The organism is Kaistia granuli DSM 23481 (assembly GCF_000380505.1).
Classification (GTDB): Bacteria; Pseudomonadota; Alphaproteobacteria; order Rhizobiales; family Kaistiaceae; genus Kaistia; species Kaistia granuli.
In genome coordinates this window covers 1-56,078 of sequence record NZ_AQYH01000003.1, presented here as the reverse complement: position 1 = coordinate 56,078, position 56,078 = coordinate 1, and the positions used below count along the sequence as shown (strand labels likewise).

General features: G+C 65.4%; 57 protein-coding genes and 4 tRNA genes (1 of these 61 running past the window's edge). 33 read left to right on the top strand and 28 right to left on the bottom strand.

Going from position 1 to position 56,078, the window contains the following annotated elements; all coding sequences use genetic code 11:
* The 6 genes from G342_RS23005 to G342_RS0102615 form a co-directional block, all read right to left on the bottom strand.
* Positions 1–339, bottom strand: partial view of a cupin domain-containing protein gene (locus G342_RS23005; RefSeq protein ID WP_083931030.1) — the 5' portion only. 324 nt of this gene lie to the left of the window's left edge; the window shows 339 of its 663 coding nt (coding positions 1–339); it begins with the start codon at positions 337–339; its stop codon lies beyond the left edge, outside the window.
* A gap of 228 nt (positions 340–567) precedes the next feature.
* The gene (gene recJ, locus G342_RS0102635; RefSeq protein WP_018181552.1) at positions 568–2,382 is read right to left on the bottom strand and encodes a single-stranded-DNA-specific exonuclease RecJ; all 1,815 of its coding nucleotides are present in this window, start codon (positions 2,380–2,382) and stop codon (positions 568–570) included.
* A 10-nt stretch (positions 2,383–2,392) separates the two neighbouring features.
* Positions 2,393–3,394 (bottom strand): class II fructose-bisphosphatase, encoded by a 1,002-nt coding sequence (glpX, locus tag G342_RS0102630; RefSeq protein ID WP_018181551.1) that lies wholly within the window; start codon positions 3,392–3,394, stop codon positions 2,393–2,395.
* 15 nt (positions 3,395–3,409) lie between these two features.
* Positions 3,410–4,735, bottom strand: a complete 1,326-nt coding sequence (locus tag G342_RS0102625; RefSeq protein ID WP_026304049.1) for a homoserine dehydrogenase — start codon at positions 4,733–4,735, stop codon at positions 3,410–3,412.
* A 24-nt stretch (positions 4,736–4,759) separates the two neighbouring features.
* Positions 4,760–5,980 carry an LL-diaminopimelate aminotransferase gene (locus G342_RS0102620; RefSeq protein ID WP_018181549.1) on the bottom strand — a complete coding sequence of 407 codons (1,221 nt, stop codon included), beginning with the start codon at positions 5,978–5,980 and terminating at the stop codon, positions 4,760–4,762.
* An 87-nt stretch (positions 5,981–6,067) separates the two neighbouring features.
* On the bottom strand, positions 6,068–6,427 hold the full coding sequence (locus G342_RS0102615) for a hypothetical protein (RefSeq protein ID WP_156830764.1): 360 nt from the start codon (positions 6,425–6,427) through the stop codon (positions 6,068–6,070).
* Between the two features lie 174 nt (positions 6,428–6,601).
* On the opposite strand from G342_RS0102615, the gene G342_RS0102610 reads away from it, so the two are divergent.
* Positions 6,602–8,434, top strand: coding sequence for a PHA/PHB synthase family protein (locus G342_RS0102610; protein ID WP_018181547.1), 1,833 nt, complete (start codon positions 6,602–6,604; stop codon positions 8,432–8,434).
* A 227-nt stretch (positions 8,435–8,661) separates the two neighbouring features.
* Here the strand turns inward: G342_RS0102610 and G342_RS0102605 are convergent, their stop codons facing one another.
* The 4 genes from G342_RS0102605 to G342_RS0102590 all read right to left on the bottom strand — a co-directional run bounded on the left by G342_RS0102605 (position 8,662) and on the right by G342_RS0102590 (position 11,797).
* Complete coding sequence (locus G342_RS0102605; RefSeq protein WP_018181546.1) at positions 8,662–9,948, bottom strand: O-acetylhomoserine aminocarboxypropyltransferase; 1,287 nt, start codon at positions 9,946–9,948, stop codon at positions 8,662–8,664.
* Between the two features lie 160 nt (positions 9,949–10,108).
* The gene (locus G342_RS0102600; protein ID WP_018181545.1) at positions 10,109–10,537 is read right to left on the bottom strand and encodes a CoA-binding protein; all 429 of its coding nucleotides are present in this window, start codon (positions 10,535–10,537) and stop codon (positions 10,109–10,111) included.
* 4 nt (positions 10,538–10,541) lie between these two features.
* Positions 10,542–11,351 (bottom strand): SH3 domain-containing protein, encoded by an 810-nt coding sequence (locus tag G342_RS0102595; RefSeq protein ID WP_018181544.1) that lies wholly within the window; start codon positions 11,349–11,351, stop codon positions 10,542–10,544.
* Positions 11,348–11,797, bottom strand: a complete 450-nt coding sequence (locus G342_RS0102590) for a VOC family protein (protein ID WP_018181543.1) — start codon at positions 11,795–11,797, stop codon at positions 11,348–11,350. Before G342_RS0102590 ends, G342_RS0102595 begins: the two co-directional genes overlap by 4 nt.
* Positions 11,798–12,454: 657 nt before the next feature.
* Between G342_RS0102590 and rplM the strand changes: the two genes are divergently transcribed.
* From rplM to gfa, 4 genes are all read left to right on the top strand, one after another.
* Positions 12,455–12,919, top strand: a complete 465-nt coding sequence (gene rplM / locus G342_RS0102580; protein ID WP_018181541.1) for a 50S ribosomal protein L13 — start codon at positions 12,455–12,457, stop codon at positions 12,917–12,919.
* 2 nt (positions 12,920–12,921) lie between these two features.
* A complete protein-coding gene (gene rpsI / locus G342_RS0102575) occupies positions 12,922–13,392 on the top strand; it encodes a 30S ribosomal protein S9 (RefSeq protein WP_018181540.1) in 471 nt (156 codons plus the stop codon).
* Between the two features lie 150 nt (positions 13,393–13,542).
* Entirely contained in the window at positions 13,543–14,493 is a 951-nt protein-coding gene (argC, locus tag G342_RS0102570) for an N-acetyl-gamma-glutamyl-phosphate reductase (protein WP_018181539.1), read from the top strand.
* A gap of 147 nt (positions 14,494–14,640) precedes the next feature.
* A complete protein-coding gene (gene gfa, locus G342_RS0102565) occupies positions 14,641–15,216 on the top strand; it encodes an S-(hydroxymethyl)glutathione synthase (protein ID WP_018181538.1) in 576 nt (191 codons plus the stop codon).
* Positions 15,217–15,235: 19 nt separating this feature from the next.
* Here the strand turns inward: gfa and G342_RS0102560 are convergent, their stop codons facing one another.
* Genes G342_RS0102560 through G342_RS0102550 form a run of 3 tightly spaced genes read right to left on the bottom strand, consistent with a single transcriptional unit; the run spans position 15,236 to position 18,104 of the window.
* Positions 15,236–16,432 (bottom strand): BaiN/RdsA family NAD(P)/FAD-dependent oxidoreductase, encoded by a 1,197-nt coding sequence (locus G342_RS0102560; protein WP_018181537.1) that lies wholly within the window; start codon positions 16,430–16,432, stop codon positions 15,236–15,238.
* Positions 16,429–17,190, bottom strand: a complete 762-nt coding sequence (locus G342_RS0102555; protein ID WP_018181536.1) for a pseudouridine synthase — start codon at positions 17,188–17,190, stop codon at positions 16,429–16,431. Before G342_RS0102555 ends, G342_RS0102560 begins: the two co-directional genes overlap by 4 nt.
* Positions 17,187–18,104: a class I SAM-dependent methyltransferase gene (locus G342_RS0102550; protein WP_018181535.1), complete on the bottom strand. Its 918-nt coding sequence runs from the start codon at positions 18,102–18,104 to the stop codon at positions 17,187–17,189. Before G342_RS0102550 ends, G342_RS0102555 begins: the two co-directional genes overlap by 4 nt.
* 101 nt (positions 18,105–18,205) lie before the next feature.
* On the opposite strand from G342_RS0102550, the gene recG reads away from it, so the two are divergent.
* Together recG and G342_RS0102540 are read left to right on the top strand one after the other, a co-directional pair.
* Positions 18,206–20,314, top strand: a complete 2,109-nt coding sequence (gene recG / locus G342_RS0102545; protein ID WP_018181534.1) for an ATP-dependent DNA helicase RecG — start codon at positions 18,206–18,208, stop codon at positions 20,312–20,314.
* Positions 20,315–20,389: 75 nt separating this feature from the next.
* Positions 20,390–22,147: a chloride channel protein gene (locus tag G342_RS0102540; RefSeq protein WP_018181533.1), complete on the top strand. Its 1,758-nt coding sequence runs from the start codon at positions 20,390–20,392 to the stop codon at positions 22,145–22,147.
* 131 nt (positions 22,148–22,278) lie between these two features.
* Here G342_RS0102540 and G342_RS0102535 read toward each other — a convergent pair whose 3' ends face one another.
* The 4 genes from G342_RS0102535 to G342_RS0102520 all read right to left on the bottom strand — a co-directional run bounded on the left by G342_RS0102535 (position 22,279) and on the right by G342_RS0102520 (position 27,303).
* Positions 22,279–23,016 (bottom strand): DUF502 domain-containing protein, encoded by a 738-nt coding sequence (locus G342_RS0102535; RefSeq protein WP_018181532.1) that lies wholly within the window; start codon positions 23,014–23,016, stop codon positions 22,279–22,281.
* Between the two features lie 143 nt (positions 23,017–23,159).
* Positions 23,160–24,980, bottom strand: a complete 1,821-nt coding sequence (gene glmS / locus G342_RS0102530) for a glutamine--fructose-6-phosphate transaminase (isomerizing) (protein WP_018181531.1) — start codon at positions 24,978–24,980, stop codon at positions 23,160–23,162.
* 124 nt (positions 24,981–25,104) lie between these two features.
* Positions 25,105–26,460 (bottom strand): bifunctional UDP-N-acetylglucosamine diphosphorylase/glucosamine-1-phosphate N-acetyltransferase GlmU, encoded by a 1,356-nt coding sequence (gene glmU, locus G342_RS0102525; protein WP_018181530.1) that lies wholly within the window; start codon positions 26,458–26,460, stop codon positions 25,105–25,107.
* A 105-nt stretch (positions 26,461–26,565) separates the two neighbouring features.
* Positions 26,566–27,303 (bottom strand): cytochrome c biogenesis CcdA family protein, encoded by a 738-nt coding sequence (locus G342_RS0102520; protein WP_018181529.1) that lies wholly within the window; start codon positions 27,301–27,303, stop codon positions 26,566–26,568.
* 222 nt (positions 27,304–27,525) lie between these two features.
* Between G342_RS0102520 and G342_RS0102515 the strand changes: the two genes are divergently transcribed.
* The 3 genes from G342_RS0102515 to G342_RS0102505 all read left to right on the top strand — a co-directional run bounded on the left by G342_RS0102515 (position 27,526) and on the right by G342_RS0102505 (position 30,165).
* Positions 27,526–28,452: a carbohydrate kinase family protein gene (locus G342_RS0102515; RefSeq protein WP_026304048.1), complete on the top strand. Its 927-nt coding sequence runs from the start codon at positions 27,526–27,528 to the stop codon at positions 28,450–28,452.
* A 48-nt stretch (positions 28,453–28,500) separates the two neighbouring features.
* On the top strand, positions 28,501–29,154 hold the full coding sequence (locus G342_RS0102510) for a chloramphenicol phosphotransferase CPT family protein (RefSeq protein ID WP_018181527.1): 654 nt from the start codon (positions 28,501–28,503) through the stop codon (positions 29,152–29,154).
* A gap of 66 nt (positions 29,155–29,220) precedes the next feature.
* Positions 29,221–30,165 (top strand): protein-methionine-sulfoxide reductase heme-binding subunit MsrQ, encoded by a 945-nt coding sequence (locus G342_RS0102505; protein ID WP_018181526.1) that lies wholly within the window; start codon positions 29,221–29,223, stop codon positions 30,163–30,165.
* A gap of 10 nt (positions 30,166–30,175) precedes the next feature.
* On the opposite strand, the gene G342_RS0102500 is transcribed toward G342_RS0102505, so the two are convergent.
* From G342_RS0102500 to epmA, 3 genes are all read right to left on the bottom strand, one after another.
* Positions 30,176–30,820: an FMN-binding negative transcriptional regulator gene (locus G342_RS0102500; protein WP_018181525.1), complete on the bottom strand. Its 645-nt coding sequence runs from the start codon at positions 30,818–30,820 to the stop codon at positions 30,176–30,178.
* Positions 30,821–30,886: 66 nt separating this feature from the next.
* Complete coding sequence (locus tag G342_RS0102495; protein ID WP_018181524.1) at positions 30,887–31,957, bottom strand: lysine-2,3-aminomutase-like protein; 1,071 nt, start codon at positions 31,955–31,957, stop codon at positions 30,887–30,889.
* 16 nt (positions 31,958–31,973) lie between these two features.
* Entirely contained in the window at positions 31,974–33,017 is a 1,044-nt protein-coding gene (gene epmA, locus G342_RS0102490; protein WP_026304047.1) for an EF-P lysine aminoacylase EpmA, read from the bottom strand.
* Positions 33,018–33,160: 143 nt separating this feature from the next.
* On the opposite strand from epmA, the gene efp reads away from it, so the two are divergent.
* The 9 genes from efp to G342_RS0102435 all read left to right on the top strand — a co-directional run bounded on the left by efp (position 33,161) and on the right by G342_RS0102435 (position 40,202).
* Positions 33,161–33,727, top strand: coding sequence for an elongation factor P (gene efp / locus G342_RS0102485; protein WP_018181522.1), 567 nt, complete (start codon positions 33,161–33,163; stop codon positions 33,725–33,727).
* Between the two features lie 507 nt (positions 33,728–34,234).
* Positions 34,235–35,674: a putative bifunctional diguanylate cyclase/phosphodiesterase gene (locus G342_RS23000; RefSeq protein ID WP_198010723.1), complete on the top strand. Its 1,440-nt coding sequence runs from the start codon at positions 34,235–34,237 to the stop codon at positions 35,672–35,674.
* An 80-nt stretch (positions 35,675–35,754) separates the two neighbouring features.
* Positions 35,755–36,363 (top strand): methyltransferase family protein, encoded by a 609-nt coding sequence (locus tag G342_RS0102470; RefSeq protein WP_156830763.1) that lies wholly within the window; start codon positions 35,755–35,757, stop codon positions 36,361–36,363.
* Positions 36,364–36,465: 102 nt separating this feature from the next.
* On the top strand, positions 36,466–36,882 hold the full coding sequence (locus G342_RS0102465; RefSeq protein WP_026304046.1) for a hypothetical protein: 417 nt from the start codon (positions 36,466–36,468) through the stop codon (positions 36,880–36,882).
* 141 nt (positions 36,883–37,023) lie between these two features.
* Positions 37,024–37,818, top strand: coding sequence for a class I SAM-dependent methyltransferase (locus G342_RS0102460; RefSeq protein ID WP_018181517.1), 795 nt, complete (start codon positions 37,024–37,026; stop codon positions 37,816–37,818).
* A gap of 37 nt (positions 37,819–37,855) precedes the next feature.
* Entirely contained in the window at positions 37,856–38,311 is a 456-nt protein-coding gene (gene aac(6'), locus G342_RS0102455; RefSeq protein ID WP_018181516.1) for an aminoglycoside 6'-N-acetyltransferase, read from the top strand.
* Between the two features lie 223 nt (positions 38,312–38,534).
* On the top strand, positions 38,535–38,942 hold the full coding sequence (locus G342_RS0102450; protein WP_026304045.1) for a cysteine rich repeat-containing protein: 408 nt from the start codon (positions 38,535–38,537) through the stop codon (positions 38,940–38,942).
* 23 nt (positions 38,943–38,965) lie between these two features.
* Positions 38,966–39,580 (top strand): OmpA family protein, encoded by a 615-nt coding sequence (locus G342_RS0102445; RefSeq protein WP_018181514.1) that lies wholly within the window; start codon positions 38,966–38,968, stop codon positions 39,578–39,580.
* A 415-nt stretch (positions 39,581–39,995) separates the two neighbouring features.
* Positions 39,996–40,202, top strand: coding sequence for a hypothetical protein (locus G342_RS0102435; protein ID WP_018181512.1), 207 nt, complete (start codon positions 39,996–39,998; stop codon positions 40,200–40,202).
* 331 nt (positions 40,203–40,533) lie between these two features.
* Here G342_RS0102435 and G342_RS0102430 read toward each other — a convergent pair.
* From G342_RS0102430 to G342_RS0102410, 5 genes are all read right to left on the bottom strand, one after another.
* Positions 40,534–40,610: transfer RNA gene (locus G342_RS0102430), tRNA-Arg, on the bottom strand.
* A gap of 44 nt (positions 40,611–40,654) precedes the next feature.
* A complete protein-coding gene (locus G342_RS0102425; protein WP_018181511.1) occupies positions 40,655–40,960 on the bottom strand; it encodes an ETC complex I subunit in 306 nt (101 codons plus the stop codon).
* Positions 40,961–40,998: 38 nt separating this feature from the next.
* Positions 40,999–41,075 (bottom strand) — tRNA-Pro (locus tag G342_RS0102420).
* Between the two features lie 103 nt (positions 41,076–41,178).
* Complete coding sequence (locus G342_RS0102415; protein WP_018181510.1) at positions 41,179–41,646, bottom strand: DUF192 domain-containing protein; 468 nt, start codon at positions 41,644–41,646, stop codon at positions 41,179–41,181.
* A gap of 5 nt (positions 41,647–41,651) precedes the next feature.
* Positions 41,652–42,230, bottom strand: coding sequence for a cold-shock protein (locus tag G342_RS0102410; RefSeq protein ID WP_018181509.1), 579 nt, complete (start codon positions 42,228–42,230; stop codon positions 41,652–41,654).
* 292 nt (positions 42,231–42,522) lie between these two features.
* Between G342_RS0102410 and G342_RS0102400 the strand changes: the two genes are divergently transcribed.
* From G342_RS0102400 to G342_RS0102370, 7 genes are all read left to right on the top strand, one after another.
* On the top strand, positions 42,523–42,939 hold the full coding sequence (locus G342_RS0102400) for a VOC family protein (protein ID WP_018181507.1): 417 nt from the start codon (positions 42,523–42,525) through the stop codon (positions 42,937–42,939).
* Between the two features lie 112 nt (positions 42,940–43,051).
* A tRNA-Glu gene (locus G342_RS0102395) sits at positions 43,052–43,126 on the top strand.
* 76 nt (positions 43,127–43,202) lie between these two features.
* Positions 43,203–43,277, top strand: a tRNA-Glu gene (locus G342_RS0102390).
* 188 nt (positions 43,278–43,465) lie between these two features.
* Entirely contained in the window at positions 43,466–44,998 is a 1,533-nt protein-coding gene (locus G342_RS0102385) for a helicase HerA domain-containing protein (protein WP_018181506.1), read from the top strand.
* A 141-nt stretch (positions 44,999–45,139) separates the two neighbouring features.
* Entirely contained in the window at positions 45,140–45,682 is a 543-nt protein-coding gene (locus G342_RS0102380; protein ID WP_156830762.1) for a hypothetical protein, read from the top strand.
* A 54-nt stretch (positions 45,683–45,736) separates the two neighbouring features.
* Entirely contained in the window at positions 45,737–46,378 is a 642-nt protein-coding gene (locus G342_RS0102375) for a L,D-transpeptidase (RefSeq protein WP_018181504.1), read from the top strand.
* A 62-nt stretch (positions 46,379–46,440) separates the two neighbouring features.
* Positions 46,441–47,475, top strand: coding sequence for an amino acid ABC transporter substrate-binding protein (locus G342_RS0102370; protein ID WP_018181503.1), 1,035 nt, complete (start codon positions 46,441–46,443; stop codon positions 47,473–47,475).
* Positions 47,476–47,641: 166 nt separating this feature from the next.
* On the opposite strand, the gene G342_RS0102365 is transcribed toward G342_RS0102370, so the two are convergent.
* The 3 genes from G342_RS0102365 to G342_RS0102355 form a co-directional block, all read right to left on the bottom strand.
* Positions 47,642–47,926, bottom strand: a complete 285-nt coding sequence (locus tag G342_RS0102365) for a GIY-YIG nuclease family protein (protein WP_018181502.1) — start codon at positions 47,924–47,926, stop codon at positions 47,642–47,644.
* Positions 47,927–48,039: 113 nt separating this feature from the next.
* A complete protein-coding gene (locus G342_RS0102360) occupies positions 48,040–48,594 on the bottom strand; it encodes a 2,4'-dihydroxyacetophenone dioxygenase family protein (protein ID WP_018181501.1) in 555 nt (184 codons plus the stop codon).
* Between the two features lie 15 nt (positions 48,595–48,609).
* On the bottom strand, positions 48,610–49,311 hold the full coding sequence (locus G342_RS0102355) for an SDR family NAD(P)-dependent oxidoreductase (RefSeq protein ID WP_018181500.1): 702 nt from the start codon (positions 49,309–49,311) through the stop codon (positions 48,610–48,612).
* A gap of 138 nt (positions 49,312–49,449) precedes the next feature.
* Between G342_RS0102355 and G342_RS22995 the strand changes: the two genes are divergently transcribed.
* The 7 genes from G342_RS22995 to G342_RS22985 all read left to right on the top strand — a co-directional run.
* A complete protein-coding gene (locus G342_RS22995; RefSeq protein WP_018181499.1) occupies positions 49,450–50,160 on the top strand; it encodes a GntR family transcriptional regulator in 711 nt (236 codons plus the stop codon).
* Between the two features lie 35 nt (positions 50,161–50,195).
* Complete coding sequence (locus tag G342_RS22990; RefSeq protein WP_018181498.1) at positions 50,196–51,104, top strand: NAD-dependent epimerase/dehydratase family protein; 909 nt, start codon at positions 50,196–50,198, stop codon at positions 51,102–51,104.
* A gap of 226 nt (positions 51,105–51,330) precedes the next feature.
* Positions 51,331–52,593, top strand: coding sequence for a Glu/Leu/Phe/Val family dehydrogenase (locus G342_RS0102340; protein WP_026304041.1), 1,263 nt, complete (start codon positions 51,331–51,333; stop codon positions 52,591–52,593).
* A 448-nt stretch (positions 52,594–53,041) separates the two neighbouring features.
* A complete protein-coding gene (locus tag G342_RS0102335) occupies positions 53,042–53,344 on the top strand; it encodes an urease subunit gamma (protein ID WP_018181496.1) in 303 nt (100 codons plus the stop codon).
* A 66-nt stretch (positions 53,345–53,410) separates the two neighbouring features.
* On the top strand, positions 53,411–53,890 hold the full coding sequence (locus tag G342_RS0102330) for an urease subunit beta (protein WP_026304040.1): 480 nt from the start codon (positions 53,411–53,413) through the stop codon (positions 53,888–53,890).
* A gap of 82 nt (positions 53,891–53,972) precedes the next feature.
* Positions 53,973–55,694, top strand: a complete 1,722-nt coding sequence (locus G342_RS0102325) for an urease subunit alpha (protein WP_026304039.1) — start codon at positions 53,973–53,975, stop codon at positions 55,692–55,694.
* 262 nt (positions 55,695–55,956) lie between these two features.
* A partial coding sequence (locus tag G342_RS22985) for a GTP-binding protein (protein ID WP_040878106.1) occupies positions 55,957–56,078 on the top strand: 122 nt, incomplete at its 3' end.

Genomic DNA, 56,078 nt, shown 5'->3' with positions numbered 1-56,078 from the left:
GACGTTCATCTTGACCGCGTTCAGCATCTGCCCCGGAAACGTCGTCGACAGGCGCTCGTAGGAAATCCACGCCGGATTGATGGCGTAGGAAGCCCTGCCCTCGCGCCGCGACACGGCGTTCGGAATTTCCGGCTGGTGCAGAAACACGCTGACCGGAAGGTCCAGCACCTTGGCGATCGTAACCAGCGAGGACAGCGACGGCGTGGTGATGTCGCGCTCGACCTGGCTCAGGAAGCCGATCGAAAGCCCGGTCGCCTCCGCAACGCGCTGCAGCGTCAAACGGCGCTGCTTGCGGGCTTCCCGGATCTTCACTCCGACCTTCAAGGGATCGCTGGTCATGCCGCCTCTCCCCGCCGCTGTTCACGACGCTGCAATATTTCACCATAGCTAAAATTACAAGGCAAGTTCCTTTGCCATCGCAGCACCGGCCCGCCGGATCTCTGGCACAACGAAATGCGCCGCGACTTGCCCTTGGTCAAATCCGCAAGGAAAGTCGGGTTCCATGGCCGGAGGCGCCGAAGCAGCTGACGCGGCGCTAACGGCAGGCTAACGCGTTAACCCCTGCGATCAGCGCAGCGGTTGCGGCTGCGCGATGTCGAGGATGCGGAAGCTCGCCTGCCGACGTCCCTGCCAGTGATCGATGCTCAGCGTGCCGGCGACATGCAAGGGCCGGCCGTGCGAGGCCAACAGGGTCCGACCGAGGTCGTTCTCGGCGGCCCGGAAAGCGATCGCCTTCAGGTTCTGGTCACCGCCCGACAGCGTGACCCGGACATGGCCGTTGCCGACCGTATCGGCGTAATTGACGATATGCGCCGGCAACGCGAAGACCGGCTCGGCATGCCCGGCGCCGAACGGTCCGGCCTGCTCGACCCGCTCGATGAAATCGGGCGTGGCGGCTCGGGCCGTCAGCGCGCCATCGATCAGGAGCTGATCCGCTTGGCGGGCGGAACGCGACGCCTCGGCGGCGCGCGTCTCCAGAAAAGCGCGGAATTCCGCGAATTTGGCCGGCTCAATCGTCAGGCCCGCCGCCATGGCGTGGCCGCCGCCCTTGACCAGCAGCCCCGCTTCGACCGCCCCACGCACGAGCGCGCCGAGGTCGACGCCGGAGACGGAGCGGCCCGAACCGGTGCCGGTGCCGTTCGGCATCAGCGCGATGGCGAAGGCCGGCCGGCGGAAGCGCTCCTTCAACCGCGCCGCGATCAGCCCGACGATGCCGGGATGCCAGCGATCGCTCGCGGTGACGATGACGGCCGGGCCTTCGCCCGAGCCGATCTCGGCGTCGGCTTCGGCGACGGCCTCCTCGAGCATCGACGTTTCAATGGCTTGGCGCTGCTTGTTCAGATCATCGAGCTCGATTGCGATGCGCTCGGCCTCGGCCGGATCGTCGAGCGACAGCAGCCGGGCGCCCAGCGCCGCGTCGCCGATGCGGCCGCCGGCATTGATGCGCGGGCCGAGCAGGAAGCCGAGATGATAGGGCGCGACCGGAACGTCGATGCGCGCCGATTGCGACAGCGCCGCCAGGCCGGGATTGGCCCGCCGCCGCACGGCGAGCAGGCCCTTGGTGACGAAGGCGCGGTTGAGGCCGATCAGCGGAACGACGTCGCAGACCGTGCCGAGCGCGACCAGGTCGAGCCATTGCAGCAGGTCCGGCTCCGGTCGGGTCGGCCCATACCAGCCGCGCTTTCTGAGCTCGCGATTGGTGGCGACGACGGCCAGGAAGGTGACGCCGACCGCTGCGAGATGGCCGAGGCCCGAGAGATCGTCCTGGCGGTTCGGATTGACCACGGCCAGTGCCGGCGGCAGTTCCGCGCCCATCTGGTGGTGATCGAGCACCACGGCGAGCCGGCCAAGATCGCGGGCAACGCCGAGCGCCTCATGGCTGGTCGAACCGCAATCGACGGTGACGATGAGATCAGCGCCCTCTTCCACCAGCGTGCGGATGGCGTCGGGATTAGGGCCGTAGCCTTCGAAGATGCGGTCCGGAATGTAGATCCGCGTCTCGACGCCCTGATGGCGCAGGAAACGCGCCAGCAAGGCCGACGAGGTCGCGCCGTCGACATCGTAGTCGCCGAAGATCGCGACATGCTCGCCGGCGACGACCGCGTCGGCGATCCGCGCCGCGGCCGCGTCCATGTCGGTGAGGACGGAGGGATCCGGCATCAGCCGGCGCAGGCTCGGATCGAGGAAATGCGCGGCATCGTCGATGGCGACGCCCCGGCCCGCCAGCACGCGGGCGACGAGCTCGGGGATTTCGTGGCGCTGGGCCATCGCCGTCGCGGCGAGGCTCGCGCCGGCATCGACCCGTTCGGTCCAGCGGCGCCCTGTCACGGACCCCTCGACGCCGAGAAAGGCGCGCCGTGCGTCGCTGGATGTCATGGTCATCGGGACTGGATCAGCCCTCGTTCTCGAACTTCTCGAGATCGCGGTGCGTCGCCTTGATCCAGCGGACGGTGCCGGAGGACGAGCGCATGACGACCGTATCCGTGGTGATCTCGCCATTGCGGGCGAAACGCACGCCGGAGAGCAGGTTGCCGTCGGTGACGCCGGTCGCGGCGAACAGAACGTCGCCCTTGGCCATCTCGTCATGGGTGAACTTCTTGTCGAAGTCCTGCACGCCCATCTTGGCGGCCCGCTCGCGCTGGGCGTCGGACTGCGTCACCAGGCGGCCCTGCATCTGGCCGCCGATGCAGCGAAGCGCCGCCGCCGCCAGAACGCCCTCGGGCGCGCCGCCAATGCCGAGATAGATGTCGATGCCGGTCTCGTCCGGGTTGGTCGTATGGATCACGCCGGCGACATCGCCGTCACCGATCAGGCGGAGCGCGGCGCCGGTGGCGCGAACGTCCTCGATCAGCTTGGCGTGACGCGGACGGTCGAGGATGCAGGCGGTAATCTCGTTGACCGGCACGCCCTTGGCGGCGGCCAGCGCCTGGATGTTTTCCATCGGCGAGGCGTCGAGATCGACGATGCCCTTGGCGTAGCCGGGGCCGATGGCGATCTTCTGCATGTAGACGTCGGGCGCGTAGAGCAGGCTGCCGCCCTCGGCAATGGCGATCACGGCCAGCGAATTCGGCTGGTTCTTGGCGCAGATCGTCGTACCTTCGAGCGGATCGAGGGCGATGTCGACGCGCGGACCGGAACCCCGGCCGACCTTCTCGCCGATGTAGAGCATCGGCGCTTCGTCGCGCTCGCCCTCGCCGATCACCACGGTGCCTTCGATCGGCAGGCGGTTCAGTTCGCGACGCATGGCGTCGACGGCGGCCTGATCGGCAGCCATCTCATCGCCGCGTCCACGCCAACGCGCCGCCGCAACGGCCGCGCGCTCGGTGACACGCACGAGCTCTAGCGTCAGGATCCGGTCGAGACCCGCTGCCTTCGCATTTCCCGTCATCGCCATTGTGGTGCTCCGCTTTCAGGCCAGTTGTTCAATTCGTATCATCTGCGGGCGCTCCGCAATATGACCATCCGCCGTAATCAGCTCGAGCGCTTCCTTCACCTGAGCCTCAGTCGTGTCATAGGTGATGAGCATGACCGGCTGCGGCTCGAGCGGACGGGGATGCTCGGGGGCATCCGCCTTCGGCGCACGACGACGCTGGACGATCGATTCCAGCGAAATGTTGTTTTCTGCCATACGCTTGGCGATGGAAGCGAAAGCACCGGGGCGATCATAGACTGACAGCCGGATGTAGTAGCCGCCCTCATGCGCCCGCATGCCGGCCTGCTGGTACGGCTTCAGGAGATGCGCCGGACGACCGAAGGTGCCGACCACATCGCCACGCGCCAGATCGGCGATATCGCTCATCACGGCCGAGGCCGTGGCGTCACCGCCAGCGCCCGGACCGGCGAGCACGAGCCTGCCGACAAAATCAGCTTCGACGGCGACGGCGTTGGTGACACCGTCGACGCGCGCGATCGGCGAGGATTTCGGCACCATGGTCGGGTGAACGCGCTGCTCGATGCCGCTTTCGGTGCGGGTGGCGACGCCAAGCAGCTTGATCCGGTAGCCCAGCTCGTCCGCGGCTTCGATATCGGCCGTGGTGATCGAGCGGATGCCCTCGACATAGATGGCATCGGCGTTGATCTCGGTGCCGAAGGCGATCGCGGTCAGAAGCGATAGCTTGTGCGCGGTGTCGAAACCATCGACGTCGAAGGTCGGATCGGCCTCGGCATAGCCGAGCTGCTGCGCCGCGGCGAGGCAGGCATCGAAGGCGATCCCCTCGCGCTCCATGCGCGTCAGGATGTAATTGCAGGTGCCGTTCAGGATGCCATAGACGCGGCCGACCGTGTTGCCGGCGAGCGACTCACGCAGCGTCTTGATGATCGGGATGCCACCGGCGGCAGCGGCCTCGAAGTTGAGCGAGACGCCCTTCTCCTCGGCGCGGCGCGCGAGCTCGGTTCCGTGCTTGGCGAGCAGCGCCTTGTTGGCCGTGACGACGTGCTTGCCGGCGTCGAGGGCGGCGCGAACCGAATCGGCGGCCGCGCCGTCGGCTCCACCCATCAGCTCGACGAAGACATCGATCTCGGGAGAATTCGCCAGCGCGACCGGATCGTCGAACCAGGTCACGGAAGCCAGATCGACGCCGCGATCACGATTGCGATCGCGGGCCGAGACAGCGGTGACGATGACAGGCCGCCCGCAGCGCAAAGCCAGTTCGGAGGCATGGCGCTGCGTCAAGCGCAGCAGGGACGCGCCAACCGTGCCGAGACCGGCGACGCCCAAGCGTAGTGCATTGTTCATAAATTCGCCCCAGAGGGGCCCGGCCTAGCGCCGGGCGCTGCTGATTGGGACGACGTTGTGCAACGTTTTGTCCGCCGTTTCAAGGAAGCGGCGGATGTTGCGCGCAGCCTGCCGAATCCGCTGCTCGTTCTCCACGAGCGCGATGCGGACATATTCGTCGCCATGCTCGCCGAAGCCGACGCCGGGAGCGACCGCGACGTCCGCCTTCTCGATGAGAAGCTTGGAGAATTCGAGGCTACCCATCGCCTTGAAGGCGTCGGGAATCGGCACCCAGGCGAACATGCTGGCGCGCGGCGCCGGAATGTCCCAGCCGGCGCGGCTGAAGCTGTCCACAAGCACGTCGCGGCGATGCTTGTAGATCTGGCGCATCTCCTCGATGCAGTCCTGCGGACCGTTCAGGGCGGTGGTCGCCGCAACCTGGATCGGCGTGTAGGCGCCGTAGTCGAGATAGGATTTCACGCGGGACAGCGCCGCGATCAGCCGCTCGTTGCCGACGGCGAAGCCCATGCGCCAGCCCGCCATCGAATAGGTCTTCGACATCGAGGTGAATTCGACGCAGACATCGATGGCACCCGGCACCTGCAGCACCGAAGGCGGCGGGACGTCGTCGAAATAGATCTCCGAATAGGCGAGATCCGACAGCACGAAGAGCTCGTGCTTGCGGGCGAAGGCGACGACATCGCGATAGAAATCGAGGTCGGCGACATGCGCGGTCGGGTTCGACGGATAGCACAGCACCACGGCGAGCGGCTTCGGGATCGAATGGATCACCGCGCGCTCCATCGCGTGGAAGAACTCAGGCCCCGGCTCGACCGGCACCGAGCGGATCACGCCGCCCGCCATCAGGAAGCCGAAGGCGTGGATCGGATAGCTCGGATTGGGCACCAGAATCACGTCGCCCGGCGCCGTGATGGCCTGCGCCATGTTGGCGAAGCCTTCCTTGGAGCCAATCGTCGCGACGATCTGCGTGTTGGGATCGAGCTTCACGCCGAAACGGCGGTCGTAATAGGCGGCCTGCGCCTTGCGCAGCCCATTGATGCCGCGCGAGGCCGAATAGCCGTGCACGTCGGGACGGCCTGCCGTTTCGGCCAGCTTCTGCACGATATGCGCCGGGGTCGGCAGGTCAGGATTGCCCATGCCAAGATCGATGATGTCGGCGCCCGCGGCTCGAGCGCTCGCCTTAAGCCGGTTGACCTGCTCAAAGACGTATTGCGGCAGACGCCGCACGCTGTGGAACTCGCTCATCGCTCCGAATCCATCTTTCCTGGATAGTGATGCGCCTCACCTGGCGCAGGGCGGTTCTACACCGAACCGCAATCTATGGAAGCACCCTTATTGCGGGCATTTCGTGGCGTCGGCGGCGCCAGGCTCCCCGCATCGGTCCTGAATCTCGGACAAGGTCTTCTTGGCGTGCGTCGCCGCCGTCTTCTCGAGCGCGGCATTCGACGCATCGCTCGCCTTGCGCGCTGCGTCGGCCGTGCGCGGATCGTTGGCACTGGCTTTTGACTTCAGCCCGGCGGTCGTGCTGGTCAGCTCATCCGCCGTCATCAGCTTGCCCGGCGGCTGGCCGCCGGCAACGTTGATGTTCGGGAATTCGCCGGGACGATCGAGTTCCGGGTCGGGCGTCGTGTCGAAGGTCTTGGAAAGCTGCTGCGAGCACGCCGCCAGCGAGACAGACAGCGCCAGCATCAAAACGAGCGACGCGGGGCGACACCGCTTGGGTCCGGTCGGATTCATAGTGAACTCATCATGGTAAGCGCGCTGACGACGAGCGCATCGTATCGCTCTGCGCGCGAAACTATTACACTCTGCGCGTCGGGGAAAGCAGTGCCGCCTAGCCGACCACATAATGCGTTCGGGGAAGCGATGGCCAACGACAAAACCGGCAAGGACAAGGACACCGCCAACGGCACCCCGATCAGCCTCGTCGTCAAAGATCCCGAGAAATTCGCCCAGAACATCGCCCGCATGATCGAGGGGATGACGCGGGCCGCCAATGCGTTCCTGAAGTCGCGCGAGGATGGACGGCTGTCGCCGGACACCACCGACGAGATCGCCGAGATCATCCGCACCCTGGCCAAGATCGTCGAATATTGGACGGCAGAGCCGGGCCGAAGTATCCAAGCGCAATCAAAGCTTTACGCCAAATATTTCGCGCTCTGGACGAGCATGATGCAGCGAATGTCCGGCCTCGCCGTGGCGCCGGTGATCGAAGCAGACCCGCGCGACAAGCGCTTCAAGGACCCGCAATGGTCGGAGAATCAGTTCTTCGATTTCCTGAAGCAGTTCTACCTGATCACGGCGCGCTGGGCCGAGGAGATGGTCGAGGGCGCCGTCGATCTCGACCCGCATATCCGCCTGAAGGCCGGCTTCTACGTCCGCCAGATCGCCAACGCGGTGGCGCCGTCCAACTTCCTGTTCACAAACCCAGAGATCCTGCGCGACACGCTCGATTCGAGCGCCGAGAACCTCGTCCGCGGCATGGACATGCTGGCCGAGGACATCGCGGCCGGCGACGGCGAATTACGGATTCGCCAGTCCGACACGTCGCATTTCGCCATCGGCAAGAACCTGGCGCTGTCGCCCGGCAAGGTGGTCCTGCAGAACGATGTCTGCCAGCTGATCCAGTACAAGGCTTCGACCAAGGATGTCCTCAAGCGCCCGCTGCTGATCGTCCCGCCCTGGATCAACAAGTTCTACATCCTCGACCTCAACCCGGAAAAATCCTTCGTCAAATGGGCGGTGGAGCAAGGGCACACCGTCTTCGTGATCTCCTGGATCAATCCGGGCGAGGCGCAGGCGGACAAGAGCTTCGAGCACTACATGAAAGAGGGCATCCTCGAATCGCTCGATACGATCGAGACCATCACAGGCGAGGACGAGATCAACGCGATCGGCTATTGCGTCGGCGGCACCCTGCTCTCCTACACCCTCGCCTACATGGCCAATGTCGGCGACACCCGGATCGCCTCGACGACGCTGTTCGCCACCCAGGTCGACTTCACCCATGCCGGCGATCTGAAGGTGTTCATCGACGAGGAGCAGATCGAGGCCGTCGAGAAGAAGATGAGCGTGCGCGGCTATCTGGAGGGGAAGAACATGACCGCCTCCTTCAATATGCTGCGCTCGAACGAACTGATCTGGTCCTATGTCGTGAACAATTATTTCCGCGGCAAGGAACCGATCCCGTTCGACCTGCTCTACTGGAACTCGGACGCGACGCGGATGCCGGCCGCGAACCATTCCTTCTATTTGCGCAACTGCTATCTCGACAACAAGCTGGCCGAGGGTGAGCTGTCGGTCGACGGCAAAGCGCTGTCGCTCGGCGACATCACGATCCCGATCTACAATCTGGCCACCCGCGACGACCACATCGCGCCGCCGCGCTCGGTATTCTACGGCTCGTCCTTCTTCGGCGGTCCGGTGACGTTCGTGCTGGCGGGATCCGGCCATATCGCCGGCGTGATCAACCCGCCTTCGCGTGGAAAATACCAGTACTGGACAGGCCCTGCCCCGCAGGGCGACGGCCTGGATGCCTGGGTCGCCAAGGCCGAGGAGCACCCTGGCTCCTGGTGGCCGCATTGGCAGGCCTGGATCACGGCGCAGGACGACCGCCGCGTGAAGGCGCGCGTCGTAGGCGGCCGCAAGATCAAGCCGATCGAGGACGCACCGGGAAGCTATGTGAAGGTCACGTCGTAGCCATCGCCGGCGAAGGAAGAGCCCCCACCCAACCCTCGCCCGCAAGCGGTCGAGGGCTTTCAGCCTGCGTCCGTCAGAACGGATGCGTCATTTCCGGCAACGCCATCAAGACCGCGTCAGGCTCAGAGGACTGAATCGAGAAAGGCCCAAAGGACCGACCAATCCGCAGAACTCCCTCTCCCGCTTGCGGGAGAGGGTTTTGCTAAGGCCTTAAAGACGGACCCGGATCAGATGCCGGCGAGCGCCTGCTCGAGATCGGCGATGATGTCTTCCTTGTCCTCGATGCCGACCGACAGGCGGACGACGTCCGGACCGGCGCCGGCCTTGATCTTCTGCTCGTCGTTCAGCTGGCGGTGCGTCGTCGAGGCCGGGTGGATGATCAGCGAGCGCGTGTCGCCGATATTGGCGAGATGCGAGAACAGCTTGACCGACGAGACGACCTTGACGCCGGCATCATAGCCGCCCTTCAGGCCGAAGGTCAGCACCGCGCCGGCGCCCTTGGGCACGTAGCGGCGGGCGAGATTGTGGTAGCGATCGCCCGGCAGGCCGGCATAGCTGACCCAGTCGACGGCCGGATGGTCGATGAGATATTCGGCCACGGCGCGGGCATTGTCCGAATGCTTCTGCATGCGCAGCGGCAGCGTCTCGATGCCGGTCAGGATCAGGAACGAGTTCTGCGGCGAGATCGCCGGTCCGAGATCGCGCAGGCCGAGCACACGGCAGGCGATGGCGAAGGCGAAATTGCCGAAGGTCTCGGCGAGAACGACGCCGTTATACTCCGGCAACGGCTGCGACAGCTTCGGATAGCGCGCCTCGCGGGTCCAGTTGAAGCGGCCGCCGTCGACGATGACACCGCCCATCGAATTGCCGTGGCCGCCGAGGAACTTGGTCAGCGAATGCACGACGATGTCCGCGCCATGGTCGAACGGCTTGCAGAGATACGGCGTCGCGAGCGTGTTATCGACGATCAGCGGCACGCCGGCGCGCTTCGCCACCGCGGCGATGGCGGCGATGTCGACGATGATGCCGCCCGGATTGGCGATCGATTCGATGAAGATCGCCTTGGTCTTTGGCGTGATGGCGCGCTCGAACGAGCCGATATCGTCGGGATCGGCCCAGACGACGTTCCAGCCGAAGCTCTTGAACGAATGGTTGAACTGGTTGATCGAGCCGCCATAGAGCTTGCTGGAGGCAATGAACTCATCGCCGGGCTGCAGCAGCGTGTGGAAGACCAGCAGCTGCGCGGCGTGGCCGGAGGCAACGGCGAGCGCGGCGGTGCCTCCCTCGAGGGCGGCGACGCGCTCTTCGAGCACGGCCGTGGTCGGATTGGTGATGCGGGTATAGATGTTGCCGAAGGCCTGCAGACCGAACAGCGACGCGGCATGGTCGACATTCTCGAAGACGAAGGAACTCGTCTGATAGATCGGCGTGATGCGCGCGCCCGTGGTCGGATCGGGTTGCGCGCCGGCATGAACGGCGAGCGTTGCGAAACCGGGCAGCCTGTCTTCGGACATTCGAGTCTCCTCCATCGTCATTGTTGGATTATCTTTTGGCCATCCATCGATAGCCTGACGCCGCGTCGCGCGGCAGCAATCGTTTCGCCAACATCCCGCCTTGGCGAGCATTCATTTCTCATCCGGCCGCAACAGCCGCGAATTGCAGCTCAGGGGCCGCTCAACCAAGGAGCCGTGGCCGCTCGATGGCCGGGCAACGGTCCATGACAACGCGAACCCCGCGCGCCTCCAGCCGCGCCGCCTCGGCATCGTTGCGGATGTCGAGTTGCAGCCACATCACCTTGGGCAGGATCGGCAGCGCCAGGATCTCGTCGACGACGCCCGCGATCGCGCCGGAATTGCGGAATACGTCGACCATATCGATGGGAACCGGCACGTCGGCGAGCCGGGCGTAGACCGTGCGGCCGAACAGTTCACGGCCGGCAATGCCCGGATTGATCGGATAGGTCTCGTATCCCGACGCCGTCAGATAGCCAAGCACACCGTGGCTCGGCCGCGCCGGATTGGGGCTGGCACCGATCACCGCGATGGTCCGCGTCTCCGTCAGGATCTGGCGAAGATAGCTGTCGTCGTAGCGATCGTGGTTCATGCCGTCAGAGCCCCGGAACGATGACAGCGGTAACGGCCCATTTGCCGTCGACCTTGCCGTAGCAGACGCTGGTCGCCTGAAAGCCGCGCGAGATGTCGTTCGCGGCATAGCCGGTCTTGCCCGACGGCAGAGCGACCGAATACCAGTCGGCATCGCCGTCCTCGCCTTCGACCGAGCCCTCCAGGAAGGGAACGATCGTCCCCTCCTTCAACGTGGTCAGAACCGGCGCGGACTCGGCCGGCTTCTCGCGGAACTCGGTGTCCTCGGACAGGATCCAGAGATTGCCGGCGGGCACGCCGGCGGCGTCCGCAATGGCAAGCGCCTTGTCCCGATCGAAGATCGGCTCGGCCGGCGAGCAGATCTCGCCCCTGGCAATCTTCGAATGGCCCACAGTGCCCTGGTCCAGCGCATTGCCGAACAAATCGACGACGAGGCCGTCGAGGTCTTCGCGGCTGTAGTCGACATCGCCGGTGGAGGTCAGGGCGGCGGCCGTATCCAGCCGCTCCTCGCCGGGGCGCTTCTCCGGGTCCGACAAGGCGTCGGGCGGTGTCGCGTCCGGGAAGCCGATCATCGGCGAATAGATCTTGACCTCTGGCGCGGCGCTGGCCTTGAGCGTTCCGATGTCGGCGACCGCGATCGCCTTCTTGAGAGTTGCGATCAGGGCCGTCAGCTCCGGATCATCGGTTCCCGCATTGTCATAGGTGACCGTGATGGCCTCGTAAGGCTTCGGCTGCGGCTCCTCGGCCGCGAACGCACCCGATGCCAAGAAGAGCGTCGCCGCGCAGGCGACGGAAGCAAGAAGGAGTTTCTTCATGATTGCGGTCCCGGAAGAACGGGCCGCCCCGCCTCGTCAAACGGCAGGAACGGATTGTAGGCCACTTCCCAGAGATGGCCATCCGGATCGGCGAAATAGCCGGAATAGCCGCCCCAAAACACCTTGGTCGCCTCCTTCACCAGACGGGCGCCGCAATTGACGGCATGGGCGAGAGCCGCATCGACCTCCGCCTCGCTTTGTACATTATGCGCAAGCGTCACCGCCCGGAAGCCGTCCCCGGCCGGCGCCACATTGGCGTCATCGGCAAGGGCATTGCGCTGGAAAAGCGCCAGAACCACACCGGAGAGCTGGAAAAACGTGATCGCCTCCTGGCTGGCCGAAGATGCCTGCCAGCCGAGCGCCTCATAGAATGCGCGGGCTTTCGGTACGTTGGCGACACCAAGCGTCACGATGCTGAGCCTTGGTGCGAGGCCTGTATTCGTCATCTTGTCTTCCCCGTCACAATCCGGCCGGCAGCATAGCGGATCGTCCGCCCGGGTACAGGGGCCCGTCTCCCCGATCCACTGCCAGCCGCGCTTCGGACGCCAGACCCTTCGGTCCAGAACGACAGAAATCGGCGCGGCAGAGCAGTCTGATCAAGGGGCTCCGCCAGTGTGGCGTCGGCTTGCGGCCGAATGCCCTACTCGGCTCCGATCAGGAAAGCGAAGGCGAGCGCCGCCACGAGCAGCACGACAACCACGGCCACCCGGAACAGCGGGTGCTTCCAAACTTCATACATAATGCGTGCCCCAATTTTCAGTTTACCGACCCGCGCAACCGGAGATTTCCGCCGGGCCATTCTCGCACCATGCTTGGCAGGCGGCGCACTATCCCGCAAGTCCCGGAGCGGCCTGACCACCGGCCTTTGCCACGCGGCAGGCCTGTCGCGCCCGAGCAACCGCGCAGGAAACGGTCAATCCGTATTGGTATAATAATACCGTATTCGTAAGATGCTGAATTTGTTATGCAATTCAGAACACCGCCATTCTAGCTCTGCTTGACGGAATCTGTGGCGCAGGTTACACACCGGCACGATCGACGGGACCCCGTGTCCTGTTGCCGCTAATCCTGCCCGATCGGGGCACGAGAAAACGAGTTCAACAATGAGCACAATTTCCACCAAGCCGGCGGATGTCGTGAAGAAGTGGATTCTGATCGACGCTGAAGGGCTGGTCGTTGGCCGCCTCGCCAGCATCGTGGCGAACCGCCTTCGTGGCAAGCACAAGGCCAGCTTCACGCCGCACGTTGACGATGGCGACAACGTCATCATCATCAATGCCGAGAAGTGCGTCTTCACCGGCGCCAAGTACACCGACAAGCGGTACTACTGGCACACCGGCTACGTCGGCGGCATCAAGGAGCGCAGCCCGCGCCAGATCATCGAGGGCAAGTTCCCCGAGCGCGTTCTGGAAAAGGCCATCGAGCGCATGATCCCCGAGGGTCCGCTCGGCCGTCGCCAGCTGAAGAACCTCCGCGTCTATGGCGGCTCGCAGCATCCGCATGAGGCTCAGCAGCCGGAAGTGCTCGACGTCGGCGCCCTGAATGCCAAGAACAAGAGGATTGCCTGAACATGGCTGATCTCCAGTCCCTCCAGGACCTCGCCGTCATCTCGTCCGAGAACGCGGCACCTGTCCATGTGCAGAAGCTCGACGCCCAGGGCCGCGCCTACGCGACCGGCAAGCGCAAGAACGCGATCGCCCGCGTCTGGATCAAGCCGGGCACCGGCAAGATCACCGTGAACGGCAAGGAATTCCGCGGCTACTTCGCTCGCCCGGTTCTGCAGATGCTCGTTCAGCAGCCGATCGGCGTCGCTGCCCGCAATGACCAGTACGACATCAACGCCACGGTTTCCGGTGGCGGTCTGTCTGGCCAGGCCGGTGCGCTGCGTCATGGTATCTCCAAGGCTCTGACCTACTACGAGCCCGAGCTGCGCGGCGTCCTCAAGAAGGGCGGCTTCCTGACCCGCGACAGCCGTGTCGTCGAGCGCAAGAAGTACGGCCACGCCAAGGCCCGCCGCAGCTTCCAGTTCTCGAAGCGCTAATCGGCGTCTACGCGACGTTTTCGAAGGGGCGCTTCGGGCAACCGCAGCGCCCTTTTTCTATGCTTTTCGTCCTGTCGCGATTTCACGATCGCGAAATCCTTGCGGGTGGCGCGAGAGCCCCCATCTCCTGAGCCTGAACGGAGGCGAGCCATGGTATCCACGGTCTTCATCGACGGCGAAGCCGGCACGACGGGTCTGCAGATCCGCCAGCGGCTGGAAGGCCGCGACGACATCCAGCTGCTGTCGATCGCACCCGAGCGTCGCAAGGAGACGGCTGCCAGGGCCGAACTGCTGAACAGCGCCGACGCCGTCATCCTCTGCCTGCCCGACGCGGCAGCCAAGGAAGCCGTCAGCCTGATCGCTAACGACAAGGTCAAGGTGATCGACGCCTCGACCGCCTATCGGACCGCGGCCGACTGGACCTATGGCTTCGCGGAGCTCGACAAGGCGCAGCGGGCGAAGATCGCCGCCTCGACGCGGATCTCCAATCCCGGCTGCTACGCGACCGGTGCGATCGCGCTGCTGCGGCCGCTGGTTTCGGCCGGCCTGCTGCCCACCAACTGGCCGGTCACGATCAATGCGGTCTCCGGCTATTCCGGCGGCGGCAAGTCGATGATCGCCGAGTTCGAGGACCCGAACGCCGCGAATTACACGCACGAGAATTTCCGCATCTATGCGCTGCCCCTGCAGCACAAGCATGTGCCGGAGATCCAGAAGCATGGCCAGCTCGACCTGCGCCCGATCTTCGCGCCGGCCGTCGGCCGCTATGCGCAGGGCATGATCGTCGAGATCCCCCTGCATCTGGACCTGATCCCCGGCAAGCCGACGCTGGCCGCCCTCAACGAGGCTCTCTCGGCTCACTACGCGGGCGAGCGCTTCGTCACGGTGGCGGATCTCGCCGAGAGCGGCGCGATGACCGGGCTCGATCCCGAAGGGCTGAACAGCACCAACCGGATGAAGCTCTTCACCTTCGGCACCGAAGGCGCCGGCCAGGCCCGCCTCGTCGCCCTGCTGGACAATCTCGGCAAGGGCGCCTCGGGCGCCGCCGTGCAGAACCTCAACCTGGTTCTCGGCCTCGACGAGGCCAGCGGCCTGAACTGAGCTCGACGGAATGCGGCGCGGACCCGAGCGGTCCGCGCCCCCCTGCCCGTCCGGAAAGGCATTGCCCCAATTCCCTTGACGATGCGTCAGCGCTACCTTTGCGCAGACCCGGGACAAACCGGGATGGACGATCGGAGGGAACTCGAAATGCCAGAAGCGGTCCTTCTTCATCCCGCCATCGACAAGGGCTTCCAGCCGGGGGCCGACGATTTCGCCGGTGGCACGCTCGTCTGCCACTGCCTCGACCGGCCCGTGAAGGTCGAGGTCAAGGGACAGATCGCCCACAACCACGCCTGCGGCTGCACCCAGTGCTGGAAGCCGGAAGGCGCGATCCTGTCGATCGTCGCCGTCGCGCCGACGGATCATGTCACGGTGGTCGCCAACGCCGACAAGCTCGCTGTCGTCAATCCGGCCGCCACCATCCTGTGCCATGCCTGCACGGTCTGCGGCGTCCACATGAAGGGCCCGGTCGAGAAGGACCACGCCTTCAGGGGGCTCACCTTCCTGCATCCGGAACTGTCGCGCGAAGAGGGCTGGCAGGCGCCGCAGTTCGGCGCCTTCATCTCGTCGGTGATCGAGGGCGGCGTGAAACCCGATCGCATGGACGGCATCCGCGCCCGCCTGCGCCAACTCGGGCTCCGGCCCTATGACTGCCTGTCGCCGACGCTGATGGACGCGCTATCGATCTTCGCGGCGCGAAAGTCCGGGGTTCTAAAGGACTGACAGGATAGGCAGGACGGCGTCAAGCCGCCTGCCCCGCCACCCAGCCGGACGACCAGGCCCACTGGAAATTGTAGCCGCCGAGCCAGCCGGTGACGTCGACGACCTCGCCGATGAAATAGAGGCCGGGCACGTGCTTGGCCTCCATCGTCTTCGAATCGAGTTCGTTGGTGTCGACGCCGCCAAGCGTCACTTCGGCCGTGCGATAGCCTTCCGATCCGAGCGGCTTGACGCGCCAGGCGTTGATGGCCGCCTCGATCCGGCGCAGCGCCTTGTCGGAGAGATCGGCGAGATTGCCCGGCCCCTTCTCCTCCTCGGCGATCAGTTGCGCCAGCCGTTTCGGCAGCAGCGTCGCCAGCACGGTGCCGAGCGCCTGCTTGCCGCGATCGGCCTTGGCCGCCTTGAGCGCCGCGAAAACGTCGGTTCCCGGCAGCATGGCGAGCGTGATCTCGTCGCCCTCCCGCCAATAGGACGAGATCTGCAGGATCGCAGGGCCCGACAGGCCGCGATGGGTGAACAGCATCGCCTCGGCGAAGCTGGTCTTGCCATGCTTGGCGACGGCGTCGACCGCGATGCCGGAAAGCGGCGCCAGCCGCTCCAGCATGGCGGGATCGAAGGTCAGTGGCACGAGGCCCGGCCGGGTTTCGACCAGTTTCAGGCCGAACTGTTCGGCAATTTCATAGCCAAAGCCGGTAGCGCCCATCTTGGGGATCGACTTGCCGCCGCTGGCGATCACCAGCGAGCGGCAGACGACGTCGCCGGACGCCATCGCGATCCGAAAGCCGCCATCGACGCGATGCTCGACGCGCTTCACCGCCGTGCCCAGCCGCATCTCGACGCCATGGCGGCGCATCTCCGCCACCAGCATCTCGATGATCTGCTTGGCCGAACCGTCGCAGAACAGCTGGCCCAGCGTCTTCTCGTGATAGGCGATGCCGTAGCTTTCCACGAGCTTGATGAAATCGTGCTGCGTGTATCGGGAGAGCGCCGAGATGCAGAAGCGCGGGTTCTGCGACAGGAAGTTCTTCGGCGCGGTATTGGTGTTGGTGAAATTGCAGCGGCCGCCGCCCGAAATGCGGATCTTGTCGCCGGCCGAGGGCGAGTGATCGATAATCAGCACGGAGCGGCCGCGCTTGCCCGCCTCGAGGGCGCACATCATGCCGGCGGCGCCGGCGCCGATCACGACGACGTCGAAGAAGTTCGAAGAAGATGCCGTCACGTCGAAGCTCCGAACACCTGCTCGATATCGGCCGGCGTCAGCAGCCGGTACGCGCCGGGTTCCAGATCGGCCGGCAGGTCGAGCAGGCCGATGCGGTCGCGATGCAGCGCCACGACGTGGTTGCCGACGGCGGCGAACATGCGGCGGACCTGATGATAGCGCCCCTCATGCAGCGTCAGCGTCGCCTGCTTGGGGCCGGAGGTTTCCATCTCGGCCGGCAGCAGCGGCTTGTCGTCGCCTTCCAGCATCAGCCCGCCGGCAGCGAAGGTCGCCGCCTCGTCGCCGTTGAGCGGCCGGTCGAGCGTCACCTGATAGCGCTTCGGCACATGATGGCGCGGCGAGATGATCCGGTGGAGCAGCGCGCCGTCATCGGTCATCAGCAGCAGGCCCGATGTCTCCTTGTCGAGCCGGCCGACCGTCGAGATCACCGGATCGCGACGGCGCCAGCGCTCGGGCAGCAGCGAATAGATCAGCGCACCGGTCTCCTTGTGCGAACAGGTGACGCCGAGCGGCTTGTGGATCATCAGCGCCAGCCCCGGCGGCGGATCGAGCGGCTCGCCCGCGACCGTCATGCGGGTCGCCAGATCGGGCTTCACATAGACATGCTGGCTCGGATCCGTCTCCGCCTCACCGTCGAGGATGACGCGGCCGCCCTGGATCAGGCCCTGCACCTCGCGGCGCGAGCCATAACCGAGATTGGCGAGCAACCGGTCGAGCCGCGCGGACGGGAAGGGCTGCTTGCCGCCGGGCTTGCTCATTTGCGCGCCTCGTAGATCTTGAAGCCGTCCGCCTCGACGATCAGCGTCGCGCGGGAAAACAGCGCCTTCAGATGGTCCTCGTAGGGCAGGTGCCGGTTGGCGGTGAGCCAGCAGCGACCACCCTTGCGCAGGCTTTCCGCCGCGCGCCGGACAAAAGACTGGCCTAGCGAACGATCCTCGGCACCGCCGTCATGGAAGGGCGGGTTCATGACGATGAAGTCGAGATTCTCGGGGAAACTGCCTGCCTTGCGGACATCCGCCCAATGGATGGTGGCGCGCGGGTCGGTGATGTTCTTCGCCGCCGCCTCGACGGCGCGGCGATCGATATCGACCATGGTGAGCGCTTCGACTCCCGGCATGGCGAGCACAGTCCGCGCCAGATAACCGACGCCGCAACCAAGATCGGCCCCCCGGCCGGAGAGTTGCGGCAGATGCTTGAGCAACAGCGCGCTGCCCGGATCGACGCGGTTCCACGAGAACACGCCCGGCTGCGACCAGAGCCCGGTCTCCTCGACCATCCGCGGCGCGCCCTCGGCGATCGCTTGGCGGGCGGCCGCGAGATCGTCCGGCCGCGTCGCGACGCAGATGCGGTGATGGCGCAGCGCCGTCTCCTCGAAATCGCAGCCAAAGGCCTTCAGTTCCTTGGCGAGGCGCGAGCCACCCTTGTCCTTCGGCGCCAGCACCGTCAGCCGTCCACCCGGCTGCAACGCACGCAGCGCCTGGGCGACGTCGTGCCGGCGCTCGATGGTGCCGGGCGGCGCCAGCATGACCATGGCGGCAAGCGAGGCGTCGTCGCGACGCTCGAGCGCGGCGCTGCCGGGAAGGAGCGGCGAAAACTGGACCGCGCCGCGGGGAACTTCGGCCAGTTCCGCCGGAGGGTTGCCATAGACGCCGGTTGTTGCTTCTTCAGTCATCGGTCTCTCATGCACATTTTGTGCTGTTCCTACCCTGCCCTTCGCCATGGTGAAAGGCTGGCGGGACGTTCTAATCTCCGGCCGAGGAGAATCATGCCCCGATGCGTCCGGAAATCCTGAATCCGCTGTTCCGTCCCGTCACCAGCCTTGCCGGCGTTGGCCCGAAGATCGGCGAAGCCATGGGCCGCCTGCTCGTCGGCGGCGACGCGCCGGAACCGCCGCGCGTCGCGGATCTGCTCCTGCATATCCCCGTCGGCCTGATCGACCGCCGCAACCAGCCGGGCATCGCATTGTCGCCCGAAGGCGCCATCGTCACGCTGGAAGTCCGCATCGACCGCCATTTGCCCGCCCCGCGCGGTAACAAGCGCGTACCCTACCGCGTCATGGCGCATGATGAGACCGGCGAGATCGCGCTGGTATTCTTCCGCGCCGAACAGAATTTCCTCGAACGCACCATGCCGGTCGGCGAGACGCGCTTCATCAGCGGCAAGGTCGAATGGTTCAACGGCCGGCCGCAAATGGTCCATCCCGACCATATCGTCGACCGCGAGGCGTTCGAGCAATTGCCGATGGTCGAGCCGGTCTATCCGATGACGGCCGGCCTCGCCCGCAAGACGCTCGGTCGCGCCATGCGCGGCGCGCTCGACAGCCTGCCCAACCTGCCGGAATGGCAGGACCCGACGCTGATGTCGCGCCAGCGCTGGACGAGCTTCAAGGCTTCGCTCGAGACCGTACACGCGCCAGCGACACCGGCGGAGCTTGCGCCCGAGGGGCCAGCAATCAGCCGCCTCGCCTATGACGAATTCCTCGCCAACCAGCTCGCCCTGATGCTGACGCGCGCCAATCTGCGCCGCGCCACCGGCCGGGCGCGGATCGGCGACGGGCGGATGCGGCGCGCCATCCTCGCCGCCCTGCCTTTCACACTGACCGGCAGCCAGCAGGCTGCCATCACCGAGATCGAGAAGGACCTCGCCTCGGACGAACGCATGCTGCGGCTTCTGCAGGGCGATGTCGGCTCGGGCAAGACGATGGTCGGCCTGATGGCGGCGGCGACCGTGATCGAGGCCGGCAGCCAGGCGGCGCTGATGGCGCCGACCGAACTGCTGGCTCGCCAGCACGCAAAAACGCTACAGCCGCTGGCCGAGGCCGCCGGCATCCGCATGGCGATCCTGACAGGCCGCGAGAAGGGCCGCGAGCGGGCCGACATTCTGGCCGGCCTCGACGACGGCAGCATCGACTTGGTCGTCGGCACACATGCCGTATTCCAGGCCGGTGTCGAGTTCCGCGACCTGGCGCTCGCCATCGTCGACGAGCAGCACCGCTTCGGCGTGCATCAGCGCCTCGCCCTCTCGGCCAAGGGCGCCGCCACCGACATCCTCGTCATGACGGCGACGCCGATCCCGCGCACGCTCGTGCTGACCGCCTTTGGCGACATGGACGTCTCGAAGCTGCCGGACAAGCCGGCCGGCCGCCAGCCGATCGAGACCCGCACCGTGCCGCTCGAACGGCTCGATCAGGTGGTGGAGCGCATCCGCGCCGCGATTGCCGACGGCGCCAAGGCCTATTGGGTCTGCCCGCTGGTCGAGGAATCGGAGGAAGTCGACGCCGCCGCCGCGGAGGATCGCTTCGTCGATCTGCAACGGGCGCTCGGCCCCGTCGTCGGCCTCGTGCACGGCCGGATGAAGGCGGCCGAGAAGGACGAGGCGATGCAGCGCTTTCAGCGCGGCGAGACACGCATCCTCGTCGCCACGACGGTGATCGAGGTCGGCGTCGACGTCCCCGACGCGACCATCATGGTGATCGAGCATGCCGAACGCTTCGGCCTCGCGCAGTTGCACCAGCTGCGCGGCCGCGTCGGCCGCGGCTCGAAGGCCTCTACCTGCCTGCTGCTCTACAAGGGACCGCTCGGCGAGGTCGCGCATGACCGCCTCGCCATCATGCGCGACACCGAGGACGGCTTCCGCATCGCCGAGGAAGATCTTCGCCTGCGCGGCGAGGGCGAGCTGCTCGGCACGCGCCAATCCGGCACACCGGGCTTCAAGATCGCCCGCTTTGAGCATCATGCGAACCTGCTGGAGATCGCCCGCGACGACGCCCGCCTGATCGTCGAGATGGACCCGGCCCTGCAATCGCCGCGCGGCAAGGCGCTGCAACTCCTGCTCTATCTCTTCGGCCGCGACGAGGCGATCAAGCTGCTGCGCGCCGGCTGAGGCGATCTGGAGGGATGATTTCGGCGATGCGCCGGACTATGGAACCCTCACCACAAGGAAAATGGCACCTCTAGCATGAGACTCGCCAACCTCCCCGGCCGCGCCATCGCCCGCGCCCGCGTGCTCGTCCGCTCCGACGAACCGTCCCTGCTGGTCGTCGCCGCGCTGATCGGTTGTCTCGCCGGCGTCGCCGTTACGGTGATGAGCCGCCTTGCCCAGTGGCTTCACGTTGTCCTCTTCGCCATCGCTCGCGACGATTTTCTCAGCGCGGCCTTGGCGATCACGCCGTCCTGGCGGGTTCTGGCGACAGCGGGCGGCGGGATCGTCCTGGGTGGCGTCTACTGGCTGTTCCGGCGATCCCAGCCGATCGTCGACCCGATCGAGGCCAATGCCCTGCATGGCGGCCGCATGTCGTTGCGTGACAGTCTCCGCGTCGCCTTCGAAGCGATCGTCTCGAACGGGTCGGGAGCCTCGGTCGGCCTGGAGGCCGGCTATACGCAGGTCGGTAGCGCTGTCGCGTCACGGATCGGCCAGCGCCTGCATCTTCGCCGGGCGGACCTGCGCACTGCCGTCGGCTGCGGGGCGGCGGGTGCCATCGCCGCCGCCTTCAGCGCGCCGCTGACCGGCGCCTTCTACAGCTTCGAGCTCATCATCGGCGTCTACAGCGTCGCCAACATCGCCCCGGTCATGACGGCGGCCCTCTCGGGCTTTCTCGTTGCCCAGGGACTGGGGGCCGTCGCCTACGCGATCGAGGTGCCAAACGCGCTGACGCTTCGCGCCGTGGACTATCCGCCCTACCTGATCCTCGGCGTGCTGGCGGGTTTCGCCGCGATCGCCATCATGCGGCTGGTCACGCTCGCCGATGTCGCCTTCCAGAAGAGCCGCCTTCCCCGCGCCGTCCGGCCCTTGGTCGGCGGCCTCATCATCGGCGCCATGGCGCTCTACACCCCGCAGGTGCTGGCCGCAGGCCATGGCGCGATGCACGTCAATCTGGTCCAGGCGGTTCCCGCCGGCCTGCTGGTGACAATCCTGGTGATGAAGATCGTCAGCGTCGCAGTATCGCTCGGATCCGGATTTCGTGGCGGCATGTTCTTCGCCTCGCTCTTCCTCGGCGCGCTGATCGGCAAGTTGTTTGCGATGACGGTCACGTTCATCGTGCCGACGAGCGCCATCGATCCCGCCGCGGCGGCGATCGTCGCCATGACGGCGCTCGGCGTCGGCATTGTCGGCGGGCCGCTGACAATGACATTCCTCGCGTTGGAGGCGACAGGCGACCTCGCCATCACGGGCATCGTGCTCGCCGCCTCGATCCTCTCGGCCATCACCGTGCGCGAATTCTTCGGCTATTCGTTTTCGACCTGGCGACTGCATCTGCGCGGCGAGACGATCCGCAGCGCCATCGATATCGGTTGGCTGCGGGGCCTGACGGTCGGGCGGATGATGCGGACAGACGTCCGCACCGTTCTCGCCACCATGCCGATCGACGCGTTTCGCAGCCTGTTTCCGTTAGGCTCGACCCAACGCGTCGTCGCGACGGATCCGGACGGGCGCTACGCCGGAATCATCGTTGTCCCGGAGATCCATTCGGAGCCGTCGTCCACCGAGGCGGAAACGATCGCCCCCTTCTGTCGCAACGCCGACAAGATGCTCTATCCGGGCATGAGCGCCCAGACGGCGGCGAAGGTGTTCGAGAAGGCCGAGAGCGACGAACTGGTGGTCGTCGACGACGCCACGACACGCCAGGTCGTGGGCCTGCTGACCGAGGCGCACCTCTTCCGCCGCTATGCCGAAGAGCTGGAAAAGGCCCGCCGCAATCTCGCCGGCGAGAGCTAGGCCAGATCGCAGGACCAGCCGATACGGTCGAGCCACAGGCCAGATTGTTCAACGAGCAGGACAATCTCATGGAATAGTAAGCTGCAAACAAGAAGGGCCCCGGTCGTCGACCGGGGCTTGTTTGGAAAGCGCTAGCTGCCGGAGCGCCGCGTCAGCACCGGGGCCGGCGGGTCGACCGCCAGCTTCTGCGCCGCCTGCTCATATTCGGGCGCAACGAGGCCGGCCGAAATCACCAGCTTCGCGGCCTCCTCGACCGTCATGTCGAGTTCGATGAGCTCGGCGCGGCGCACGAACATCATGAAACCCGCCGTCGGCGCCGGCGTTGGCGGCAGGAAGACGGTGACCCAGTCCTCGCCGTCCTTGCCGATCTTCTGGCGGATCTCGCCCTTGGTCTCCGTCGCGATGAAGACGATCGACCACACGCCCTTCCGCGGGAATTCGATCAGCGCCGCCTTCTGGAACGACTTGCCGCCCTTGCCGGACAGGACGGTCTCGAACAGCTGCTTCAGCGCGCTGTAGAGATTGCGGACCAGCGGTGTGTGATTGAGCAGCTGCTCGCCGATGCGGACGAGCGAACGCCCGACGAAGTTCGCCGTCAGGAAGCCGAGCAGCGTCAGGGCGACGACGGCGACGAAGACGCCGAAACCGGGCACGGAAAACGGCAGATAGGCGTCCGGGCTGTATTCGAGAGGGATCACCGGCTTGACCCAGCCGTCGATCCATTTGATCAGCGACCAGGTCAGATAGATGGTGATCGAGATCGGCGCCGCGATGACGAGACCGGTCAGGAAGTAGTTCCGCAGTCTCGTGATCAGCCGGCTGCCGCCCGTTTCGACGACAGGAGGAAGCTCAGGGTCCTGAAAGCTCATTCAACCGCCCATGCGTCCGATTCAATCCACACCCGTCCGCCATTATGACGGCTGGCATAGCGATGGCCAGAACATACTCGCTCCAGGGAAACGGCACGCCCGGCAAGCTTGTTCCCGCCAGACGGCGATCCTGCCGGCCCGCCCTATTCCACCGTGACCGACTTGGCGAGGTTGCGCGGCTGGTCGACATCGGTGCCCATGAAGACGGCCGTGTGATAGGCGAGCAGCTGCACCGGGATCGTGTAAACAAGCGGCGTGATGCTGGCGGGCATCTCCGGCAGCACGATGGTCGCCATCGTGTCCATCGCCGCCGCCTCGCGGCCCTTCGCGTCGGTGATCAGGATGATCCGCCCGCCGCGCGCTGCGACTTCCTGCATGTTCGAGACGGTTTTCTCGAAGATGTGGTCGTAGGGCGCGATGACGACAACAGGCATTTCCTCGTCGATCAGGGCGATCGGGCCGTGCTTCAACTCTCCCGCCGCATAGCCCTCGGCGTGGATGTAGGAGATCTCTTTCAGCTTCAGCGCGCCTTCCAGCGCGATCGGATAGCTGGTGCCGCGGCCGAGATAGAGGCAGTGCTTGACCTTGGCGAGATCGCGCGCCAGCGCCTCGATCTGATCCTCGAGCTTCAGCGCCTCATGCATCAGGCGCGGCACTTCGCTGAGCGCGCGGACCAAGGCCTGCTCCTCTTCACCGCTGAGGACGCCGCGCGCCCGGCCGGCCGCGACCGCCGTGGCGGCCAGCACCGAGAGCTGCGCCGTGAACGCCTTGGTCGAGGCCACGCCGATCTCCGGCCCGGCGAGCGTCGGCAGCACGACATCCGCCTCGCGGGCGATGGTCGATTCGCGCACATTGACGATCGCCGCGATCTTCTGGCCCTGGCTCTTGGCATAGCGCAGCGACGCCAGCGTGTCGGCCGTCTCGCCCGACTGCGAGATAACGATGGAAAGCCCATCCTTCGAGAGCGGCTGCTCGCGGTAGCGGAATTCAGACGCGATATCGATGTCGACCGGCAAGCGAGCGAAACGCTCGAACCAGTATTTGGCGACAAACCCGGCATAGAAGGCGGTGCCACAGGCGGTGATCGACAACCGGTCGATCGTGCTGAAATCGATGCCGTCCGGCGCGCGGGCGCTGCCGTTCACAAGGTCGAGATAGCGCGCCAGCGTATGGCCGACCACCTCGGGCTGCTCATGCACTTCCTTGACCATGAAGTGGCGATGATTGCCCTTGTCGACGACATGAGTGGTGCCCTGCAGGCGCGTCAGCGGGCGCTCGACCAGCTGTCCCGCCTCGTCATAGATCTCGACGCCCGAGCGCATCAGCACGACCCAGTCGCCATCGTTCAGATAGGTGATCTCGTCGGTGAACGGGCCGAGTGCGATGGCGTCCGAGCCGAGGAACATCTCGCCATCGCCCCAGCCGACCGCCAGCGGGCTGCCGCGACGGGCGCCGATCAGGAGGTCTTCCTCGCCCTCGAACAGGAAAGCGAGCGAGAAGGCGCCGGTGAGGCGGCCGAGCACCTGCTGCACGGCATCCTTCGGCGACATGCCGCCTTCGAGATTGACGGTCACCAGATGGGCGATGACCTCGGTATCGGTATCCGACGAAAAGCTGCGCCCCGCCGCTTCCATCTCGAGCCGAAGCTCGCGGAAGTTCTCGATGATACCGTTGTGGACGACGGCGAGCCGTTCGGTCGCGTGCGGATGCGCGTTGCGCTCGGTCGGCGCGCCGTGCGTTGCCCAGCGCGTATGGCCGATGCCGGAAAGGCCGGCGCGCGGCGAGGCCGTCAGCTTGGCGTCGAGGTTGCGCAGCTTGCCCTCGGCGCGCAGCCGGTTGAGATGGCCCGCCTCGAGCGTCGCGATACCTGCGGAATCATAGCCGCGATACTCGAGCCGCTTCAGTGCGTCGACGAGCAAAGGCGCGACAGGCGTCCGGCCCAGAATGCCGATAATTCCGCACATTTAGCTGTTCCCCGTTTCGCGAGCCCCGAAGGCGTCAGCATGCAATGGATTATTCACGAGGCCTCTTAGCGTTTTCAGCCAAGGTACCGAAATCACATCCTGTTTCGGCTCTTCACCGAACCGGTCAGACACGCACGCGCTTGGTCTTTGACTTCATTTCGCGGAAGCGGGCGGCCCAGCCGGGCTTCTCGACCTGGCGACCGCGCGCGATCGCCAGTGCGTCCGGCGCGACGTCAGTGGTGATGACGCTGCCCGACGCGACATAGCCGCCGTCGCCAATGGTGACCGGCGCGACCAGAACGCTGTTCGAGCCGATGAAGGCGCCTTCACCGATGATGGTCAGCGCCTTGTCGTAGCCGTCGTAATTGCCGGTGACGGTGCCGGCGCCGACATTCGCCTCGGCGCCGACCTGCGCGTCGCCGATATAGGTCAGGTGGCTGATCTTGGCGCCGGCGCCGATCTCGGCGTTCTTGATCTCGACAAAATTGCCGACCTTGCTCTTCGGGCCGAGTTGGGCGCCCGGCCGGAGCCGCGCATAGGGCCCGATCTCGGCACCGGCTTCCAGATGCGCGCCCGTGAGATGCGAGAAGGCATGGATCAGGGCCCCCTCGTCCACCCTCACCCCGGGTCCGAAGAAGACGTTGGGCTCGATCGTGACGTCACGGGCGAGCACCGTGTCATGCGACAGGAACACAGTCTCGGGCGCGACCATGGTGACGCCCGAAAGCAGCGCCTGCTGGCGAGCACGGTCCTGCCAGATGCGCTCGACAGCGGCGAGTTCGACCCGCGTATTGACGCCGCCGACTTCGGCCGCTTCCGCCTCGATCGCGACGACGGCCAGGCCGCGCTGGTTGGCGATTTCGACGGCGTCGGTCAGATAGTACTCGCCCTTGGCGTTGCTGTTGTCGATGGCGTCGAGCAGGCCAAGCACGGCATCACCGCGAAAGCCCATCAGGCCGGCGTTGCAAAAGCCGATGGCACGCTCGCCCTCATTCGCCTCGCGCTCCTCGCGGATCGCCACCAGCTGTCCGTCGCGTTCGATCAGGCGGCCATAGCCGGTCGGATCCTCGGGGCGGAAGCCGAGCACGACGACGCTGGCACCCTTCGCCAGTTCGGTGCGCATCCGCGCCAGCGTTTCGGCGGTAACCAGGGGCGTGTCGCCGTAGAGGACGAGGACGTCGTCAGCCGGCTGATCCAGCGCTGCGCGCGCGGCCAGCACCGCATGCGCGGTGCCGAGGCGCTCGACCTGCTCGACGACCGATGCCGAGGGAGCCGTCTTGATGGCGAACGCGCGGACGGCGTCGGCACCCTTGCCGACAACGACAGCGAAGCGCTCGATGCCCGCGCCCGTCGCCGTCTTCAGCACATGGCCGATCATCGGCAGGCCGGCGACCGCATGCATCACCTTCGGCAGCGCGGAGCGCATTCGCGTGCCCTCGCCGGCGGCGAGCACGATGGCGAGCGAAGAGCGATCCGGCATGTTTCCTCCGAGATTACGACAGCAAGTTCGGCAATAGGCGCAAGCTTTGCGCGATCGCGGCGGCGATGGTCAAGCAATGATGTGGCGAACCGCCGGACCGGCCGCTCAACCGATCCGGGAAAGCGCCGGGAAGGTCTCGAGCAGCCAGAACGACATCGCCGTCATCTGGCCGGTCAGGAACAGGATGCCGGTCAAAATCAGGAAGACACCCATCACCTTCTCGACCATCGGCATATAGCGACGGAACCGCCGCATCCCGCCGATGAAATGGCCTGCGAACCCCGCCGCGATCATGAACGGAATGCCGAGGCCGAGCGAATAGATGGCGAGCAGTCCGGCGCCGCGACCGACCGTGTCGGTGCTGCCGGCAACCCACAGAATCGAGGCCAGGACCGGTCCGATGCAGGGCGTCCAGCCAAAGGCGAAGGCGAGGCCGAGAACATACGCGCCGGCAAGGCCCGCCGGCTGGTTCGCCACCTGCACCCGCGCCTCACGCTGCAGGAAGCTGATCCGGAACACGCCGAGGAAATGCAGGCCCATGACGATGATCACCAGGCCGGCAATGATCGACAGCATCTCCTGCTGCCGCGCCACGACGCGGCCGAGCACGGAGGCCGTGGCGCCGAGCAGCACGAAGACCGTGGTGAAGCCGAGCACAAAGGCGAGCGACGAGCGCAGCACGACGCCGCGGACGCGGCGATCGGCGTTGCTGCCCGTCACCTCGTCAAGGCTCAGCCCCGTCACATAGCAGAGATAGGGCGGCACGAGAGGCAGCACACAGGGCGAAACGAAGGACAGCAGCCCGGCGAACAGGGCGGCCCAGAGTGTAACGTCTGCCGACATGGGCTCTCGGTCGTTCTCGCATCAAGGGTCGACGAACGGCCTCATGCCATCCTCGTCGCATCCTTATAAGGCAAAGCCTGCGTCGAAACACGCGACGAACCGCCGCCTGCCGTTTCGACGCAGGCCGGTCGACGCGCCGGGCTCACCTTCGCCGGCTTGGCGGCGCGTCGCGCTTCCGCTAATGGGCTTAGGGCGGGATGCGCCTGCAGGAGGATGAGCTTCATGATCGTGAGTTGCGGCGAGGCCCTGATCGACTTTTTGCCGGTCAAGGATGCGAACGGGAATGATTCCTATCAGCCGAAGGTTGGCGGTTCGCCCTACAATGTGGCTCTGACGACGGGACGCCTCGGCAATCCGACAGGTTTTTTGGGAGGCATCTCGACGGACTTCTTCGGCGAGATGCTGGCGGAGGAACTGGAGCGCAGCCAGGTCAGCCTCAAATATGCCGGCCGTTCGGCCCGCCCGACGACGCTTGCCTTCGTCAGCCTGCTGCATGACGAGCCGCAATATGCCTTCTTCGACGAGAACTCCGCCGGCCGCCTGCATGATCCCGCCGCGCACGAGCCGATCGGCGACGAGGTCGAGGCGCTGCATTTCGGCTCGATCTCGCTGATTCCCGAGCCGATCGTCGGCCGCCTCGCCGCCGTCATGGACGCCAATCGCGGCAAGCGCGTGCTTTGCTACGATCCCAATGTCCGTCCGACGCTGATACACGACCGCGACGCCTTCTGCGCCCGCGTCGAACAGTTCGCCCATGGCGCCGATATCGTGAAGATCTCCGGCGCCGACCTCGAATGGCTGCATCCGGGCATCGAGGCCGACGAGATCGCGGCAGGCTGGCTCAAGGCCGGTGCCGGGCTCGTCGTCGTCACACGCGGCGGCAACGGCGTCACCGCCTACACGTCGACCGGCACCGTGTTCAGCCCGGTCGTTCCCGTCGTCATCGCCGATACGGTCGGCGCGGGCGACAGCTTCACCGGCGGCCTGCTCGCGCGGCTTTCCGAGAAGGGCCTCCTCACCATCGACGGCGTCCGCAACATCGACCACGCGGCCCTCAAGGACGCGCTCGATTTCGCCAACCGCGTCGCCGCGATCACCTGTTCGCGCGCCGGCGCCAACCCGCCATGGCGCCACGAACTGGTCGCCTGAGCAGAACGGGATCGCGGCTCCCGCCATACACAGACCGGGAGAGAAACCATGCCGGCCAGGCCGGGCCAGATCGTCATCCTGAACGGCGCGCCGCGAGCAGGGAAATCCAGCATCGCGGCCGCCATCCAGGAGAGCTATGACGGCCCCTGTATGAATCTGGGCGTCGACGCCTATGTCAACGCGATCACGCCGCTGCGCTACCGGCCCGGCATCGGCCTGCGGCCGGGCGGCGAGCGGCCGGATCTAGAGGAAGCCATTCCCCGCTTCTACGCGGCGCTGTACGAATCGATCGCCGCGCATGGCCGTCTCGGGCTCGACGTCGTGGCCGATGTCGGCCATCACGACGCCTACAGCAAGCCGCTCCATATCCTCGCCGATTGCGCACGTCGCCTGCGCGGCCTGCCGGTGCTCTTTGTCGGCGTCCGCTGCCCGATCGAAATCATCCTGCAACGCCGCCAGCTCGGCCAGACCGGGCGCGAGGGTCTCTATGCCGTGGGGACGCTGGACGATCCCGTGCCGGAGCCAGTCCTGCGCTGGCAGCGCGAGGTTCACCGGCCTGGCATCTATGACCTCGAAGTCGATACCTCCCAACACGATCCGGCCACCTGCGCGGCCATGATCCGACAGCGGCTGGCCGAATGCCCTGCAGCGCCCACCGCCTTCGAGCGACTGGCAGCTATGCCGTCAGTCACGGAAAGCTGAAGGCCGTCGTGACACCTTTTGCGCCGATCGAGCGTAAGAGGACTGAATGCACAGCATGAGGTCCCGATGAATCGATCCGCCGAACCGGCCGCGCGCCTTTATCCCTGGCAGGACAGGAAAGGCGCCTTCTCGCCGCTGAAGGCGCTTATCTTCGCCGGCGTGTTCCTGCCCGGCCTCTGGCTGATCGCCCGCGCCGTGATGGGAACGCTCGGTCCCCGCCAGATGATCGAAATCAACCACCAGGCCGGCCTGTGGGCCATCCGCTTCCTGCTGCTGACGCTGGCCATCACGCCGCTGCGCTACGTCTGGCGCTGGCCGGAGCTGGTGTTCGTCCGCCGCACACTCGGCAACGCCGCCTTCGCCTATGTGCTGATCCATCTCGTCGCCTATGCGGGTGACCTGGCCTGGGACATCCCGAAGGTCGTGTCCGAAATCTTCGCCCGCGTCTATCTGACGATCGGGTTGATGGTGCTGATCCTGCTGATCCCGCTTGCGGTCACCTCGACCAACGGGATGATGCGCCGACTGGGCGGCCTCCAATGGCGTCGCCTGCACAGGCTCGTCTATCCGATCATCGCCCTCGCCGCCCTGCACTTCTTCCTGCAGTCGAAGCTCGGCGTCACCGAACCGATCGTCATCGCCGCCCTGGCGGTCTGGCTGCTGGGCTGGCGGCTGCTGGCGGCCTGGCTCGGCGAGGCGCGGATTGCCTCGCTGCCGGCGACAATCGCTCTTGGCGCCACGGTCACCGTCGCAACGGCGTTCGGCGAGGCCCTCTATTACTATCTGAAGATCGGGGTCGCCTTCGGCCGCGTGCTGCCGACCAATTTCAATCCGGCCGCGGGCATTCGTCCCGCCTGGATCGTCGGCGGCATCCTCGTCGCCATCATCGCGGTGGCGGTTCTGCGTCGCTTCCTGCCCGCCAAGACATCAAGACGCCCCAGCCGCCCAGCCCGATCCACGACAGGAAATCCCGAAGCGCCCGCCCCGCGGCCGCAGGAAACCGTCGCCTAGCGACTGGTCTCTATTCCGTGCCGCGCGGCATGCGTTCGGCGACGAGCGCCGCCATGTCTCGCGCGTCGGACCGGTCGCGGGTCAGCCCATCGACCACGCCGTGCCGGTCGGCGAGCGACCGGTTCTGGCTGACTTTCCACTTGCCCTCGATCCGGGCAATCGGAATTTCGAGGCCGACAATGCCCTTCAACTGCCCGGCGACGAACGGCTCCGGCGCGTCGTCGACGCTCCAGGGCCGAGCGTGCACGCGCTCGCTGACATCGGTCAGCTCGCCGACCTGCTGGCGCAGCCATTCGGTCGATTCGAGGACACGCGGCGTGCCCCAGGCATGCACGGTCACATAATTCCAGGTCGGCACTACCTTGTGGTTCTCGGCCTTGGAGGCATACCAGTTCGGCGTCACATAGGCGTTCGGCCCCTGGAACAGGACCATCGCCTCCGCGCCGGCGCGCAGCGCGTTGAGCTGGTCATTGGCCTTGGCGAGATGCGCCCTGAGCAGGCCGAACTCGCCCTGGTCGGGATCAATCAGGAACGGCACCAGATTGGCCATCAGCCCGCCCTCGCCGGCCGTCACCAGCATGGCGAGCGGCTGGGCGCGCATGAGCCCATGCATCACCTCGAGCCGGTCTTCGCGAAAATGGGGCGGCTGGTACACGGTCGATCCTCGTCTGCGACAATCCGGAGATCCTGACACCGGACGTATGCCGGCGACAATGTGGGCTCATACCACGTCGTGGAAGCGGTAGTCGTGCTCGCCGCCATTCGGATCGATCACGGAGCCGTCGGCGCGCACATAGTCCGGTCCGACCGGCACCTTGCCGAACCCGCCGGGAATATCGAGCACATAGGTCGGCTGCGCCAGGCCGGACAGCCTGCCGCGCAGCGCCCGCATCAGCGCCTGCCCCTCAGCGATCGAGGTGCGGAAATGGCTGGTGCCCGGCGCGAGATCGCCATGGTGCAGGTAATAGGGCTTCACCCGCGCCTCGACGAAGCCGCGCATCAGCGCCGCCATTGTCTCGGGATCGTCATTGATGCCCTTCAGCAGCACCGTCTGGCTGACCAGGGCAATGCCCGCATCGGCGAGGCGCGCGAGCGCCGAGCGAGCCTCCGCCGTCAGTTCGCGCGGATGGTTGGCATGGATCGCGACATAGACAGTTTTGCCAGTGCTCCGCAGCGCCGCGACCAGCTCGGCCGTGACGCGGGCCGGGTCGACGACTGGCACCCGCGTGTGAAAGCGCAGGATCTTGACGTGCTCGATGGCGCGGAAGCGCTCGAGCAATTCGGCCAGCCGGCGCGGCGCGATCACCAGCGGGTCGCCGCCGGTGAAGACAATCTCCCAGATCTCCGGCCGCTCCCGCACATAGGCGAGCGCGGCTTCCAGTTCCGCCTCGCCGAGCATGGTCGGACCGCCGGGACCGACCGTCTCGCGCCGGAAACAGAAGCGGCAATAGACGGCGCAGACATGGACGAGCTTCAAAAGCACCCGGTCCGGGTAGCGATGCACGAGGCCAGGCACCGGACTATGCGCGTCGTCGCCAATCGGATCGGCGCGCTCCTCCGGCAGCGTGGTCAGCTCGGCGGTCGTCGGCACGAACTGCGCCGCGATCGGGTCCTGCGGATCGCTCGCGTCGATCAGCTTCGCCACCGCCGGTGTCACCGCCACGGCATAGCGTTCCGCCACGCGGTCGAGCCCCTCACGCGCCGAGGCCGGCGCAAGACCCGCCTCGACCAGGGCTGCGGGCGAACGCAGGGTCAGCGATTTTTCCAGCGGAATGACGGGTGAGCGCGGCATGGCCGCACTCTTTCGATCATTCGGCCGCCGGAGTCCAGATCACCGTATCGATGCGCGGTGCGCCGGTCGCCAGCATCACGAGCCGGTCGAAGCCGAGCGCGATGCCGGAAGCCTGCGGCATGATGGCTAGTGCCGCTAGAAAGTCCTCGTCGAGCGGATAGCGATCGCCATAGACGCGCTCCTTCTCGTCCATCTCGGCGATGAAGCGGCGGCGCTGCTCGGCCGGGTCGGTCAGCTCGCCGAAACCATTGGCGAGCTCGACGCCGCAGCAATAGAGCTCAAACCGCTCGGCGACGCGCGGATCACCCGCCTTCGGCCGCGCCAGCGCCGCCTCGACCACCGGATATTCGCAGAGGATCGTCGGCCTGCCCTGCCCCAGATGCGGCTCGACCTTCTCGGCGATGATGCGGCTGAAAATATCGCTCCAGCTGTCGTCCAAGACGATGCGGATACCGGTCGCCGTCGCCTGCTCGGCCAACGCGTCCCTGTCGGCCGATCCGTCCGCGGCGAGCGTCGCCAAGAGGTCGATGCCTGCGTGGCGAAGAAACGCTTCCGCAACGGTGACGCGCTCGGGCTCGGCGAACGGGTCCGAAACCTGGCCGCGATGCTCAAAGCGCAGCGTCTCGGCCGCCTCGGCGGCGCGCGCCAGCAGCGCGGCGCAATCCTCCATCAGGACCTCGTAGGGCGCGCCGGCGCGATACCATTCCAGCATTGTGAATTCGCAGGCATGGCGCGGCCCCAGTTCCCGGTTCCGGAACACCGGCCCGAGCGAATAGATCCGCTCCTCGCCAGCGGCCAGAATCTTCTTGGCCGCGAATTCCGGCGAGGTGTGCAGGTAGAGCGGCTGGCGCGTGCCGTCCGGAAACACCCGCTCAGTGGCAAAGGCATGCAGATGGGCCTCGTTGCCCGGCGACACCTGCAGGATTCCGCATTCGACCTCGACGAAGTCGCGCGCCTGGAACCAGTCATGCACAGACGATTTGATGCGCCCCCGCTTCATGAGGAACGGCCGGCGATCGGCATGCACATGGGGCGACCACCAGGGCGAGGCTCTGGTCATTCGTTGCGTTCTCCTGTCGTCGACCCGGATCGGCACCGTGGCCACCGGCGAGATTCGACTGGCGCGAACCAGCGGAATCGCTATGGTGCGCGCCATTATCGCGCCTTTGTACGGGCGCCGACGCCAATCTGAGGATTTAATTCGTGAAGGTTATCGCCAGCCAGGTCCGCAAGGGCAACATTCTCGAGATCGATGGCAAACTCTACGCCGTTCTCACGGCCGAAAGCTTCCACCCGGGCAAGGGTACGCCGACCACGCAGATCGACATGCGCGGCCTCGCCGACGGCGTGAAGATCTCGAACCGCTACAAGACGACCGAACAGGTCGAGCGTGCTTTCGTCGAGGATCGTGACTTCTCCTTCCTGTTCCAGGACGGCGAAGGCTTCACCTTCATGAACACCGAGAACTTCGAGCAGCTGATCGTTTCGCCGGCCGTTGTCGGCGATGCAGCGCCGTACCTGCAGGAAGGCATGGTCGTCCGCCTGTCGATCTTCGAGGATCAGGCCGTCGGCATCGTGCTGCCGCAGCGCATGACGCTCGAAGTCGTCGAGACGGAGCCGACCACCAAGGGCCAGACCGCTTCCTCGTCCTACAAGCCGGCGATCCTGTCGAACGGTGTCCGTTCGATGGTGCCGCCGCATATCGGCCCGGGCACGCGAATCGTCGTCCTGACCGAGGACGGTTCCTACGTCGAGCGCGCCAAGGACTGACGTCCCGCGCCTCTGTCATGGCCCGGCCATGGCTTACCCCCTCTTCCATGGCGCCGAGCCCAGCTCGGCGCCATTTTTTATGCTGTCGAAGAAAGAGGCCGCTGTCAGGTTTTTGACAACGCTCCGGCTCGCCCTGCTCCTCCTATAGATCAGGCTGGAGCGAAACAGCGACGGTCGTGCCGGGAACGTATCCCCTTGCTTGGCCGCCGTTTGCGGCGCTACTTCCGCTAGGTTTCCGTAGCGGCACGATCACTGAGATATTACTGCATTCGCTGCAGATAAAGCGGTTGTTCAAAATATAGCGCAAATCTTCTATTGACTTGACTGCCCCTTGTCCCTGACTCTGATCATGGGTCGGACTGGGGGGTCCTGGCGCTGCGCACCACTCGATCGGTGCGCCTTGCGTGGAAGCTCCAGGGCGCGGTGGGCAATAGCATGATGATCGGCATCCTGGTTCTGGGAGTAGGCGCACTTTTCTTTGCCGTCGCCGGCCTTATGGCCAGTGACATGGCTCATGGCTTTGCGCCTTTCTTGATGTATCTGATCACCAGCCTGCTGCTGGCGCTTGCGATCGGCCTGCTTCTGTTCAAGACCCATATGCGCCTGCGCCGTGCCCTCGATCGCTCGCATCGCAAGCAGCGTCAGCTCCACGCCAGCGCCCGCATTGATTCACTGACCGGACTACACAATCGGGCCGCCTTCATGCGGTCCCTCGAAAAGGCGCTCGAATCCTGGCGCGCCGGCGGGCCGCCTGTCGCGGTGCTGCTGATCGATCTCGACCGCTTCAAGATCGTCAACGACACGCATGGCCATGCCGCCGGCGACGATGTGCTGAAGGAAACGGCGCGCCGCCTCGGCAGCTTTCAGGAAACCAACTCTACCGTCGCGCGGCTCGGCGGCGACGAATTCGTCGTCATGCTGGAGGATGATCGCGGCGGCATACCGGGACGCGTCGGTCGCCGCCTGCTCGAAAGCCTGGCGGCCCCGATCCCGATCCAGAACGGCTTCGTCCGCGTCGGCGCGACGATCGGCCTGGCGGCTTCGGAGAACCGCGCCGTGACGGGCGAGGAAATGCTGCACGCGGCCGATGTCGCGCTCTATGACGCCAAGCGCAACGCGCGCGGAACGGTCCGCACGTTCGAGACCGGAATGGACGAGGCCATGAAGGATCGGCGCATGCTGGAGACCGATCTCAAGCGCGCTTTGGCCGCCGGCGAAATCGTGCCCTTCTACCAGCCGCTGATTGCGCTGAATGGCGACAAGCTGATTGGATTCGAAGTGCTGGCGCGCTGGCAGCATCCGGTCCACGGCATCATCCCGCCGGCCTCGTTCATTCCGCTGGCCGAGGAATCCGGCCGCATCGGCGAGATGTTCTACACGTTGCTGGCGCGGGCTTGCGACGATGCCCGGAACTGGCCGTCCGACCTACGACTGTCGGTGAACATTTCGCCGACCCAGTTCGCCGAGCCGCTGATGGCGTCGCGCATCCTCACAATCCTCTCCAAGGCCGGCTTCCCGCCGGCGCGGCTGGAGCTGGAGATCACCGAAAGCACGCTGGTTGACCAGGTGTCCTCGGCCCGCCTGATCCTGACGACGCTGCGCAATGCCGGCATTTCCGTCGCGCTCGACGATTTCGGCACCGGCTATTCGAGCCTTCGCCATCTGAACGACCTGCCGGTCGACCGCCTGAAGATCGACCGGGCTTTCGTGGCGAACGCCCAGCGCAACGACGAGGACTGGCGGATCGTCCGCGCCATCGTCCAGCTCGCCGGTGCGTTCAATCTCGCCACCACGGCGGAAGGCATCGAGGCTCCGGAAATCCTGTCGACGCTGCGCGACATCGGCTGCGATATCGGCCAGGGTTATCTGTTCGGGCGACCGATCTCGGCCGAACAGACGAGCCTCTGGCTGGAGGAACGCCGGCCGATCCGCGCCCTGGCCTCCTGAGCCGGTTCCGGCTTGCGCGCGGCTGCCTCGGATAAGGCACAATTCGGGCAGAGCACAGCGCCAACGCCACACGGAATCCCATGATGAGACCCCATCCGCTCAACCAGAGACTGCGCATTCACCTGATCCAGCTCGGTGCCCTGGTCGTGGCAGCAGCGCTGCTGCTGGCCGAGCCAGTCTGGGGCGGACGGCCCCATGAGCTGATCGAGATGGCCGGCTTTGCCTTCGTGCTCGTCTGCGTCGCCGGGCGGATGTGGAGCATCCTCTATATCGGCGCGCGCAAGAACCGGGACCTGACGACTCTGGGTCCCTATTCGATGACCCGCAATCCTCTCTATCTGTTCTCGACGATCGGCGCCGTCGGCGTCGGCCTGATGTACGGGTCGCTCCTCGTCGCTGTCCTCCTGGGGCTGCTGAGCTATGGGGCGTTCCTCGTCACCGCGAGCAAGGAAGCCGACCATCTGAGCACGCTGTTCGGCGAGCGCTATGACAGCTATGCGGCGCGGACTCCGATGTTCTGGCCGAAGCTGTCGCTTTACCGCGATTCCGCCGAGATGTCCTTCTCGCCCGAAGCGCTGAAGCGCACCTTCCTCGACGGTCTGCTGTTCCTGGCGATCTTCCCGGTCATGGAGCTGCTCGAATACCTGCAGGTGAACCATTATCTGCCGGTGCTCTTTCGCGTCTTCTGATCGCCCCCCCAGTTTCGGCGGCTCGCTCGCTTTGCGGGCATGGCATTGTTTGATAGGCAGGTCGGGGGCAGGCTCTGCAATCGACCATGGAATCATACGGAAATGCTAGCGAGACTCCTCTTGGGCCTATCGATCGTCGGCCTGGCTTCGGGCAGTGCCCTTGCGGCCAGCTGCGAACAGAACTTCACGGTCAGCGGCGTGCCGATGGTGACCGCCGTCAGCTACAAGACGTGGCAGGATTTTCCCAGGCTGAAGGCGGAGGTCGCCCTGAAGCGGATCGCGCAGGAAATGTCGGCACAGGGTTTCTCCGGCGTCCGCATCAACAAGCAGCTTTCGACCGTCGATGCGCATCAGGAAACGTCCGGTTCGGGCCGCATCCAGACGCTGCGCGCCGTCGTCCGTCCGCGTGGCAAGAGCACGCGCGTCGACGCCGTCTTCAGTATCCAGGCGCGCCAGGTGACCGACAAGAAGATCGTCCGTACCGGCCTCTGCGACATCATCCGTTCCGCAGCGCGGTAACGCACTCAGCAAGACGGCGTCCGCCCTTTCGGGCGGGCGCCCCTCACCGCCCACACGACGGAGCCTTCTCCCGCGACAGGGATCGGGGCCCTTCGGCGGGCGGTCGAGGCTCCCGGCCTCCCCGATCTCAGAGGTGACGAAATGTCGACCCACGAGGAGAATGCCAGGCAGTATGGCGACAGCCGGAAGCTCCGGGCGCGAGCCCGGCTCAACCGGGACTATACGATCGCCGAAACGCCCTGGTTCTCCTGGGTATTGCGACAGCTGGACCTCAAGTCGGGAGACCACGTCCTCGACATCGGCTGCGGGCCGGGCTGGCTCTGGTCCGAGGCGGCGAACGACGTGCCGCAAGGGCTGGAACTGACGCTGGCGGACCTGTCGCCCGGCATGGTCGACGAAGCCGTGCAACGCTGCCGCCCGCTGCCGTTCAAGGCGGTCGATGGCCAAGTCGCGGACGTCACGAGCCTCCCCTTCGAGGATGGCACCTTCGATACGGGTCTTGCCGCCCACATGCTCTATCACGTGGCCGATCCGGCGGCCGCCATCGCGGAGATGTTCCGCGTCCTGAAGCCGGGCGGGACTCTCGCCGTCACCACCAACGGCGTCGGCAACATGCGGGAACTCTACGAACTCGCCACCGTCTTCGGCAGCGCCCCAACCGATCCATCCGCGGCGATATTCGGCTTCGACACCGCCGAACGGCTGATGCGATCGCAGTTCGGCAATGTCAGCCTGTCGCGCTATCCGGCCGTGCTTCGGATCACCGATCCCGACGACATATTCCTCGCCCTCACCTCCTATCCGCCCGGCGACCGCGCCGGCGAGATCGAGCTCAACTCCTTCCGTCAGGCAATCGACCGTGCCTTCGCGCGTGGCAAGGGTGCGCTGGAAACCCAGAAGGAGACAGGCCTGTTCCGGAGCCGGAAGGCGGCCTGATACGAATGGGATCCAGATGAACGCGAGGAGCAGCCCCGTGGATGTCGCGATCGAGCTGGCAGAGGCCCGTCATCGGCAAGGTTGGGCCGAACTGCGCGCCGAGCTATGGCCGAATGGGACGGCGGCAGAACATGCCGCCGACATCGAGACCTTCCTTGCCGAGATCCCAGCCGGCCGGGCCCAGGTGGCCTTCATCGCCCTCGATCGGGGCACAGCCATCGGCTTTGCCGAAGCCTCGCTGCGGCACGACTACGTCAACGGTTGCAAGACCTCGCCCGTCGCCTTTCTCGAGGGCATCTACGTGCGCGCCAGCCATCGCAGGTCCGGCATCGGCAAGCGTCTGTTGTCGGCGATCGAGGACTGGGGACGCGGCCAGGGATGCACCGAAATGGGATCGGACGCCGACCTCGCCAACACCCAGAGCCATGATTTTCATGCGGGGATGGGCTTCAGCGAGACCCAGCGCGTGGTCTTCTTTCGGAAGCCCCTTTGAAGACTTCTCCATGACGAAGCGGAATGCTCGCCCTGGAAAAGAAAGTGATCGCCCGGTCACTCGGATCAGCATGGACTCTTCTTCGGCCGCTCAGTAGCGTGTAGCCACCCCGTCAGCATTGCCGAGCTCGGCAGGCATCCGCGCGACATCTGACGCGGCGTCGCGGCTCGCGGGGAAAGGCGAATGTGAGACGACAGGGGGAGATCCAACCATGAGACTAATCGTGACTAGTCTTGCGGCGGCGCTATGGCTTGGCTTGGCCGGCCAGGTGTCGGCTCAGACGATCAGTTATTCCGAGGCGGGAGCGCTGCTGGCGAAGAGCTGCGGCAAGGACATCGAGAAGTATTGCCCGAAGGTCAATTTGGGCGGCGGCGCGCTGAAGGACTGCCTTGCCGCCAAGGCCTCGAAGATCAATCCGCAATGCATCGCCGACTACAAGGCCGTCGTGGCGTCGCTCGACGCCCGCCTGGCCGCCCAGGCGGCGGTCACCAAGGCCTGCCGCGGCGACGCCACCCAGTTCTGCCAGGGCACAGCGCCCGGCAACGCGCATTATCTCGGCTGCCTGAATGCAGCCAAGAAGGTCGTCAGCAAGCGCTGCACCGCCGCCATCACCAACGCCGGCTGGAATTGAACGTCATGTCGAAGGAAACCCGAATGACATCGCGCATACCGGCCGGCTCGCGCGGCCTCGCCTTGGCCGCCGCCGTCCTGCTGGCAAGCGCCGCAAGTGGCCCTGCCAGCGCGCAGACCGCGCTGAGCGGCAACCAGATCATCCAGACCATGAACAGCGCCGCACGGGCCGCTCCTCCCGGCCTGTCCGCGGCCCTGATCCGCCAGGCCGTGCAGCAGCACATGATCGACAATCCCGGCATGCCGATCACCTGGAAACCGCTGGAGCTGCTGGATAGCCTCGCCCAGGTCGACGTCCAGATCCAGTTCGCGCTGAATTCAGCGATCATCCGGCCGGAATCCTACGCGACCATCGGCTCGATCGCCGATGCGCTGCATCATCCGGTGCTCGGCGGCTACAAGTTCGTCGTCACGGGCAATACCGACACCACCGGCAACCGCAAGGACAATCTGGCGCTGAGCCAAGCACGCGCCGACGCCGTCGTCGAAGCGCTGACCACGACCTATCATGTCGATCCGGCGCGGGTGGAAGCCGTCGGCCTCGGCCAGGAAGCGCTGCAGGACGTCAAGAACCCGAAAAACCCGATCAATCGCCGGGTCCAACTGATCAATATCGGCAAGTATCTCCCGGGCAAGTAGCCGCGCGTCCGCGGCAAAGGGATTCGCAGACTCGCGGCTTTGATCTGGTCCCGCGGGACAGAATCAATCGAGGCGGCTCCCGACAAGGGGCCGCCTTTTCCGATGGCGGCGGCTGTCGCTGGCAGGTCCACGCGGCCTCGCGCCGTGCGGCGGAGTGACCCGCCGGGGCAGTTTGACAATCCCGGCCGTATGGCCGAGATATTGATCATGCGCATCGTTTCCTTTGCCACCCTCATCCTTTGCAAAGGCAGCCTCCAAACGGGCTGACTGCCTGGTGCTGCTACCTGCGAGAGCAAGAGCGGCGCCAGGCAAGCGACATTCAAGACCCCTGAAATCCATGCACCGGCCGAGCGATTGGCTGCGCCTTTTGAGGCGCGCCGCGCGGGGCCGGATTCTGTCTGTTTGGAGACATCCGATGACCTTCAAGTACACCTTCACCCTCCCGATCAGCGGCTCGAACAAGCTGCCCCGCTTCAGGACCTGGGCTGCGGAAAACGCGCCGGAAATCCCGGTCAGCCTGCCGCCGCAGGTTCCGGTCAAGAGCGAGTCGCTGACGATCCGCCTGAAGTCGGCCGCCGACCGGCAGGTCCTGATGACCAAGCTCGAAGGCGTCAGCCTGTAGCGAGACCGACGGTGGCGGGCCTCGCCCGCCACCGTTGACCAGACCGGATCTCGACGGACCGGAGTCGGAACGAACGACTCGGGGGGGCTTGATAGCCTAGCCTGCCGAGGATGCGCCTTGACGCAATCGGCATCGAAGGGCAAGCAGCCGAGGCGCATGCCGGCGACGTGGCATCATGACCGCCGCCCGGCCCCAGAGACGACAGGTGTCTTCCGCGGACAGCCAAGGCAGCGCCGGGTCCATGCGCACCGGAACAATCTCGGCACAGAAAGGCACCCTCTTCGCGAGAGGGCACGCCGACCGTTATCAAATTGAATTATATAAGAAAATTTGGTGACCCCGGCTGGGCTCGAACCAGCGACCTGCCGCTTAGAAGGCGGCTGCTCTATCCAGCTGAGCTACGGGGCCAAAGTTGTCGACACGCCGGTCGGGCGCGACGGGCTCGGCAGGACCTAGTGGGTCCAGGCCTGGGCGCGGCCGAACTTGAAATTGTCCGAATACGAGATCTTCTTGCGCGTATCGTCCTGCGCCGTGAAGAGCTGGTAGGGAATGCCGTTCTTCTCGGCGTAGGCGACCGCTTCTTCTTGCGTGTCGAAGGCGAGCTTGATCTGGCGCTTCATGTCGACCGTGGACGTGTAGCCCATCAGCGGTTCGACGGAAACCGGAACCTCCGGCTCGTAGGTCAGCATCCAACGATCGGTCTTCGCCTTGCCCGACTGCATCGCATTGCGTGCCGGCCTGAAGATACGCGCCACCATCGTCGGATCGCCTCCATCAAATCAATTGTCGCTTTGAATGGTCGGGGCAGTAAGATTCGAACTTACGACCCTCTGGTCCCAAACCAGATGCGCTACCAGGCTGCGCTATGCCCCGACTTTCAACGACATGGGTGGATTACACGTTCGGCCCCGGCTCTTCAAGGCATAGAGCGGCGACAAATTGGAGCCTCAACAGACGATCCCCGGCCGTGACCTGGCTACCGTGCCGGAATGGCGAAACGGTCGCCGGGCTCGAGCCCGATCCGGTCCGCGCCGCCGCCCACCAGTTCGAGGACATAGCGCACCGGCGCGCCGCCCGGGATCAGGTCTTCGGAGAACGGCGTCGTCCGCTTCTCGATACGGGATGTCGTGCCGTCGGCCTTGATGAAGATTATGTCGAGCGACAGCGGCGTGTTCTTCATCCAGAAATAGACGGGCCGCTCGCCGCCAAAATCGAACAGCATGCCGTGCCCGTCCGGCATCGCCTCGCGTCCCATCAGGCCGCGCTCGCGCTCGGTCGGCGTCGAGGCCCACTCGACGGTCAGATGGTGCTGGCCGGTCTTGGTCGCGACGTCGATGCCGGAGGTGTCGGCGGCCGCGGCGGAACTGGTGGCCAGCGCCAAGCAGAGGCCGAGCGCCCCGCATAGCGTGGAAAGAAAGCCGAAACGGGCGCGACGCGGCGACACCGCGATCAGTGCGACGACGGTCCGGACGAAACGCCATCCGGACGGATCTCGGCCGCCATCAGGCCCTTGTCGCCGTCGCCGAAGCGGACCAGCACCGTCTGGCCGGGGCGCAGCTCGGTCAGGCCGTAGCGGCGCAATGTTTCCATGTGGACGAAGATGTCTTCGGTCCCCTCGCCGCGCGTTACGAAGCCGTAACCCTTGACGCGGTTGAACCATTTGACGACGCAGCGCTCGAGGCCGCTGGTCGGCACGATCACCGTATGGGTGCGCGGCGGACCGGCCTGGGCCGGATGGATAGCCGTCGAATCATCCATACTGATGACGCGGAAAGCCTGCAGTCCGCGCTGGCCCTTCGTGACCTCGCAAACAATACGGGAGCCTTCGTAAGCGGTCTGGAAGCCGTCGCGTCGCAGGCAGGTCACATGCAAAAGGATATCCGGCGAACCATCGTCGGGCAGGATGAAGCCATAGCCCTTCGACGCGTCGAACCACTTGATCGAGCCGACTACCTCGACCAGATCCAGCCCGCCCTCGTCCTCCCGCCCCGCGGCGGAAGACGGTTCAGCGCTGTTCTTGGAACCCATATCGTCGGCCCCCGATTGGCCTTTCCAGGCCGAATACACACATGGTCGACTGCATAGCCCTGCCCTTGAAGCGCGCTCACCGCCGATTCCCTTAACAAAGAATAACATCGGACGTGGCGGAGACCAGTGGCTTCCTGGCCACAACCGTGGATTTCCGTCCTGAGTTGCAGAGGTGGAGCGGGTTCCTGTTTTGCGATGCTGCCGCTATGGTGGCGGGGCAATTCGCCGGCGCGCGAGCGACCCACGCTCGCGCGCAACCGGCAATGCCATTCCGGGAAAAGGATGACGCCCTATGAAGTATCTTCACACGATGGTTCGCGTGACCGACGTCGACAAGTCGATCGCCTTCTACAAGGAACTCGGCCTCAACGAGGTGCGGCGCATCGACAATGAGAAGGGACGCTACACGCTGTACTTCCTGGCAGCGCCCGGCGACGAGGATGCCCAGGTCGAGCTGACCTTCAACTGGGATCCCGAAGTTTATGGCGAAGGCCGCAATTTTGGACACCTCGCCTATCGCGTCGACGATATCTACGCCCTTTGCGACAAGCTGCAGAAGGCCGGCATCACCATCAACCGTCCGCCGCGCGACGGCCATATGGCTTTCGTCCGCTCCCCCGACAACATCTCGATCGAACTGATCCAGGCCGGCGACCCGCTGCCGCCGCAGGAGCCCTGGGCCTCGATGCCGAACACCGGCAAGTGGTAGATCGAATGCCGTGCCGTCTCAGCGATGAGACGGCACTCTATCCACAGGCGGTAGACATGCGGTGCGAACGGTCTTGTCACTCCGGGGGTTGCCCCCTATAAACCGCCTCGCCGCGCCCTTCGTCTATCGGTTAGGACGCCACCCTTTCACGGTGGAGAGAGGGGTTCGATTCCCCTAGGGCGCACCACCTTTTCTTGATCGGGTGTCGGGATCAAGACTTGAGCTTGTCAGGCTCAAGGGAACTACCTATAACGCGCATCGCTGCGCCCTTCGTCTATCGGTTAGGACGCCACCCTTTCACGGTGGAGAGAGGGGTTCGACTCCCCTAGGGCGTACCAATCTTCTTTGAACGAATTCAGAGATGAACGTCCGTGCGCTGTGTCGCCGGGCAACGCAGGCTGCTGGCGCGGCCGGCGAATTGCGCGTCATGCGCACTGGATCTCCTGTGGAGTTTCCATGAGGCGCCCCGAAGCCTCCGCCGCCTGTGATAGGGTCCGGCCCTGCATGAAAGGCGATGTGGAGCACTATGAAAGCTGGAATCGAACTCGGGACCAACCAGGCGGGTCAACCGGCCCTACTCGACCTCGAGGAACTGCTTTCGACGCGTCTGCTCGTCCAGGGCAATTCCGGCTCCGGCAAATCCCATCTGCTGCGGCGGCTGCTCGAGCAGAGTGCCGGCATGGTGCAGCAGGCAATCATCGATCCCGAAGGCGATTTCGTCTCGTTCTCCGAGCGCTTCGGCCACACCGTCGTCGACGCCGAGCGCAGCCCCAGCGAATTGCAGCGCATTGCGCTGCGCATCCGCCAGCATCGCGCCTCGGTCGTGCTCAATCTGGAAGGCCTCGACGCGGAAGAGCAGATGCGCTGCGCCGCCGCGTTCCTGAACGGCCTCTTCGACGCCGACCGCAGCGTCTGGTACCCGATGCTGATCACGGTCGACGAGGCGCAGATTTTCGCGCCGGCCGTAGCCGGCGAAGTATCGGATGAGGCGCGCCGTCTTTCGCTCGGCGCGATGACCAATCTGATGTGCCGCGGCCGCAAGCGTGGCCTCGCCGGCATCGTCGCGACGCAGCGTCTCGCCAAGCTCGCGAAGAACGTCGCCGCCGAAGCCTCGAACTTCCTGATGGGCCGCACCTTCCTCGACATCGACATGGCGCGCGCCGCCGATCTTCTCGGCATGGACCGTCGCCAGGCCGAAGGGTTTCGCGATCTCGATCCCGGCCAGTTCGTCGCGCTCGGACCGGCGCTCTCGCGCAAGCCGATCCCGCTGCGGATTGGCGCCGTCGACACCGCCGGCCGCAGCGGCCGCCCCGTGCTGATGCCGTTGCCGGAAGTGCCGCAGGCGGAGATGCAGGACCTGATCTTTGTCGGTGGCGAGGACGATCTGCTGCCAATGCCGAAGCCGAACGTCTCGCGCGCCCGCGGCACGGCCGAGCTACTGCGCGACATCGAGACAGCCGGCCCGCTCGACAGTGCCACGGAAGTCGAGACCGACACCCGCACGGAAGCCGAGAAGCAGGAAGTGCTCGACAGCGTCTATGCCGAGATCATGTCGGACCCGGATACGGCCTTCCGCCCGGCGCCGCTGATCTACCAGGATTTCCTGTTCCATTGCCGGATCAAGAAGCTCGGCACCTATGGCCAGGACATGCCGAGCTTCCGCAAGCGCCTGGCGCTGGCGCGCGCCGGCGTCGCTTCCGACCGGGGCGACGAGGCGTGGGAGCAGGTCCTCACCGTGGCGGAGAGCCTGCCGGAGGAGATGCAGGGCGTGTTCCTGCTGCTCGCCCGCGCCGCCCGCGAGGAAGCGCCCTGCCCGACCGACGAGTCGCTGGCCAATGCCTATGGCAGCCGCTCGCCATCGCGCGGCCGGTGGCTGCTCACCTACATGTCCGAGCACGGCCACATCCGCAACGAGGTCGATTTCCGCGGCAGCCGGATCGTGACGATCGCCGGCGTCAACTGGCGCACCCTGCCAGGCGCCCCCAAGGCGGGACCGATCAAGAAGGTCGACCCGCTCCGGCGGGCGCCGATGCTGTCGGACCGGCATCCCGCCGACTAGGCAACCCCACGGTCGCGGCGGCAGTTGCAATTTTTGCCGCATAGTCGCCATCATGCTGACCAGAATCGCGTGCTGCCTTAGCGCGAACACACTGCGGCATCTGGGGGACCTCTCTGCCCTGCGGTCGCAGAAGGGGGAAAGATGGAACAAACCGCTACGTCATCGGTGGGTGGAACTCCGATCGGAGCCCTCAACCGTCGCACGGCCGCCCTGCTGGTTGGCGCCGCAGCCCTTCTCTCGATCGCCGGATGTGCTTCGGTCACCGAACGCGCCGGCCCTGCCGTGGGTCCGGCGCCGAACGTCGCCATTACGACCGAGGATCTGATCGGCAACTGGGGCCTCGGTTCGTTCCGCCAGGAAGCCGACCTGCCGCGCACCATCAACGAGGCGCGCCGCTACTGCAGCAATCCCTATGTGATCACGCGCGGCCCGAACAATGGCGTGATGATGTATCTCGCCGACCAGTCGAAGCCGAGCGAGGTCGTGCTGAAGACAGCTGGCGGCCGCGTCTATATCGGCCCGCCTGGCCCCGCCGGCACGCCGAAGGATCGCCAGATCACATCGTTCCAGGACGGCGTCATGATCGCGCCCTGGGTCGATCCGAGCGTGACGGCCCGCTACGGCACCATGGTGTTCGTACGCTGCGGACAGGCCGCGCCGGCTTCCACCGCTTCCGCCGGTTGAGTTCAGCCCGGCGTCGACCGGGCCTCCCTATCGCCAGTCAAATTCGAGGTCACGATGCGCACCATAGCGGCCAGACTGCTCCGCCAGATGTTCCAACGCCCCCTGTCCCTCGCCCTGCTCGGCTGCACGGCCGCGATCGGGCTCGCTTCCATGGCGCCGGCGCAGGCCGCCCCGCGCCAGGTTCTGCAGGTTCCCGAGCAGCCCGGCCTGGTGCCGTCGGCGCAGGATTCGGTCCTGCCGCCCGAGTTCCGGCCACAGCCGGTCTATTTCCGCACCAACGAGAAGCCGGGAACGATCATCATCAATACCGATGAGCGCTTCCTCTATCTCGTCCAGCCGGACAGCCGCGCCATCCGCTACGGAGTCGGCGTCGGACGCGACGGCTTCCAGTGGTCGGGCCTCCTGAAGATCTCCCGCAAGGCGGAATGGCCGGATTGGCGGCCGCCGGCGGAGATGATCCAGCGCCAGCCCTACCTGCCGCGCTTCATGGCGGGCGGCGAAGGCAATCCGATGGGCGCGCGTGCGCTCTATCTGGGCGACACGATCTACCGTATCCACGGCACCAACCAGCCGCAGACGATCGGCCACGCGCTGTCGTCGGGCTGCTTCCGCATGGTCAACAACGACGTCGTCGACCTGTTCGACCGCGTGCCCGTTGGAACCAAGGTCATTGTTCGCCAGCAGGCGCAGCTCTGACGCCACTCTCCGGTCGCCTCTTCCGGGGTGGCTTCACTGAACGATCAATTGAAGAGGCGACCATGGTGTTTCCTGCGAAGGTTCTTTTTGGCCGCGTGGCAGCGCTGGCTCTGGCCGTCACGCTCGGCTCTACCGCCGCCGCCCATGCCGGCACGCTCGACACGGTGAAGCAGCGTGGCAATTTGATCTGCGGCGTCAGCCAGGGGCTGCTCGGCTTCTCGGCGCAGGACGACGCGGGCAAGTGGAGCGGCTTCGACGTCGACTTCTGCCGCGCCGTCGCCACGGCGATCTTCAACGATCCGGAGAAGGTGACCTATGTGCCGCTCTCGGCGGCCGAGCGCTTCGACGCGCTGAAGGACGGCAAGGTCGACCTGCTGTCGCGCAACTCGACCTGGACGATGTCGCGCGAGACCGACCTGCCGCTCGCCTTCGCCGGCGTCACCTACTACGACGGCCAGGGTTTCATGGTGAAGCGCGACAGCGGCAAGGTCTCGGGGCTGGAGCTGGATGGCGCGACCGTCTGCGTGCAGAGCGGCACCACCAGCGAGCAGAATTTCGTCGACTACTTCAACACCAACACGATGAAGTTCACGACGGTCGCCGCCGACAGTCCGGAGCAGTCGCTCGAGAACTATAAGAGCGGCAAGTGCACGGTTATCACCACCGACGTGTCGCAGCTCTATTCCGAGCGGGCGAGCCTCGCCGACGGCGCCGATCACATCATCCTGCCGGACGTGATTTCCAAGGAGCCGCTGGGCCCGGTCGTCCGCCAGGACGACGCGAAGTGGCGTGCCCTCGTCACCTGGGTCCACTACGCCATGCTGAATGCCGAGGAACTCGGCGTCTCGTCCGAGCGCGTCGACGAGGCCAAGGCCTCGAAGAAGCCGGACGTCATGCGCCTGGTCGGCACCGATGGCGGCTTCGGCCAGAAGCTCGGCCTTTCGAATGATTGGGCCATCGACATCGTCAAAGCCGTCGGCAATTACGGTGAGGTCTACGAGCGCAATCTCGGCGTCGGCTCCAAGCTCGGCATTCCGCGCGGGCTGAACCAGCTCTGGTCGCTCGGCGGCATCCAGTACGCCCCGCCGATCCGCTGATCGCGAGCGTCGATATAGATAAGGCCGGTGTCCAAGACGCCGGCCTTTTTTTGTATTTGTAGCGTCGGGATAGTGGGCGTTCCGCAGGAAAGCGTCTCTTCCACCGACGTGCGGACCGTCCCCCAACATGCTGAGGAGGCCCGCAGGGCCGTCTCGAAGCACGCACTCACCTTCGCTTGGCAAGTTCGCATATCGCCGCCCAATCGCCACGGATCAGGGCTTCCTTCTTGGCGCGCGACCAGCCCTTGATCTGATGCTCCGCCGCATAGGCGTCGGTGAGGCGATCAAACTCTTCGGACCAGACGAGTTCGACGGGGCGTCTCGAATGGGTATAGCCGCGATAGGCTCCGGACTGATGCTCCAGCAGCCGCCGCTGTCGATCTTCAGCCGAAGTTGAGCCGACATAATAGCTGCCGTCGGCACAACGAAGCATGTAGACGGCGGCGGCCATGGGGCGTGCTGGAGCCTCCTTCGAGGCCCGGCTTCGCCGGGCACCTCAGGATGTTGGTGGAGGGTGGCAAATGCAATCTGCCTTCATGCACAAATGCCAACCCAGTCCCCCCCTCACCGGATCAGCTGGTCGATATAGCCTTCGCCGAGGCCGACATCCGTATAGTGCTTGCGGCAGAGGTCGATCTTGGTGAAGACGTCCTCATAGCCCTGCACGGCGCCATCGGGATCGACATAGATCATCGCGCCATTGACCTGGAACAGCGTGATCATCTCGGTCACATGCGGCTCGACGACCAGCGTATGCGTCTCGCCGGGCGCCTCGTAGACATAGGAGCCCTCCTCCGCCGTCCAGTCGTGCTCGAGATAGTGCCAGCTGCCCTTCAGCACCCAGCCATGCACCGGCTGCGGATGACGGTGGCGCGACAGCACACCGGACTTACGCACGCGCAGCAAGTTCATCCAGTAGCCGCGGCTTGCCGACAGGCAGAGCGGGCGGAACCAGACATTCTCCTGCTGCGGTACCCAGAGCCGCTCATCCGTGGGAATGGCGTTCGGGATGACGATCTCGGGGAAGGATTCCTTCGGCTGCGGATGCCGATAGGGGATGCGCTTGCTGTCGGCATCCGTCTCGAGGCCGGAATGGTTGACCGTGGTGTTGTCGCTCATCGTCACTCTCTCATCTCAAACCGAAGCATAGCCGCCATCAACGGGGACAACGGTCCCCGTCATGAAACGCGCGGCGTCCGAACACAGGAAGGCGACGACGTCGCCGATATCGCGGGGCTCGCCCCAGCGCTTCATGGGCGTGCGGCCGAGAATGCCGGCCGAACGGACGGGATCCTCGACGATGCCGCGCGTCACCTCGGTGGCAATCCAGCCGGGGGCGACCGCGTTGACGCGGATGCCCTCCTCCGCCCAGGCGACACCGAGCGCCTTGGTCAGTTGCGCCACGCCGCCCTTGGACGCCGTATAGGCCGGCACCAGCGGGCCGCCGAAATAGGACAGCATCGACGCCGTGTTGACGATCGCCCCGCCCTGCTTCGCCAGCAGGGGCCGTGCGCCGACGCACATCCGCATCGTGCCGGTCAGATTGACGTCGATCACCTTCTGGAACACGTCCATGTCGTATTCCTTGCCCCGGAACAGCACGCCGGCGCAATTCACGAGCGTGTCGAGCCGGTCGAGACGGGCGAACGCAGCGTCGGCGGAGGCCTGGTCCGTCACATCGAGCACGATGGCCGTCAGATGGTCGCGCGCCGGGACGGCGTCGACTTCCGCGTCGCTCAACCCGCTGACGGTGACGGCATAGCCGGCGGCGAGCAGCGCTTCGGCGACGCCGAAGCCGATGCCGCGCGCACCGCCGGTAACAAGGGCCTGTTTCAAGATGCTGGTGCCTCCGTGAAATTCGCCGGCCGCGAGCGGATTCGAACCCGACCGTGTTGATCCGTAAAATTTCACATGTTACATGTCAATAGAGGTTCCAAACTGTGATGCAGGCCCCCTTTGTCCAAGGATAGATCCATGACTCCCCGCGGCACGCCGGCTGGCGCCGGCTTCGAGCCGTTGAAGCATGCTGATTTGGCCGAACAGACCTATGAGGCCATCCGCAAGCGCATCCTGCTGCGCCAACTGGAGACGGGCCAGCAGATCCCGATCGACACGGTCGCGGCGGAACTGGGCGTCAGCCGGACGCCGGTGATCGACGCGATGAAACGGCTGGCGAGCGAGGGCCTGGTGGAGATCCGGGCGCGGCGCGGCTGCTTCGTGCGGGCGTTGACGATGGACGACATGCGCGAGATCTTCGAGATCCGCGAGGCGGCCGAGCTCTACAGCATTCGCTTGGCCATCCGCGACGGACGGCACATCGCCCTCGCCGATACGCTGGAGGCGGCCTATCGCGAGATGGAGCGGTCGACCTCTGGCGACCTCTACACCGATTACGACCACTTCACCGAATGGGACCGCGCCTTCCACCTCGCCATCATCGCGGCCGGCGGCAATCAGCGTCTCCTCGAGATCTATCGCAACCTGCATGTCCACCTGCACATCATGCGGGTGCACTATTTCCGAGAGCTGGAAGCGGCGCTGCAGGTGAATTCGGACCACCGCGCCATCCTCGATGCCATCCGCCAGAGTGACCTCGCCGCCGCGGAAAAGGCGGTCTCGGCCCACATCTTTGTCATCCGCGACCGTATCGGCTCCAATCTCGCGCGTGACGGCGGGCGGATGTGACAAGCCTTCCCTTTCCAGAATCGGATCGTCAACCCATGCGCATTGCCATCACCGGCGGCAACGGAAACCTCGCCCGCAAGCTCATCGCCGGCTTCGGCGCCCAGCCCTGGTGCAGCAAGCTGGTTGCGCTCGACCGGCGCTTCGATCCGATCGAGGCACCCGGCCACGCCACGCTCGACTGTGTCGAGGCGGATCTGCGCCAACCCGACGACCGGCGCTGGCTCAATACCATCGCCTCCGTCGACGCCGTCGTGCATCTTGCCGCCCAAAACCCCTATCCCGAGGCGGACTGGACCGACTCGGCCGCCTCCTTCGACATGACGGCCCTGCTGTTTCGCGCCGCCGCCCAATCGGGCGTCCGGCGCTTCGTCTTCGCGACGTCGAACCACGTCATGGGCGGCTACAAGGATACCGACATCGCGACGACGCCCGGCTCCCTGCACGAGGACCTGCCACCCCTGCCCGGCACACGCTGGCGCAACGATGCCGGCAGCAGCGACAGCACGCCCTACGCCGTGGCGAAGCTGATGGGCGAGCGGCTCTGCTGCAGTCTCGCCACGCGCGACGGCCTGACCGCCGTCGCCCTCCGCATCGGCTGGTGCCAGCCGGGTGAAAACCACCCGTCCAGCATCTCGGCCTCCGGCACGCCCAACAGCCGCCTCGACAATCTGGACGCGGCAGCGCGATGCGATCTGGCCTGGTTCCGCGGCATGTGGCTCTCGAACCGCGATCTCGTCGGCATTTTCGAAGCCAGCCTGCGCGCCGATGCCACGCGCTGGCCGCAGCCGGGAATTGTCGTCAACGCTGTCTCCGGCAATCGCGGCATGGCCTGGGACATGACCCGTGCCCGCGAGTGGCTCCGCTTCGTTCCCACCGACGATATGACGCGAGAGCTGGGCCTCCAGGACGCCCCGACGTCACCCGAGTCGGATCGGCAACCTTAGCGATAAGGGGTCCGGCGGGACGACGCCCGAAGGGTCGCCATTTCGACGACTGCCCGCCCCTGCGGCAATCTGTCTGCCAATCGAGCACGATTTGGTGCAAAATTTAGGCAGCCGCGCAATAAAATGCGTCAGAAATGTTGCCCTATTCGGGCAGAGCAGTCATAACGCGGGCGATAAACCCACGCGGGGAAATACCATGACACTTAACAATCGGAGCGACGCAAGGATGACAGACGCCACCATGCTCGATCAGGCCCTGACGCGCCTCGACGAAGCAGCAGCTCATCTGCACCTGGATGGCGATGTCCTCGAGAAGCTCAAATACCCGCGCGAGACCACCAAGGTGCGGCTGATGATCCGCATGGACGATGGATCGCGCAAATCCTTCATGGCCTGGCGCTGCCGCTATGACGACACGCGCGGCCCGACCAAGGGCGGCATCCGCTTCCATCCGGATTCGACCATCGAGGAAGTCGAGACGCTCGCCTTCTGGATGACGATGAAGTGCGCCGTCATGAACCTGCCCTATGGCGGCGGCAAGGGCGCGGTCCGCGTCGACCCGCATTCGCTTTCGAAGGCCGAGCTGGAGCGCCTGTCGCGCGCCTACATGCAGGCCTTCTCGAAGATCGTCGGTCCCGACCGGGATATCCCCGCTCCCGACGTCTACACCAACTCGATGATCATGGGCTGGATGGCGGACGAGTACTCGTCCATCGTCGGCCAGTCGACGCCTGCCGTCATCACCGGCAAGCCGATCTCGCTCGGCGGTTCGCTCGGCCGCGACGACGCCACCGCGCGCGGCGGCTACTATCTGGTCCGCAACCTCGCCTCGGAACTGGGCCTGACGCCCGGCGCCCGCGTCGCGATCCAGGGCTTCGGCAATGCCGGCCAGCACATCGCCAGCCTGCTCGGCGCCGACGGCTACAAGATCGTCGCCGTCTCGGATTCGAAGGGCGCGATCCACAACGACGCCGGTCTCGACGTCGCCAAGCTGCTCGCCTCCAAGAAGACCGGCTCGGTTCTGCAGCTGGTCGGCCAGGACGGCATCCAGGCCATCGACGCCGACGCGATCACCGCGGTCGACTGCGAGATCCTGGTGCCGGCAGCGCTTGAGGACCTGATCCACAAGGACAACGCCGCCGCCATCAAGGCGCGTGTCATCCTTGAGCTCGCCAACGGCCCGATCACGCCGGAAGCCGACGTCATCCTGGCCGGCAAGAACGTCGTCGTCCTGCCCGACATTCTCGCGAATGCCGGCGGCGTCACCGTCTCCTATTTCGAGTGGGTCCAGAACCGGCAGGGCTATTACTGGACGGCCGAGGAAGTTCGTTCGCGCCTGCAGGAGACGATGGACCGCGAAGGTCGCGCCGTCTGGAACCTCGCCCAGGATCGCGGCATTACGATCCGCAGCGCTGCCTATGTGCACGCCCTGTCGCGTGTCGCCGGCGCCATCGAGGCGCATGGCACGCAGAAGTTCTTCACGAGCTAAAAGGCGACCGCCGCGCCTTTGGCGCTGCGCCGGCAAAAGTTGCGAAGCGACGGCACCCCAGGGCGCCGTCGCTTTTTTGCGCGAAGCCACCGCCACCTGGCGCCAAACAGCCTCCCCAACCGCGCCGTCAGCCCGCTTTCGAACGACGGCCTCCGGCTATCTGGCTCGGCATTCACCGGGAGCGCGGACACCCGCGGCGACGATCGGAATCTCTTAAGTATTTCCGACCCTTACAATGTATACGACCAGATCACGGAAAGATCAAATTTCCGTGATATCCGCCAATTCAGATATTTTAAATATATGCGATCGCGACAATTTCCGATCATCTGCTTGCGATTTCAGCGAATAGACTGATAGGTTGCGGGACATGCCCGCGAGTTCCTGTTCGTCGGACCATTTCAAGAGCCGACGCTATTGCCATTCCTGACACCCACAGGAGGCGTCCATGCATCTTACTCCCCGAGAATTCGACAAGCTCCTGATCCACATGCTTTCCGACGTGGCTTTGAAGCGGAAGGACAAGGGCCTGAAGCTCAACCATCCCGAGACCGTCGCGGTTCTCTGCGCGTACGTTCTGGAGGGCGCCCGTGAAGGCAAGACGGTTGAGGAAGTCATGGACGGCGCCCGCAGCGTCCTCCGCTCCAGCGATGTGATGGAGGGCGTGCCGGACCTGCTCCCTCTCATTCAGGTCGAGGCCGTCTTCACCGATGGCAGCCGGCTGGTGAGCCTGCACAATCCGATCACCTGATTGCCGCAGCGCGCCCATCGCGGTGCGTCTCGAAATTCTGAGCAAGGCTGCATCGAGGAGGCCATCATGGCCAAGACTCCAGCAAGGGCTGTTCATCCCCAACCCGAGCATATGAAGAAGGCACACAAAGCGGTCCGGCCGATCGGCGGCTATGTGCTTGCGAAAGAGCCGATCGAGATCAACGTCGGAAGGCCGCGCACCAAATTGACGGTCCGCAATACCGGCGACCGACCGATCCAAGTCGGGTCCCACTATCACTTCTTCGAGGCAAACCGCTATCTCGACTTCGACCGAGGCGCCTCGTTCGGACAAAGGCTTGATATCCCCGCCAATACCGCCGTCCGCTTCGAGCCCGGCGACGAGAAGGAAGTGACGCTGGTTCCCTATGCCGGCAAGCAGTTCGTCTATGGCTTCAGCAATCTCGTCGATGGCTGGACAGGGGATGGACCCAAGCCGGACTATCGGCCGAACCGCGAAGCCGCCATCGAGCGCGCCCAGAAGCTGGGCTTCAAGTTCCGGACGGACCCCAAGTCATCGAAGAAGTAGTTCGCTCTTTCATCCCGGCGGGGACTACGTGGCTTTGCGCCAGATTGCGCGTGGTTCCCCGCCATTCCTGAGGTGCATGATCATGACGCAGATATCCCGTCAGCAATATGCCGACCTCTATGGACCCACTGTCGGCGACAAGATCCGGCTCGGCGATTCCGATCTCTATGTCGAGATCGAGAAGGATCTTCGCGGCAATTATGGCGACGAACTGCAGTATGGCGGGGGCAAGACGCTGCGCGACGGCATGGGCTCGGACAATCTGCTGACGCAGGAAGCCGGCTGCCTCGACCTTGTCATCACCAATGTGACCGTGATCGAGCCGACGCTCGGCGTGGTGAAAGCCGATGTCGGCATCCGCAACGGCCGCATCGTCGGTCTCGGCAAGGCCGGCAACCCGTCGACCATGCAAGGTGTCACGCTGGGCCTTGTCACCGGCGCTTCGACCGACGCCATCTCGGGCGAGCACCTGATCCTGACCGCCGGCGGCATGGATACCCACGTCCACTATATCTCGCCGCAACAGGTCAACGCCGCTCTCTCCAACGGCATCACCACGCTCTGGGGCGGCGGCATCGGCCCCGTCGACGGCAGCAATGGTGTGACAAGCACCAACGGCCCCTGGAACCTCGAGATGATGCTGCGCTCGATCGAGGCTCTGCCGATCAATATCGGCCTGCTTGGCAAGGGCAACTCGACTGGCGAAGGGCCGCTGGTCGAACAATTGCTGGGCGGCGCGGCCGGTTTCAAGGTTCACGAGGATTACGGCTCGACACCGGGCGCCATCCGCGCCTGCCTGACCGTTGCCGATGACTATGACGTGTCGGTCGCCATTCACACCGATACGCTCAACGAATCCGGCTATGTCGAGGATACGATCGCCGCCTTCGACGGCCGCACCATCCACACCTATCACAGCGAGGGCGCCGGCGGCGGTCACGCCCCCGACCTGCTGAAGGTCGTCGGCCAGAGCAATATCCTGCCAAGCTCGACCAACCCGACCCTGCCCTGCGGGCAGAATTCCGTGGCCGAACTCTTCGACATGATCATGGTCTGCCACAACCTCAACCCGAAGATTCCCTCCGACGTCGCCTTCGCCGAGAGCCGTGTCCGCGCCGAGACCATCGTTGCCGAGAGCGTGCTGCATGACATGGGCGCCATCTCGATGATCGGCTCCGACTCGCAGGCGATGGGCCGGATTGGCGAAACGTTCCTGCGCGCGATGCAGACGGCCGACGCGATGAAGAAGGCGCGCGGCTCCCTGCCGGAGGATGCTGCCGGCAACGACAATTTCCGCGTCCTGCGCTACGTCGCCAAGGTGACCATCAATCCGGCGCTGACGGCCGGCGTTGCCGACCAGATCGGCTCGATCGAGCCCGGAAAATTCGCCGACCTCGTCCTGTGGGAGCCTGCTTTCTTCGGCGCCAAGCCGAAGCTGGTACTGAAGGGCGGCTTCGTCGCCTGGGCCAATATGGGCGATCCGAACGCCTCGCTGCCGACCCCGCAGCCGATGTACTATCGCCCGATGTTCGGCGCCTTCGGCACGGCGCTGCACCAGAGCTCGATCACCTTCGTGTCGCGCGCCGCCTACGACAACAACATCGGCGAGCGCTACGAACTGCAGCGGGTGATCAGCCCGGTTTCCGGCACGAGGACCCTTGGCAAGCAGCACATGGTGCGCAACAGCTTCCTGCCGAACATCGACGTCGATCCGCAGACCTTCGCGGTCAAGGTCGACGGCGTCCATGCGACGGTCAAACCGCCAAAATCGATCTCACTCAACCAGCTCTATTTCTTCAGCTGAAGCGGCGAGACCCGTTCAGAGCGGAGGTTGCATGATCGTTATCGAGGGCCTCCTCGACAATGCAAGCGCACCGGAATGCGCGCCCAATTCGGCGGAGCCAACTGGCGACCCGTGAAGCCCGGCGGCTGTTCGGCGGCGCCGGCGAGGCCTGCCATTCGCACGGCCACGAGCATGAGGTGGGTCACCATAATAACAGCCACGACGCCGTCACCTTGCGCCACGTCCGCATGTTCATGAACGAACCAGGTAGCTGGATAGCACTATGAAAAAGATCCCCCGCATCGGCATTGGTGGACCCGTCGGCTCCGGCAAGACCGCCATCATCGAGGCGATCACCCCCGTGCTGGTCAAGCTCGGCTATCGCATCCTGGTGATCACCAACGA

Coding starts and splice junctions, on each gene's coding strand:
- G342_RS0102555 (WP_018181536.1), bottom strand. CDS start 17,190: ATGAGCAAGCCCGGCGGCAAGCAGCCCTTCCCGTCCGCGCGGCTCGAC.
- G342_RS0102470 (WP_156830763.1), top strand. CDS start 35,755: ATGATGAGACCCCATCCGCTCAACCAGAGACTGCGCATTCACCTGATC.
- G342_RS0102605 (WP_018181546.1), bottom strand. CDS start 9,948: ATGTCCGAAGACAGGCTGCCCGGTTTCGCAACGCTCGCCGTTCATGCC.
- G342_RS0102400 (WP_018181507.1), top strand. CDS start 42,523: ATGAAGTATCTTCACACGATGGTTCGCGTGACCGACGTCGACAAGTCG.
- G342_RS0102340 (WP_026304041.1), top strand. CDS start 51,331: ATGACAGACGCCACCATGCTCGATCAGGCCCTGACGCGCCTCGACGAA.
- G342_RS0102410 (WP_018181509.1), bottom strand. CDS start 42,230: ATGGGTTCCAAGAACAGCGCTGAACCGTCTTCCGCCGCGGGGCGGGAG.
- G342_RS0102445 (WP_018181514.1), top strand. CDS start 38,966: ATGACATCGCGCATACCGGCCGGCTCGCGCGGCCTCGCCTTGGCCGCC.
- glpX (WP_018181551.1), bottom strand. CDS start 3,394: ATGGCGATGACGGGAAATGCGAAGGCAGCGGGTCTCGACCGGATCCTG.
- G342_RS0102375 (WP_018181504.1), top strand. CDS start 45,737: ATGCGCACCATAGCGGCCAGACTGCTCCGCCAGATGTTCCAACGCCCC.
- G342_RS0102325 (WP_026304039.1), top strand. CDS start 53,973: ATGACGCAGATATCCCGTCAGCAATATGCCGACCTCTATGGACCCACT.
- G342_RS0102335 (WP_018181496.1), top strand. CDS start 53,042: ATGCATCTTACTCCCCGAGAATTCGACAAGCTCCTGATCCACATGCTT.
- G342_RS0102590 (WP_018181543.1), bottom strand. CDS start 11,797: ATGACGAATACAGGCCTCGCACCAAGGCTCAGCATCGTGACGCTTGGT.
- G342_RS0102460 (WP_018181517.1), top strand. CDS start 37,024: ATGTCGACCCACGAGGAGAATGCCAGGCAGTATGGCGACAGCCGGAAG.
- G342_RS22990 (WP_018181498.1), top strand. CDS start 50,196: ATGCGCATTGCCATCACCGGCGGCAACGGAAACCTCGCCCGCAAGCTC.
- G342_RS0102370 (WP_018181503.1), top strand. CDS start 46,441: ATGGTGTTTCCTGCGAAGGTTCTTTTTGGCCGCGTGGCAGCGCTGGCT.
- G342_RS0102380 (WP_156830762.1), top strand. CDS start 45,140: ATGGAACAAACCGCTACGTCATCGGTGGGTGGAACTCCGATCGGAGCC.
- G342_RS0102520 (WP_018181529.1), bottom strand. CDS start 27,303: ATGTCGGCAGACGTTACACTCTGGGCCGCCCTGTTCGCCGGGCTGCTG.
- glmS (WP_018181531.1), bottom strand. CDS start 24,980: ATGTGCGGAATTATCGGCATTCTGGGCCGGACGCCTGTCGCGCCTTTG.
- G342_RS0102620 (WP_018181549.1), bottom strand. CDS start 5,980: ATGAGCGAGTTCCACAGCGTGCGGCGTCTGCCGCAATACGTCTTTGAG.
- G342_RS0102515 (WP_026304048.1), top strand. CDS start 27,526: ATGATCGTGAGTTGCGGCGAGGCCCTGATCGACTTTTTGCCGGTCAAG.
- G342_RS0102435 (WP_018181512.1), top strand. CDS start 39,996: ATGACCTTCAAGTACACCTTCACCCTCCCGATCAGCGGCTCGAACAAG.
- G342_RS0102535 (WP_018181532.1), bottom strand. CDS start 23,016: ATGAGCTTTCAGGACCCTGAGCTTCCTCCTGTCGTCGAAACGGGCGGC.
- G342_RS0102510 (WP_018181527.1), top strand. CDS start 28,501: ATGCCGGCCAGGCCGGGCCAGATCGTCATCCTGAACGGCGCGCCGCGA.
- G342_RS0102425 (WP_018181511.1), bottom strand. CDS start 40,960: ATGGTGGCGCGTATCTTCAGGCCGGCACGCAATGCGATGCAGTCGGGC.
- G342_RS23000 (WP_198010723.1), top strand. CDS start 34,235: ATGGCTCATGGCTTTGCGCCTTTCTTGATGTATCTGATCACCAGCCTG.
- G342_RS0102600 (WP_018181545.1), bottom strand. CDS start 10,537: ATGAACCACGATCGCTACGACGACAGCTATCTTCGCCAGATCCTGACG.
- rplM (WP_018181541.1), top strand. CDS start 12,455: ATGAGCACAATTTCCACCAAGCCGGCGGATGTCGTGAAGAAGTGGATT.
- glmU (WP_018181530.1), bottom strand. CDS start 26,460: ATGCCGGATCGCTCTTCGCTCGCCATCGTGCTCGCCGCCGGCGAGGGC.
- G342_RS0102365 (WP_018181502.1), bottom strand. CDS start 47,926: ATGGCCGCCGCCGTCTACATGCTTCGTTGTGCCGACGGCAGCTATTAT.
- rpsI (WP_018181540.1), top strand. CDS start 12,922: ATGGCTGATCTCCAGTCCCTCCAGGACCTCGCCGTCATCTCGTCCGAG.
- G342_RS0102495 (WP_018181524.1), bottom strand. CDS start 31,957: ATGCCGCGCTCACCCGTCATTCCGCTGGAAAAATCGCTGACCCTGCGT.
- G342_RS0102385 (WP_018181506.1), top strand. CDS start 43,466: ATGAAAGCTGGAATCGAACTCGGGACCAACCAGGCGGGTCAACCGGCC.
- G342_RS0102540 (WP_018181533.1), top strand. CDS start 20,390: ATGAGACTCGCCAACCTCCCCGGCCGCGCCATCGCCCGCGCCCGCGTG.
- gfa (WP_018181538.1), top strand. CDS start 14,641: ATGCCAGAAGCGGTCCTTCTTCATCCCGCCATCGACAAGGGCTTCCAG.
- G342_RS0102610 (WP_018181547.1), top strand. CDS start 6,602: ATGGCCAACGACAAAACCGGCAAGGACAAGGACACCGCCAACGGCACC.
- recG (WP_018181534.1), top strand. CDS start 18,206: ATGCGTCCGGAAATCCTGAATCCGCTGTTCCGTCCCGTCACCAGCCTT.
- G342_RS0102465 (WP_026304046.1), top strand. CDS start 36,466: ATGCTAGCGAGACTCCTCTTGGGCCTATCGATCGTCGGCCTGGCTTCG.
- epmA (WP_026304047.1), bottom strand. CDS start 33,017: ATGACCAGAGCCTCGCCCTGGTGGTCGCCCCATGTGCATGCCGATCGC.
- G342_RS22995 (WP_018181499.1), top strand. CDS start 49,450: ATGACTCCCCGCGGCACGCCGGCTGGCGCCGGCTTCGAGCCGTTGAAG.
- recJ (WP_018181552.1), bottom strand. CDS start 2,382: ATGACCATGACATCCAGCGACGCACGGCGCGCCTTTCTCGGCGTCGAG.
- G342_RS0102330 (WP_026304040.1), top strand. CDS start 53,411: ATGGCCAAGACTCCAGCAAGGGCTGTTCATCCCCAACCCGAGCATATG.
- G342_RS0102360 (WP_018181501.1), bottom strand. CDS start 48,594: ATGAGCGACAACACCACGGTCAACCATTCCGGCCTCGAGACGGATGCC.
- G342_RS0102550 (WP_018181535.1), bottom strand. CDS start 18,104: ATGACTGAAGAAGCAACAACCGGCGTCTATGGCAACCCTCCGGCGGAA.
- G342_RS0102625 (WP_026304049.1), bottom strand. CDS start 4,735: ATGAACAATGCACTACGCTTGGGCGTCGCCGGTCTCGGCACGGTTGGC.
- argC (WP_018181539.1), top strand. CDS start 13,543: ATGGTATCCACGGTCTTCATCGACGGCGAAGCCGGCACGACGGGTCTG.
- G342_RS0102505 (WP_018181526.1), top strand. CDS start 29,221: ATGAATCGATCCGCCGAACCGGCCGCGCGCCTTTATCCCTGGCAGGAC.
- G342_RS0102595 (WP_018181544.1), bottom strand. CDS start 11,351: ATGAAGAAACTCCTTCTTGCTTCCGTCGCCTGCGCGGCGACGCTCTTC.